Origin of the sequence: Pseudomonas sp., assembly GCF_049653025.1 — a bacterium.
In the GTDB taxonomy this organism is placed as follows: domain Bacteria; phylum Pseudomonadota; class Gammaproteobacteria; order Pseudomonadales; family Pseudomonadaceae; genus Aquipseudomonas.
Map to the genome: position 1 here is coordinate 230,687 of NZ_JBASFM010000017.1, position 44,403 is coordinate 275,089.

The 44,403-nt window shown below is 61.1% G+C and carries 40 protein-coding genes, 1 tRNA gene and 1 pseudogene (1 of these 42 running past the window's edge); 20 read left to right on the forward strand and 22 right to left on the reverse strand.

Annotated elements, in window-relative coordinates:
• The 6 genes from WBK23_RS15020 to WBK23_RS15045 all read right to left on the reverse strand — a co-directional run.
• Positions 1-1,571: the 5' portion of a response regulator gene (locus WBK23_RS15020; RefSeq protein WP_424484733.1), read on the reverse strand. 1,471 nt of this gene lie to the left of the window's left edge; the window shows 1,571 of its 3,042 coding nt (coding positions 1-1,571); it begins with the start codon at positions 1,569-1,571; its stop codon lies beyond the left edge, outside the window.
• A 2-nt stretch (positions 1,572-1,573) separates the two neighbouring features.
• Positions 1,574-2,083 carry a molybdopterin-dependent oxidoreductase gene (locus WBK23_RS15025; RefSeq protein ID WP_424484734.1) on the reverse strand — a complete coding sequence of 170 codons (510 nt, stop codon included), beginning with the start codon at positions 2,081-2,083 and terminating at the stop codon, positions 1,574-1,576.
• Positions 2,084-2,289: 206 nt separating this feature from the next.
• Positions 2,290-3,471 (reverse strand): CaiB/BaiF CoA transferase family protein, encoded by a 1,182-nt coding sequence (locus WBK23_RS15030; protein ID WP_424484735.1) that lies wholly within the window; start codon positions 3,469-3,471, stop codon positions 2,290-2,292.
• A gap of 65 nt (positions 3,472-3,536) precedes the next feature.
• Positions 3,537-5,174, reverse strand: a complete 1,638-nt coding sequence (locus WBK23_RS15035) for an AMP-binding protein (RefSeq protein WP_424484736.1) — start codon at positions 5,172-5,174, stop codon at positions 3,537-3,539.
• Positions 5,175-5,271: 97 nt separating this feature from the next.
• Positions 5,272-6,411 (reverse strand): acyl-CoA dehydrogenase family protein, encoded by a 1,140-nt coding sequence (locus tag WBK23_RS15040; RefSeq protein WP_424484737.1) that lies wholly within the window; start codon positions 6,409-6,411, stop codon positions 5,272-5,274.
• A 207-nt stretch (positions 6,412-6,618) separates the two neighbouring features.
• Positions 6,619-7,935 carry a dicarboxylate/amino acid:cation symporter gene (locus WBK23_RS15045; RefSeq protein WP_424484738.1) on the reverse strand — a complete coding sequence of 439 codons (1,317 nt, stop codon included), beginning with the start codon at positions 7,933-7,935 and terminating at the stop codon, positions 6,619-6,621.
• A gap of 354 nt (positions 7,936-8,289) precedes the next feature.
• Between WBK23_RS15045 and WBK23_RS15050 the strand changes: the two genes are divergently transcribed.
• From WBK23_RS15050 to WBK23_RS15060, 3 genes are all read left to right on the forward strand, one after another.
• On the forward strand, positions 8,290-9,288 hold the full coding sequence (locus tag WBK23_RS15050) for an AraC family transcriptional regulator (RefSeq protein WP_424484739.1): 999 nt from the start codon (positions 8,290-8,292) through the stop codon (positions 9,286-9,288).
• Between the two features lie 238 nt (positions 9,289-9,526).
• Positions 9,527-10,714, forward strand: a complete 1,188-nt coding sequence (locus WBK23_RS15055) for a hypothetical protein (RefSeq protein WP_424484740.1) — start codon at positions 9,527-9,529, stop codon at positions 10,712-10,714.
• 1,052 nt (positions 10,715-11,766) lie between these two features.
• Entirely contained in the window at positions 11,767-12,141 is a 375-nt protein-coding gene (locus WBK23_RS15060; protein WP_424484741.1) for a hypothetical protein, read from the forward strand.
• 172 nt (positions 12,142-12,313) lie between these two features.
• Here WBK23_RS15060 and WBK23_RS15065 read toward each other — a convergent pair whose 3' ends face one another.
• From WBK23_RS15065 to WBK23_RS15075, 3 genes are all read right to left on the reverse strand, one after another.
• Positions 12,314-13,696, reverse strand: a complete 1,383-nt coding sequence (locus WBK23_RS15065) for an ATP-binding protein (protein WP_424484742.1) — start codon at positions 13,694-13,696, stop codon at positions 12,314-12,316.
• On the reverse strand, positions 13,696-14,373 hold the full coding sequence (locus WBK23_RS15070) for a response regulator (RefSeq protein ID WP_424484743.1): 678 nt from the start codon (positions 14,371-14,373) through the stop codon (positions 13,696-13,698). Before WBK23_RS15070 ends, WBK23_RS15065 begins: the two co-directional genes overlap by 1 nt.
• Before the next feature lie 202 nt (positions 14,374-14,575).
• Positions 14,576-15,181, reverse strand: a complete 606-nt coding sequence (locus tag WBK23_RS15075) for a hypothetical protein (protein WP_424484744.1) — start codon at positions 15,179-15,181, stop codon at positions 14,576-14,578.
• A gap of 259 nt (positions 15,182-15,440) precedes the next feature.
• On the opposite strand from WBK23_RS15075, the pseudogene WBK23_RS15080 reads away from it, so the two are divergent.
• The 4 genes and pseudogenes from WBK23_RS15080 to WBK23_RS15095 form a co-directional block, all read left to right on the forward strand.
• Positions 15,441-15,665, forward strand: a pseudogene (locus WBK23_RS15080) (NapC/NirT family cytochrome c); the annotation flags it as partial.
• A gap of 90 nt (positions 15,666-15,755) precedes the next feature.
• Complete coding sequence (locus WBK23_RS15085) at positions 15,756-16,754, forward strand: alpha/beta hydrolase (protein WP_424484745.1); 999 nt, start codon at positions 15,756-15,758, stop codon at positions 16,752-16,754.
• A gap of 264 nt (positions 16,755-17,018) precedes the next feature.
• On the forward strand, positions 17,019-17,729 hold the full coding sequence (locus tag WBK23_RS15090; protein ID WP_424484746.1) for a 4'-phosphopantetheinyl transferase family protein: 711 nt from the start codon (positions 17,019-17,021) through the stop codon (positions 17,727-17,729).
• 72 nt (positions 17,730-17,801) lie between these two features.
• Complete coding sequence (locus WBK23_RS15095) at positions 17,802-19,091, forward strand: M18 family aminopeptidase (RefSeq protein WP_424484747.1); 1,290 nt, start codon at positions 17,802-17,804, stop codon at positions 19,089-19,091.
• 22 nt (positions 19,092-19,113) lie between these two features.
• Here WBK23_RS15095 and WBK23_RS15100 read toward each other — a convergent pair whose 3' ends face one another.
• Entirely contained in the window at positions 19,114-20,076 is a 963-nt protein-coding gene (locus tag WBK23_RS15100) for a GlxA family transcriptional regulator (protein WP_424484748.1), read from the reverse strand.
• An 84-nt stretch (positions 20,077-20,160) separates the two neighbouring features.
• Here WBK23_RS15100 and WBK23_RS15105 point away from each other — a divergent pair, with 84 nt between their 5' ends.
• Entirely contained in the window at positions 20,161-20,961 is an 801-nt protein-coding gene (locus WBK23_RS15105) for an MBL fold metallo-hydrolase (RefSeq protein WP_424484749.1), read from the forward strand.
• A gap of 7 nt (positions 20,962-20,968) precedes the next feature.
• On the opposite strand, the gene WBK23_RS15110 is transcribed toward WBK23_RS15105, so the two are convergent.
• Positions 20,969-21,685 carry a UTRA domain-containing protein gene (locus WBK23_RS15110; RefSeq protein ID WP_424484750.1) on the reverse strand — a complete coding sequence of 239 codons (717 nt, stop codon included), beginning with the start codon at positions 21,683-21,685 and terminating at the stop codon, positions 20,969-20,971.
• 344 nt (positions 21,686-22,029) lie between these two features.
• Here WBK23_RS15110 and WBK23_RS15115 point away from each other — a divergent pair, with 344 nt between their 5' ends.
• From WBK23_RS15115 to zapE, 7 genes are all read left to right on the forward strand, one after another.
• Complete coding sequence (locus tag WBK23_RS15115) at positions 22,030-23,088, forward strand: ABC transporter substrate-binding protein (RefSeq protein WP_424484751.1); 1,059 nt, start codon at positions 22,030-22,032, stop codon at positions 23,086-23,088.
• A gap of 58 nt (positions 23,089-23,146) precedes the next feature.
• Positions 23,147-23,953 (forward strand): alkaline phosphatase family protein, encoded by an 807-nt coding sequence (locus WBK23_RS15120; RefSeq protein ID WP_424484752.1) that lies wholly within the window; start codon positions 23,147-23,149, stop codon positions 23,951-23,953.
• Positions 23,950-24,795 (forward strand): ABC transporter permease, encoded by an 846-nt coding sequence (locus WBK23_RS15125; protein WP_424484753.1) that lies wholly within the window; start codon positions 23,950-23,952, stop codon positions 24,793-24,795. The genes WBK23_RS15120 and WBK23_RS15125 overlap by 4 nt, the downstream gene beginning before the upstream one ends.
• Entirely contained in the window at positions 24,782-25,579 is a 798-nt protein-coding gene (locus WBK23_RS15130; protein WP_424484754.1) for an ABC transporter permease, read from the forward strand. The genes WBK23_RS15125 and WBK23_RS15130 overlap by 14 nt, the downstream gene beginning before the upstream one ends.
• Complete coding sequence (locus WBK23_RS15135) at positions 25,576-26,565, forward strand: ABC transporter ATP-binding protein (RefSeq protein WP_424484755.1); 990 nt, start codon at positions 25,576-25,578, stop codon at positions 26,563-26,565. Before WBK23_RS15130 ends, WBK23_RS15135 begins: the two co-directional genes overlap by 4 nt.
• Entirely contained in the window at positions 26,565-27,218 is a 654-nt protein-coding gene (locus tag WBK23_RS15140) for an HAD family hydrolase (protein WP_424484756.1), read from the forward strand. The genes WBK23_RS15135 and WBK23_RS15140 overlap by 1 nt, the downstream gene beginning before the upstream one ends.
• A gap of 73 nt (positions 27,219-27,291) precedes the next feature.
• Entirely contained in the window at positions 27,292-28,413 is a 1,122-nt protein-coding gene (zapE, locus tag WBK23_RS15145; RefSeq protein ID WP_424484757.1) for a cell division protein ZapE, read from the forward strand.
• Here the strand turns inward: zapE and lpdA are convergent.
• Together lpdA and WBK23_RS15155 are read right to left on the reverse strand one after the other, a co-directional pair.
• Positions 28,410-29,810 (reverse strand): dihydrolipoyl dehydrogenase, encoded by a 1,401-nt coding sequence (gene lpdA / locus WBK23_RS15150; protein WP_424484758.1) that lies wholly within the window; start codon positions 29,808-29,810, stop codon positions 28,410-28,412. The genes zapE and lpdA overlap by 4 nt on opposite strands.
• 40 nt (positions 29,811-29,850) lie before the next feature.
• Positions 29,851-31,059, reverse strand: coding sequence for an MFS transporter (locus WBK23_RS15155; protein WP_424484759.1), 1,209 nt, complete (start codon positions 31,057-31,059; stop codon positions 29,851-29,853).
• A gap of 139 nt (positions 31,060-31,198) precedes the next feature.
• Here WBK23_RS15155 and WBK23_RS15160 point away from each other — a divergent pair, with 139 nt between their 5' ends.
• Positions 31,199-31,738, forward strand: coding sequence for a PaaI family thioesterase (locus tag WBK23_RS15160; RefSeq protein WP_424484760.1), 540 nt, complete (start codon positions 31,199-31,201; stop codon positions 31,736-31,738).
• An 80-nt stretch (positions 31,739-31,818) separates the two neighbouring features.
• Positions 31,819-32,391 carry a TetR/AcrR family transcriptional regulator gene (locus WBK23_RS15165; RefSeq protein ID WP_424484761.1) on the forward strand — a complete coding sequence of 191 codons (573 nt, stop codon included), beginning with the start codon at positions 31,819-31,821 and terminating at the stop codon, positions 32,389-32,391.
• Positions 32,392-32,459: 68 nt separating this feature from the next.
• Here WBK23_RS15165 and WBK23_RS15170 read toward each other — a convergent pair whose 3' ends face one another.
• From WBK23_RS15170 to WBK23_RS15185, 4 genes are all read right to left on the reverse strand, one after another.
• Positions 32,460-33,254 (reverse strand): SDR family NAD(P)-dependent oxidoreductase, encoded by a 795-nt coding sequence (locus WBK23_RS15170; RefSeq protein WP_424484762.1) that lies wholly within the window; start codon positions 33,252-33,254, stop codon positions 32,460-32,462.
• Positions 33,255-33,474: 220 nt separating this feature from the next.
• Positions 33,475-35,031 carry an alkyl hydroperoxide reductase subunit F gene (ahpF, locus tag WBK23_RS15175; protein ID WP_424484763.1) on the reverse strand — a complete coding sequence of 519 codons (1,557 nt, stop codon included), beginning with the start codon at positions 35,029-35,031 and terminating at the stop codon, positions 33,475-33,477.
• 151 nt (positions 35,032-35,182) lie between these two features.
• Positions 35,183-35,746: an alkyl hydroperoxide reductase subunit C gene (gene ahpC / locus WBK23_RS15180; RefSeq protein WP_424484764.1), complete on the reverse strand. Its 564-nt coding sequence runs from the start codon at positions 35,744-35,746 to the stop codon at positions 35,183-35,185.
• A 259-nt stretch (positions 35,747-36,005) separates the two neighbouring features.
• Positions 36,006-36,971: an NAD(P)H-quinone oxidoreductase gene (locus WBK23_RS15185; RefSeq protein WP_424484765.1), complete on the reverse strand. Its 966-nt coding sequence runs from the start codon at positions 36,969-36,971 to the stop codon at positions 36,006-36,008.
• Positions 36,972-37,099: 128 nt separating this feature from the next.
• On the opposite strand from WBK23_RS15185, the gene WBK23_RS15190 reads away from it, so the two are divergent.
• Both WBK23_RS15190 and WBK23_RS15195 read left to right on the forward strand, forming a co-directional pair.
• Positions 37,100-39,181, forward strand: a complete 2,082-nt coding sequence (locus tag WBK23_RS15190) for a carboxy terminal-processing peptidase (RefSeq protein WP_424484766.1) — start codon at positions 37,100-37,102, stop codon at positions 39,179-39,181.
• Between the two features lie 86 nt (positions 39,182-39,267).
• Positions 39,268-41,031 (forward strand): bifunctional diguanylate cyclase/phosphodiesterase, encoded by a 1,764-nt coding sequence (locus WBK23_RS15195; RefSeq protein WP_424484767.1) that lies wholly within the window; start codon positions 39,268-39,270, stop codon positions 41,029-41,031.
• 9 nt (positions 41,032-41,040) lie between these two features.
• Here WBK23_RS15195 and WBK23_RS15200 read toward each other — a convergent pair whose 3' ends face one another.
• Positions 41,041-41,406 (reverse strand): hypothetical protein, encoded by a 366-nt coding sequence (locus WBK23_RS15200; RefSeq protein ID WP_424484768.1) that lies wholly within the window; start codon positions 41,404-41,406, stop codon positions 41,041-41,043.
• Entirely contained in the window at positions 41,403-41,723 is a 321-nt protein-coding gene (locus tag WBK23_RS15205; RefSeq protein WP_424484769.1) for a helix-turn-helix domain-containing protein, read from the reverse strand. The genes WBK23_RS15200 and WBK23_RS15205 overlap by 4 nt, the downstream gene beginning before the upstream one ends.
• Before the next feature lie 134 nt (positions 41,724-41,857).
• On the opposite strand from WBK23_RS15205, the gene WBK23_RS15210 reads away from it, so the two are divergent.
• Positions 41,858-42,580 carry a substrate-binding periplasmic protein gene (locus tag WBK23_RS15210; protein ID WP_424484770.1) on the forward strand — a complete coding sequence of 241 codons (723 nt, stop codon included), beginning with the start codon at positions 41,858-41,860 and terminating at the stop codon, positions 42,578-42,580.
• 12 nt (positions 42,581-42,592) lie between these two features.
• Here WBK23_RS15210 and WBK23_RS15215 read toward each other — a convergent pair whose 3' ends face one another.
• From WBK23_RS15215 to WBK23_RS15225, 3 genes are all read right to left on the reverse strand, one after another.
• Positions 42,593-43,048 carry a YkvA family protein gene (locus WBK23_RS15215; RefSeq protein WP_424484771.1) on the reverse strand — a complete coding sequence of 152 codons (456 nt, stop codon included), beginning with the start codon at positions 43,046-43,048 and terminating at the stop codon, positions 42,593-42,595.
• A gap of 371 nt (positions 43,049-43,419) precedes the next feature.
• Entirely contained in the window at positions 43,420-44,127 is a 708-nt protein-coding gene (locus WBK23_RS15220) for an FKBP-type peptidyl-prolyl cis-trans isomerase (protein WP_424484772.1), read from the reverse strand.
• 199 nt (positions 44,128-44,326) lie between these two features.
• A tRNA-Asp gene (locus WBK23_RS15225) sits at positions 44,327-44,403 on the reverse strand.

Genomic DNA, 44,403 nt, shown 5'->3' on the forward strand with positions numbered 1-44,403 from the left:
CGGTTGCGCAGATCCGGCGCGGGCAGGAACGACTGCTGTGGCTGCCGCTCAAGTACGCCTAGCCGCGCGGTGAACCAGAATGTGCTGCCCTGCCCCAGCACGCTTTCGACGCCGACCTCCCCTTCCATCAAGGCCGCCAGCTTGCGCGAAATGGCCAACCCCAGCCCGGTGCCACCGTATTTGCGTGTGGTGGAACTGTCGGCCTGTTGAAAGGACTGGAACAACCGCGCCTGCTGCTCGGGAGAGAGGCCGATACCGGAATCCTGCACCTCGAAACGCACGCGCACGCCTTGAGCATCCCGAGCCAGCAAACGCGCACGGATCACGATCTCGCCACGTTCGGTGAACTTGACTGCATTATTGGCATAGTTGATCAGCACCTGCCCCAAGCGCAGGGGGTCGCCCAACAGCGCCTCGGGCAGTGCCGGGTCGATGTCGAAGATCAGCTCAAGGTCCTTGCTCGCACATTTCTCGCCGATCAGGCTGGCCATGTTCTCCAGCACCGCCTGCACCCCGAACGGCACCGCCTCGACTTCCAGCTTGCCGGCCTCGATCTTGCTCAGATCGAGAATATCGTTGATCAGCCCGAGCAGGTGCTGGCCCGAGCGCTGGATCTTCTCCACATAATCGCGCTGCTTGCTGGTCAGCTCGGTGCCCAGCACCAGGTGGCTCATGCCGATCACCGCATTCATCGGCGTGCGGATCTCGTGGCTCATATTGGCGAGGAAATCCGACTTCAATTGCGATGCGCCCTCGGCCTTGGCCCGGGCGATCTGCAATTCCGCCTCATGCTCGCGCAGGGCCTGGTTGGCCTCGGCCAGCTCCTGGGTGCGTAGCTGCACGCGCCCTTCGAGCACTTCTTCATTTTCCTGCAAGGCCTCAACCAGCTTGCCTTGCGCCGACAACAAGGCTTCTTGCGCCTGCTCGCGCTGGCGGAACTGGCGCAGCATGGCCAGGCCGAACATCAGGGTCAGCATGCCCTGAAACAGGGTCAGCGCGGTGGTGATGATGACTTGCTGGCGCAGCTCGGCATTGCGTTCATCGACGGTGCGCGCCGCCAACTGAGCGGAGGTGTAGCCAAGTTCCTGGATATCTTCCTGCAGCACCTGCAACTGCTCGCGCAACAAGGGCGCATCCAGGGCTGTGCCACGCCGGGCAAAAGCCTCAAGCGCGGCATCGGCGGTGCTGACAAACGCCACCAGCTCCTGCAGGGTTTGCTGGTAGATCGCCTCATCGCCCATCAGCCGCATTGCCGACTCGGTCTGAATAGTGCTGACGCGGCTGACGAAGATGTCGTAACGCAACTGCAGCTCGTCGATGCCCATGCTGCCGGGCCGATCAGCTGCCTGATTACGCCGTGGCACCACGGGATCAAGGATGTAGGCATGCAGCGCATGGTCAAACCGCTGGTACTCGGTACTCAGCTGGGCAAAGGCCCACAGCGCGTTGTCGTCACCGCTGCTCATGACCTCGCTCAAGCTGCGGTACTGATGCGCCAGAATCGCCCCGATCGCCACATACAGCAGCACCAGACTGGCGATCAACAACCACAGCAGTCGTTGCTTGCGCATGATTATTTGATCTGCAGCGCGCGCAGTTGCCAGGCCGAGCGATTATAGAACGTCGCAGCTTGCAGCTCGGCCTGGCTATCGAAGGGGTAGACGAGAAACAGCGGGCCTTTTTCACGCACCGGCATGGGCTGGCCATTCATCAGGATGGCCACGATCAGCTCGTACTTGAGTGCGTCGCTAAACGGAATCTCGGTGCGGTAATCGTTCAGCGCAATGGCGGTGATGTTCTCACCCGCGCTTCCGGCAGCCGCCAGCACATGGCGCAGCAAGGGTCCGGTGAACTTGACCGGTTCGGGGTACCAGGGGGTCTGCGTGGTGAAACTGTGTTGCGGCAAGGCTTGCAGCATCTGCATGTCGAACACGGCCTGCTGCAGCATGTTCGGCTGCGTGACCAGCCCGGAGATGCGCAGTACCGCTGGGCCTATGGGTTTTTCCAGCGCCAGGCTCAGCCCCGAGAACAGCAGCAACGTACTCAGCGCAAGCGCCTGCAGGTAACAGTGACGGATAGACACAGGCGTTCCCCTCACATCCATTATTCGGAGATAACACGGCAGGCAGCAGAATGCTCCATGAGAGCCATCCGCGCAGACGGGCGAATGGTTGTCAAAGAGTAGAACAGTTGCTAGCTGCAAGCCTTGTCTGTGCCGATTAATGCATGAGATTGAGTAGCAACGCCAGCCCTAATGCCGACAGGCTCTGCCTGAAACAGCAGGCCGATTCAGGCCACCACCTTGGCCGCTTTCAGCTGGGCAATCTGCTCGGTCGTATAACCCAGTTCGGCGAGCACTTCGGCGGTGTGTGCGCCGAGTACCGCGCCGATATGCCGAGGCGCGGGCAAACCGCTGGAGAACTTGATCGGGCAGGAAATCTGCTTCTGCGGGCCGCTGCCGGCGCGGGGCACCTCGGTGACCAGGCCGCGGGCCTTGAGCTGTGGATGCTCGACCGCTTCGCTGAGGTTGAGCATCGGTTCCACGCAGGCATCCAGCCCGGCAAACACCTGGCTCCACTCGGCGAAATCGCGTTTCTCGAACTCGATTTCGATCTCGCGCTTGAGCGCCCGCTGATCCTCCGGCTTCGGCGACAGGCCGCGCGCAGCCAGCTCCGGACGACCGATGGCGGCGCAAAACTGCTGCATAAACTGCGGCTCCAGGCTGCCGACCGAGAACCAGCGGCCATCGCGGCTGCGGTAGTAGTCGTAGAAGCTGCCGCCATTCAGCGCCTGGTTCTCCATCGCCGGCTCTACGCCAGCCGCCAGGTAGCCCGCGCCGGCCATGCCATGCAGGCTGAATGCGCAGTCAGTCATGCTGATGTCCACCTGCTGGCCCTGCCCCGTGGCTTGGCGCTGAATCACTGCTGCCAGCAGGCCGATCACTCCGTGCAGCGAACCGCCAGCGATATCGGCTGCCTGAATGCCCAGCGGCAGCGGCCCGGTTTCGCGCCGCCCGGTGTAGCTGGCGATACCGGCCAGGGCCAGGTAGTTGATGTCGTGGCCAGCGCGATCCTTGTATGGGCCGCTCTGGCCGTAGCCAGTGATCGACACATAAATCAGCTTCGGGTTGATCGCCTTCAGCGCTTCATAACCCACGCCGAGCTTGTCCATCACCCCTGGGCGAAATTGCTCCAGCACGATGTCGTACTCGGCCACCAGCTGCTTGACCATCTCTACCGCCTCGGCCTTTTTCAGGTCCAGGGCGATGCAGCGCTTGTTGCGGTTGAGGTAGGCATGGCTGGCCGATACGCCTCCATCGTGCGGTGGCAGTACGCGCACCAGGTCCATGCGGCTCGGCGATTCGATACGCAGCACCTCGGCACCCATGTCGGCGAGCAGCAACGAGGCAAACGGCCCCGGCAACAGGGTGGAGAAATCCAGCACTTTCAGGGACGACAACGGGCCCGACATAACAGCTCCTTTGGATAATCGTTGATGCCGATGGGTATCGCTGTGCTCAACCCATCGCAGTTCAGCTATTGCCAATGCAGCGGCTGTTTGGCGTCGAGCTTGTGCAGTTCCTCGGCAAAGCGCGCCTCCAGTACATTGCGGCGGATTTTCATGGTCGGCGTCATGCAGCCGTTGTCCACCGTCCAGGCATCACGCACCAAAAGGAAATGGCTGACGCGCTCATGGGCCTGCAACTGGCCATTGAGTTGCTGGCGGGTCTGTTCCAAGTCCCGCGCCAGCTGTTCGCGCGGCTGCGCACGGGCCGTCGGCGACAGTTCGATCAGCGCCAGCGGCTGGTCCAGGTTGCTGCCCATCAGGCACACCTGCTCGACCCAGAGGTTCTTGGCGATTTCGCCTTCAATCGGCGCCGGGGCAATGTACTTGCCCTTGCTGGTCTTGAAGATGTCCTTCACCCGCCCGGTGATTTTCAGGTAACCGGCCGCATCCACCTCGCCCTTGTCACCGGTGTGCAGCCAGCCGTCACTGATGGTTTCGGCGGTTTTCTCCGGGTCCAGGTAATAGCCCAGCATCAGGCTCGGGCAGCGCAGGAGAATTTCGCCGTTCTCGGCAATGCGCAGCTCATTGCCCGGCATGGGCCGGCCCACGGTGCCGAAACGCACCTGCCCCGGTCGGTTGAAACAGCCATAGGCCAGGTGCTCGGTCATGCCATAGCCCTCGCAGATGGTCATGCCGATGCTCTGGTACCAGTCGAGCAAGGAACGCGGAATAGCCGCCGCGCCGCTGACCAGAATGCGCGTGCGATCCAGGCCCAGGCCCTTGCGGATCTTGCGAGCCACCAAACCGCCCAACAGAGGAATGCGCAGCAAGCGGCCCAACTTGGCCTGCGGCAGTTTCTCCAGCACGCCCTGCTGGAAGCGCGTCCACAGCCGGGGCACGGAGAAGAACACCGTTGGCCGTACACGCTTGAGGTCGCGGGCAAAGGTCTCCAGGGATTCGACAAAGGCCACGGGAGCGCCGCTGAACAGGCTGTTCATCTCGACCAGAAAACGCTCGGCGGCATGCGACAGCGGCAGATAGGAGAAGAACTGATCCTGCTCGGTGATCTGCAACTCCTTCACCGAGCGCCCGCCGGCAACCGCAAACGCCTTGGCCGAAAGCATCACGCCCTTGGGCTGGCCGGTGGTGCCGGAGGTATAGAGGATGCTCAGCAACTCATCCGGCGATTGCGGGTGGCCTTCGCGCAACGGCTGATGCGCGGCCAACAGCTGCGCCCAGCCATGTTCGGCTGGCAGCGTCGGGTACGGCATGGCGATGCGCAGTACCTCGGCGGGAATACCGGCGGCGAATTTTTCCGGCTCATCCAGTTTGCCAAGGAAGATCGCCTTGCACTGCGCATGGCGCAGCACGTAATCGATGCTCTCGGCCGATTGCAGCGGGTACAACGGCACGCTGATCAGCCCGGCGAGCATGATCGCCAGGTCGGCGATAAACCACTCGGCGCAGTTCTTTGCCAGCAGCGCGACCCGCTCACCCGGCGCGCAACCCAGGGCGTGCAAGGCACTGGCCATGCGCCGCGCCTGGTCATCGACCTGCGCCCAGGTGAAGTCATGCCATTGCCCGTTGACCGGCTGGCTGAGCCAGACCGCATCCGGGCGCTTCTCGACCCAGAGCGCGAAGCGCTCCAGGGGCAGTTGATCCGTCATATGCCGCCCTCTTTTTTATTGTTTTGACTCGATACCGAATAAACCCGACCGGTTGAGGGCCGGGACCATCGGTCGGCCGAGTGTAACCGGGCCTGGTTTAGAGTTTCATCCCGCGGCTGATGATCTCTTTCATGATCTCCGAGGTGCCGGCGAAGATGCGCTGGATGCGCGCGTTCGCGTACATCTTGCAGATCGGGTATTCCCACATATAACCCCAGCCGCCGTGCAGCTGCACGCCTTCGTCGACCACCTTGCCGAGCAGTTCGGTGGTAAACAGCTTGGCCTCGGCAGCGACTTCCGGGGTGAGCTTCTTCTCGTTGTGGTCCAGCACGCAGCGGTCGACGAACACCTGGGCCACGTCGATCTGGGTACGCATTTCCGCCAGTTTGAAGCGGGTGTTCTGAAAGTGCGAGATCGGCCGGTCGAAGGCCTTGCGCTCCTTCACGTAGTCGATGGTGGTCTGCAGCGCCGCCTCGGCCCCGGCCACCGCGCCACAGGCATTGGTCAGGCGCTCCTGGGCGAGCATATTCATCAGGTAGAAGAAGCCGCCCTTGGCATCGCCCAGCAGGTTTTCCTTGGGCACCTTGACGTTGTTGAAGAACAGCTCGGCGGTGTCCTGGCTCTTCATGCCGAGCTTTTCCAGGTTCTTGCCGCGCTCGAAACCTTCCATCCCGCGCTCGACCAGAAACAGACCCATGGCGTGCTTGTTGGCAGGATCCGTCTTGGCCGCGACGATCACCACATCGGCCAGCAGGCCGTTGGAGATAAACACCTTGGAGCCGTTGAGCACGTAGTGATCACCCTGATCCACCGCGCTGGTACGCATGCCGGCCAGGTCGGAACCGGCGCTCGGTTCGGTCATAGCCACCGCGAGAATCAGCTCGCCGCTGATAATGCCCGGCATAAAGCGCGCCTTCTGCTCGGCATTGCCGTACTCGGCGATATAGGGGCCGCACAGGGCCGAGTGCAGCGGCAGCATAAAGCCCGGCTCGTTAATCTTGGCCAGCTCCTCGCACATGATCTGCTCGTAACGGAAGTCCTTGAGCCCGGCACCGCCGTACTCTTCATCCGCCCAGGGCAGCAAAAAGCCCATATCGCCGGCCTTCTTCCACACCTCGCGGCTGACCACGCCGGCCGCTTCCCATTCGTCCTGATGCGGCACCACTTCCTTTTTCAGAAAGGCGGCGAACGCGTCGCGGAACATGTTGTGTTCGGTGTCGAAGATATTGCGCTGCATGCGGGTGTGCTCCCTGAGCTGAAGTCGTCCCGCAGCGTAGGCGGCGCACCCCGCCGCCTCAATGACGCATGCGCTCAGGCTTGATTGACCCATTCGGTCATCGCCCTGACGCGACACCCGCTGGGTGGCCGCCAGGGATGACAGGGCATAAAAAAGCCCGCCAAAAGGCGGGCTCAAACACCTGCTATACGCAGGGCAAAAAACAGGTCAGCTCAGGCTGGAACTGGCGGCAACCGGCTGGGCTTTACCGCCCGAAGCCAGCTCACGCTGCAGGGTGTCTTCATCCAGCTCCTTGCACCACTTGGCGACCACGATGGTGGCTACGCCGTTACCGATCAGGTTGGTCAGCGCGCGGGCTTCGGACATAAAGCGGTCGATGCCGAGAATCAGCGCCAGGCCGGCAACCGGCAGATGGCCAACGGCAGACAGGGTCGCGGCCAGCACGATAAAGCCGCTGCCCGTCACCCCGGCCGCGCCCTTGGACGCCACCAACAACACCAGCAACAGGGTGATCTGGTGACCGATATCCATCGGCGTATCGGTGGCCTGGGCGATAAACACCGCAGCCATGGTCAGGTAGATCGAGGTGCCGTCGAGGTTGAACGAGTAACCGGTTGGGATTACCAGACCGACCACCGACTTCTTCGCGCCGAGCTTCTCCATCTTGTCGAGCATGCGCGGCAGCGCCGACTCGGACGACGAGGTGCCGAGCACGATCATCAGCTCTTCGCGGATGTACTTGATGAACTTGAGAATGCTGAAGCCATGGGCGCGGGCAATACCGCCAAGCACCACCAGGATGAAGAACACGCAGGTGATATAGAAGCAGATCATCAGCTGACCCAGCTGCACCAGCGAACCGACACCGTACTGGCCGATGGTGAAGGCCATGGCACCGAAGGCACCGATGGGCGCGAGCTTCATGATCATGTTGATGATGCCGAACATCACCTGGGCAATGCGCTCGATAAATTCCAGCACCGGGCGGCCCAATTCACCCATGCGCTGCAGGGCGAAGGCGAAGATCACCGAGAAGAACAGCACCTGGAGAATGTCGCCATTGGCGAAGGCACCGACCACCGTGGACGGGATCACATTCAGCAGAAAACCAATGGTGCTCTGCGCTTCGCCAGCCTGGGCGTAGGCGGCGATCTTGCTGGCATCCAGGGTGCTGGCATCGATGTGCATGCCCGCGCCCGGCTCAACCAGGTTGACGACGATCAAGCCGATCAGCAGAGCAATGGTGGAGACGATTTCGAAGTACAGCAGCGCATAACCGCCGGTCTTGCCGACCGTTTTCATGTCCTGCATGCCGGCGATGCCGCTGACCACGGTGCAGAAGATGATGGGCGCGATAACCATCTTGATCAGCTTGACGAAGCCGTCACCCAGGGGTTTGAGGGCAACACCGGTTTCCGGGTAGAAGTGGCCGAGCAAAATACCGATGGTGATGGCAGCCAGCACCTGAACATAGAGCATTTTGTAGAACGGTTGACGGGCAGCGTCGAGCGTCGTGGCGGTCATGGCAGAGATCCTCAGCGGTGTTGCGGCGCATCATCCATCGACACCCGCAGCACCCTAATAAGCGCTAACCCCCCTTAACTGAGGGGACTTGTTGTAGGTGCGTCCAGCGCAGCCTTACAACGCCTATCGCAAGCCTTGTGCCATTTTTTAAAAACACTAAAAATCCTTATAATTCATAGATATAAAAATTTAATCAGAAACCTGAAGAGGTGATCTGGCGGATTCCCGCACGCTCAAGCCATCGCCGTTGGCGGATATCCCCCAGCGCTTGCAACGGTCAAACCGAAGGGCCTGCTTGTGACACAGGCGCTCGCATGTCTACCATCGGCCCGCCTTCCTATATGAGCGAACCCCATGCGCGAACGCACCATCGCCAGCCATTTTGTCCGCGCCGCCTTGCGTGGGGCCGAGCGCCAGGGCCACGACTGCGGTGCGCTACTGCGCCAACTGGGGATTCAACCGGCCCTGCTCGAAGAGCCACGCGCACGCATCGCCCCCGAGCAATTCGCCCGCCTGATGCAACTGCTGTGGGAAAGCCTCGACGACGAATACCTGGGCTTTGGCCGCATGCGCAGCAAACGCGGCACCTTCGCCATGATGTGTTACGCGATCATCCACTGCCATTCGCTGGAAAAAGCCCTGGGCCGTGGCGCGCTGTTCTACAGCCTGTTCCCCGAAGCACCGGCCATCAGCATTCAACGCGAAGGCGACTGGGCGCGGCTGAGCGTGGACGACTCGACCCTGTTGGACCCGGATCATTTCCTGGTGGAAAGCCTGCTGGTGATCTGGCATCGCCTCGGCAGCTGGCTGATCGGCCAACGCATCCGCCTGGAAGAAGCCACCTTTACCTACAGCCAACCCGCGCATGCCGGCGAATACGAACTGCTGTTCCCCGGCACCCGGCGCTTTGGTGCAGGTAGCACCAGCCTGCTGTTCCACGCCCGCTACCTGAGCATGCCGCTGCTGCAGGACGAACGCACCCTCAAGCAATTCCTCCAACACTCCCCCGCCGACCTACTGGCCCGCCCGGATGGCGGCGACAGCCTGATCAGCCAGATCCGCCGCCTGCTCGGCCGCGACTGCAGCAACTGGCCGGACCTGGATGCCGTCGCCCAGCAACTGCATATGAGCCCGCAGACCCTGCGCCGCCATTTACGCGAGGAAGGGTCGAGTTTTCAGGAACTCAAAGACCACCTGCGCCGCGACCTGGCGATTTATCACCTGGGGCGTGATGAGCTGGCGATTCAGGATATTGCTGAGCAGCTGGGGTTCTCCGAACCGTCGGCGTTTCATCGAGCGTTTAAGAAATGGACGGGACTGACGCCGGGGGCTTATCGGGCGCAGGAAGGGTGAGGCTGAGGTGCAATACAGCCACCTCGAGCAGCACGGCTCCACCGGTACCGACGTTGAATTGATCCCCGATCAAATCCTGGCGCACCTCGCTTGATCTCAGGAATCAAATGGAGAAAGAGCGCTTCTGCCTAGGTTAAGTGTCCATTAGTAGAAAGCCATATTGCTTGCACGAACGAATTCAGTTCAGGCTTGAAAATCAAGAAGAATTGCAGCCGTATTTGAGAAAAGGGAAGGGTCAATGAGCACGGCATACCTCACAAAACCAAATGAGTTTAGCCATAAGTTTTTGTTAAAAGGGCAATATCAACCTACCCGCGAAGACATCATGCTTTTCCCGCAACGTTTCGAAGCTATAAAAGCATCAATTTTTGAAAGCATGCTTCTCTTTAACACCATTAATTTTAAAGTAGTCGGAGAAAATATCCCGCTCGCGATTCTAGCTACAGAAATAGGAACTAAAGGGATTGAAGAACTAATAGATCAAGAAGCGCTGCGATTCACTCACTGGACCCCAATGATTCTACATTTCGTTGAAAATATACCTGGAGTGTATCCACTGGCATCTGGGCGCCGTAGTTCAAAGGCTCACAACGACCCCGAGGAATCAATTTCACTAGGACTCAATGCGCTCGCACAGAAGTTAAATAAAAAAGAACGAAAAACTTTAATTAGAAAGATCAGATATCTGTACGAGCACGCAGAGGACAACATAGAACACAACTCCAAAGACTATGTCCTATCAGCTTTCGACTCCAACAAGCTTTCTAAGCTCGGATTAGACAAAGAAATACACGACATATACCAACTCCCAAGCCATTTGAAAGAAAAACTATCCAAGTGCGCCGAAGAACTGCTCGAATACAAGCACATAACAAACGCGAAACTAACTTCAACCGACAGCGTTGGCGGTCACATCTTACTTAACGAATGTATAAACAAGATAATAAAAATAAATCACCCCGAAGCATTCTCAAAAATAATTGAAATTGAAAACTTCCCCGACCTGAGGAAAGTCTATTCCAACATAAGCACTCCTCTTAGACAGGCTGTAAAAATAAGAAGCAATAAAAACACTAGAAAATTCCGCTCCTGGCTTGACGAGACCGTCGAAAACAACGAGCTCAGCGAAATTTCAAAAGCTTATATTGACGCAATAGCAAACAAGAAGGGCTTCTTTGATAGCCACGCTGGAAAACTCACTAAAACGACAGTCATGGCTCTCGCTGGTGCTGGAGTAGGTGCAATTGCAGGGCCAGTCGGGCTAGCGGTCGGTGGAACGATCGGCGCACTCGTGGCACCTGCAGCTGACATAGGTTTCGATCTTGTAGACGAGTATGCCCTTAGCGGTCTGCTGAAAGGGTGGTCTCCTCGGATGTTTATCGAGGAGCTTCGCAAGCTAAATATTAAAATCGAACCTTCGATTTAGCGAACTAGGCATATATCCGGAACTCCGTCGTCAGTAGAAAAAGGGGACCGGCTTATTTTCTCCGTCGCCTATTTCTACTGATTTCGCCTTTACGGCGAGTTACTTTCTCTTTGCTTGTGCAAAGAGAAAGTAACCAAAGAGAAAGCACACCCGACATCCGGGTTTCGCTTCGCTCAACTTCCCTCGCTCCGGTGCTGTTCCGAGGGTCGTCACGGTGGGCCATCCCTGGCCCATCGTTCCTCGTTTGGCATCCATGCCAAACGCCCCTCTACACAGCACCTCCACTCGGCCTCCTGACGGGCCCCGGACGCGCGCTTGCGAGATTTCTACAAAGTTAAAGTCCACAGCGTCTGAGCTTTTGCTCTTAAACCACGCACTTACAGACGACGCCAAACGCCCCTTCAGGAGGGTGAACAGAATCGTTGCGTAAGGGGTTGAGCGGCATGGATGCCGCGAGAGCCGCGATGGGCCAGGGATGGCCCTTCGCGGCGGGCCCCTGGAGCAATGATGGCGTGAACGTACCCTGCCGCAGGCAGGGCCGGATGTCGGGGCAAGCATTTTTGGTTACTTTTTCCGCGACTGGAAAAAGTGACTCGCCCGTAAGGGGCGAAACCCAAACCCAAAATCACCACGCTAATAAACTTGCCGCAAAACCCGAATAAAATAAAAAACAGCAAAGCTCGCGGCTAAAGCCCCTCCTACAAGGTCGGCGTTATACCTTTGCTTTTTGCTTTTTGCTTTTGATTTGCTCTGAGCTGCAACCACGCAGCCCACTAGCAGAACGGGGCGGGTCGAGTCGCACAGCGATGACACGCATCACATCGGCCGGCATGGGCATCGCTTCGTTCAACCCATCCTACTGACTCAAAAATCAGTATTTACCTTACTATTCCGGCCCTCACCCTGCGCTCGCACACATGCTGTGACAGAGTTCCACTTGCCAAATCGGCCAGCTTGTAAGCGCCCTGCAAAACTGCCATCGTGCCATGCGGCCGTAGGATTCTAGGCAGCTCCAGCCCCTCTCTATTTCTGTCAACAAGGATGATTGCAGCATGACTATCGTGTCTGAGAAAAAATCGAAGTTTGCTTCCATGGCTCTGGCGAAATATTGCCTCGTGGCCGCTATTGCCACGGTCATTTCAGGCTGTGACTCCGCCGAGTCGGATGTACAGCAGGTGGTTATCGACAACCTTCTCGCCAAAGACGTCTACAAGTTTGGCGAGTTCACCGAGGTCAACGATCTCGGTGCCTGCCAGACGGTGAACACCATGGGTACCAATGGCCAGGAGACCGGCGACCTGCAGGCTCTCTTGCTCAAGGTGGATGACACATGGAAGTTCATCAGCTTCGATAGGGTCAGCCATGAGGAATGCGTTTCTGCCATGGAAGACGTGACGAAAGAAATGCTCGAAAAACAGAACGGCTAAGCCGTTGCTGGTTCCTGCCTCGATAGCCATACGAGGCAGAACTGAAAGAAAAAGGGGACGAATTTATTCGTCTCCGAAGCTCGTAGGATGGGTCGAATCGCACAGCGATGACAGCCATCACAGCGGCAGCATGGGATCGCTGCGCTCAACCCATCCTACGGGCTGCCATACCTCAGTCGCTCAGGCGAACGCGAAAACTCGCCCCACCCAACGCCGAATCCTCCAGCAGCAACCCCCCGCCATAACTCTCAATAATGTCCTTGACCACCGCAGTGCCAATGCCCTGCCCCGGATGCTGGGCGTCCAGGCGTTCGCCTCGGCGCAGGATGCGTTCGCGCTGGTCGGCCGGCACGCCCGGGCCGTCATCTTCCACGCACAGTTCGAGCACATTGCCCTGCTGCCTGACGCTGACGCGTATCTGCCCAAGGCATAGGCGGTAGGCGTTTTCCAGCAGGTTGCCAAGCAGTTCCAGCAGCGCGCCCTGCTCCATGGGTAGCTGCTGCTCCGTGGCAAAGTCGCGCTGCACATGCACCTGCTTGTCGCGATAGACCTTGTCCAGCGCAGCGCAGAGCGTATCGAGCAAGGGAGCCAGGTGTGCGCTGTGGCGAACCAGGCCGCTTTTGCGCAGGCTGGCGCGCTGCAACTGGTAGCCGATCTGCTGGCTCATGCGTTCGATCTGCTGTTGCAACACCTGCGACTGCTCGCGGTTGTGCGGCTGGGTGGCGATCACTTCACCGACGCTTTGCAGCACCGCCAGGGGCGTTTTCAGGCTGTGCGCCAGGTCGTCCAGGGAGTGGCGATAACGCTCGCGCTGTTGGCGTTCGCTGTCGAGCAGGCGGTTGAGCGAGCCGGTCAGGCGCAGCAGTTCACGGGGGTGGTCTTCGCTAAGGCCCTGGCGTGTACCGGCCTCGACCTGATCGAGTTCGGCGCTAAGCCCGCGCAGGCTGCGAAAGCCCCAGGTCAGGCCGAACCACAGCAAGCCCAGTAGCACCAGCAGCGCGCCGCCGAGCCACAGGTAGAGCTGGCGCATAAAGCCATCATGCATAGCCTGGTAATCGCTGGCCGGTTGCATGGTGACCACGCTGAACGCGGCGCTCTGGCCGCGCAGCAGGTCGACTTCCGCGTCGTAGACGAAGAACTCGCGGCCGTGGCGATCGGTCATGCGCACAAACTCATGGCCACGGCCGTCGTAGCGCGGCTGGTAGTCGACGCTTTCATCCAGGGACGAGCGCGACTGCCAAACCAACTTGCCCTGACGGTCATAGATAAAGCCCAGCAGCTTGGCTTCCAGGCTGTCGAACTCATCACCCGGCAGTTTGTCGGGCATCGTCAACCGGCCGTTGTCAGTGCGCGCGGCGGACACCAGGGCCGCCGCATCGGACGCCAGGCGCTGTTCAATCGACTGCTCCAGGGCAATCACAAAGGCTCCGCGCAACGCCGGGAGTAGCGCCAGCATAAACAGCACGGCCAATACCGCCGTGCCGAGCATCAAGCGCAGGCGCAGCGAAGCGCCACGTCGAGGCACCCGTACAAGCGGCTCTTGCGGATGGGGCATCATCGGCAGCGCTCGGTAAACAGGTAGCCCTGGCCGCGCACGGTTTCGATTGGCTTGAAGCCCTGCGGCCCTTCCAGCTTGCGGCGCAGCCGACCGACCAGCACTTCGATCACATTCGGATCGCGCTCGTCGTCATCCGGATAGAGCTGCTCGATCAGCCGCTCCTTGGGCACCACTTGCTGCTGGTGGCGCATCAGGTATTCGAGAATGCGGTACTCGAAGGCCGTCAGGGCCAGCCCCTGGCCGTCGAGCTGCGCCTGCTTGCGATTGAGGTCGAGCAGCAAGGGCCCGGCGGCGATGGTCGCCTGGGTAAACCCCGAAGAGCGGCGCAGCAGTGCGTTCAGGCGCGCGTCCAGTTCCTCGAACTGGAACGGCTTGACCACGTAATCATCGGCACCGGCAGCCAGGCCTTCGACCTTGTCCTGCCAGTTGCCACGGGCGGTCAGAATCAGAATGGGGAAGCTCTTGTCCTGGCTGCGTAGATGGCGAATCAGGTCCAGGCCGCTCATGCCTGGCAGGCCGAGGTCGATCACCGCCAGGTCATGGTTGTACTCGCTAACGCGGTACAGCGCTTCCTCGGCATTGGCCACCGCATCGACCACATGGCCCTGCTCGCCAAGGCGACTGTAGAGGTGGTGGCGCAGCAGCGCTTCATCTTCCACGACCAGCAATTTCATCCTTTACCTCCAATAAAGCGGCCGGGCATGTTGCCCGGCCCTTGCGGCCTACCTGATGGTTAGAGCCGGTCTCGGGTCTCGCGAGCTAGAGTCAAACAAGGCGAAAACGGCCGAGGAAGCGCAGTTTACGAGTTGTAAATGAGCATTCCGAGGCCGTTTTCAACGCAGTTTGGCCGACGCGCAGCAGATCCGAGGCTGGTTCTTAGAATTTGTAGTTGGCACCCAGGTACAGCTGGCCGCTGCTGTGCAGGTCCAGCGAGCCGGCCTTGCCTGCGCCATGCGCGGCCATTTCGGTGCTGGCACTGGTGCGCAGGTAACGGTAGCCCGCCTCGATCGAGGCATTGCGGTTGATGTCTTGCAGAATGCCAGCCTGCAGGCCGAGGGCATAGCCGATATCGCTGTCACGCTTGAAGCCTTTGCTCTCCTGCTCCAGCTTGACCAGGCCGGCCGTGGCCCCGCCAAACAGCTTGGTGTTGTAGTCGCCCACCGGCAGGAACACATCGTAGCTGCCGAGCAGGTTCTGCTGACGCAGCTTGAGGCCGCTGTAGGTGTCCGAGACATTCTCGTAGCTCAGGTAATAACGATCGGCATCGCTGACCTGGCCGGCGCGCACACCCCAGGTGGCGCTGTCATTGATTACCTTGTCGAGCTTCGGGCTGTTCAGGTTGCTGTTGAGTGCCCTGGATTTCTGGATGTTGTTGTCGGTCTGGCCCCAGGTCAGGCCGGCGAAGTTGTCGGCGGCGTTGGCGGCCACAGCGGCGAAGGTCAGGGAAGTGGCCAGGGCCAGTTTGCTCAGCGTGTGGTTCATGGTGCGGTCCTCAGTGGTTAGTCGGTGTTGCTTAACTCGAGGTCCATGTTGCCTACCCCGAGCTGAACGCCCACTGAACCCTTGCTGAACCTGAACTGAACCCGGTGCACGGCAGCCCCTCTGCCGGCAGAGCCCGGCCACTCTCCGGCGGCGGCGAGAAAAAGCCGCTTGTCATGATTCAGCTCAATGTTTTTGTCCCTATTGCTTGTAGGGTCTAGCCTGACTGCTACGCATGAATGGAGTCAGCTGAGATGCCTGCCACCAACCGCGACACGCCGAACACGAGTGGGCACGGCTCAAGGCCAACGACTCGCTGGAATGCCACAACTGCCACAACTTCGAGTTTATGGGCTTCACCCGCCAGGGCCAGCGCGCCCGGCAGATGCACTCCACCGCCCTGGCCAGCGGCGCAGCCACCTGCATCGACTGCCACAAGGGCATCGCCCACAAGCTACCGGACATGAGCGGGGTGCCAGGCTGGTGAAGAGATAAACCCATAGGCTCAGATACGCCAGCCAGCTCGTCGGCCGCATCGCTTGGAGCCACTTCCCTAGTAGATAAGGAGTAGTCGACGATGAACGATTTCGTGGTCAGCGCCCGTCGGGTCAAACAAGCCGAGTTCGAGGCCGAACCCGGCCCCTCACACATGCTGCTGGTACCGCCGGATGCCAAAGAGCCCAACCCCAAACACGGGCGCATGGGTGACACCTGGGTCAAGGCCTGGCTGCAGCAGTTACTGGCCGAAGCGATCTGGGGCACGGATGAGCGCACCGGCGCGGAGCGCGGCGACATTCTGGTGTACGTACATGGCTACAACAACAGCGCCCCCGACGTGCTCAAACGCCACCGCCGGCTCAAGGCCGACCTCGCCGCGCTGGGTTGGAAAGGCGCAGTGGTGTCGTTCGACTGGCCCAGCGACAACAAGACCGTCGGCTACCTGGAAGACCGCCACGACGCCAAACTCAGCGCCATGCAGCTGGTTACCGACCTGATCGCCCTGCTGGCGGCCAAACAGACTCCGGATTGCGCGGTAAACACCCATATTCTTGCCCACTCCATGGGCACCTACGTGGTTCGCGAGGCCTTCGACGATGCCGACGATGCACGGCTGGAAAACAACAGCTGGATGATCAGCCAGCTGTGCTTTATCGGAGCCGATATCTCGGCCTCATCGTTGAGCCTGGGGCATGCCAGCAGCGACTCGCTGTACCGCCATTGCACGCGCCTGACCAACTACTTCAGCTTGGGCGACAGCGTGCTGAAACTGTCCAACGTCAAACGTGCAGGCGTCGCGCCACGCGCGGGCCGAGTGGGCTTGCCGGATAACGCACCGGACTCGACAGCCGATATCGATTGCACCGCCTACCATCAGCTACTGCTCAGCGATAAAGCCATGCAGGCCCGCGACCAGCCACAGGATTTTCTCGGCAGCGAGGATCACTCTTGGTACATCGGCAACCGCGTGTTCACCCGCGACCTGTTCGAAACCCTCAAGGGCGACCTGGACCGCAGCATCATCGCCGCTCGTGCGCCCATATCAGGGAGTAGGCGTTTAAGCCTGGTAGGCAAATAGCCCCAGGCGTAGAGCGGCAGGCAGAAAATGCGGCCATAAAAAAACGGGAGCCCAATTGGGCTCCCGCACTCATTCTCAGAGAAATGCAGGTACAAGCCTCACGCATGCACCCGCTACAACCTCACCTGCGCCTCCATGGAAGCGCATGCCGCAGTGTGGCAAAAAAACCTCGGCCACTGCGTTTAGCTTTGTTGCCGCTTTGCAAAGAAATGTAAACGGCGTATCCGGCTGGTCGATGGCGCATGCACGCGGCAGAATGCGCCCATGAATACAGCCTACCTGCCCGCCTGCTGCGCCCCGCTAAGTGACCACTGGCCGCTGCCGCAGCGGCTGGCCAATGTGCAGCTGATCAGCACCCGCTTTGATCCAGCCCTCTTGCACGCCGATGACTTCAGCCGCTGCGCCGTCCCGCCGATTACCGGTGTGGCCAAACGCCAGGCGGAATACCTGGCCGGTCGCCTGTGCGCCCGCACCGCGCTGCAACGCCTTAGCGGCATTTTCGCCGTGCCGGCAGTCGGCCCTGATCGCGCGCCGCAGTGGCCCGTCGGTACGCTCGGCTCGATCACCCACGGCAGCGGCTGGGCCGGCGCATTGGTGGGTCACAGCACCGACTGGCGCGGCCTGGGCCTGGATATCGAACAGATCATGCCGGCCAACCGCGCCGAGCGCCTGGCCGGGGAAATCCTCACCCCGGCCGAACTGTTTCGCCTCGAAGCCTTGCCTGCCGAACAGCGCGCCCAGCGCATCAGCCTGACCTTCTCGCTCAAGGAAAGCCTGTTCAAGGCGCTCTACCCGCTGGTATTGCGCCACTTCTATTTCCAGGATGCCGAACTGCTCAGCGTCGACGCCGACAACAAAGTGCGTATGCGCCTGTTGATTGACCTGCACGCGGATTGGCCAGCCGGCAGCGAACTGGCCGGCCAATTTGTCGAATTCGACGGTTATCTGCTGAGCCTGGTCAGCATCCCGCGCTGATCTGTCGAGCGCAGCCGCCCAAAGCCCTAGGCAAATCCGCTAAACTCGGCCGATTGCCGCCTGGAGTGCCCTATGCGCGAAGATTTGAATCAAGGCCTGATCGAGTTCCTCAAGGCCTCGCCGACCCCTTTTCATGCCACCGCCAGCCTGGCTCAACGCCTTGAGGCGGCCGGTTTTCAGCACCTGGACGAGCGCGCCAGCTGGCACACCGAGGCCGGCGGCCGCTATTACGTGACGCGCAACGACTCCTCGATCATCGCCTTCAAGCTTGGCAAGCGCGCGCCGCTGGAAGGCGGTATCCGTCTGGTTGGCGCGCACACCGACAGCCCATGCCTGCGGGTCAAACCGCAACCGGAACTGCAGCAACAGGGCTTTTTCCAGCTCGGTGTTGAGGTGTACGGCGGCGCATTGCTGGCGCCCTGGTTCGACCGCGACCTGTCACTAGCCGGTCGGGTGACCTACCGCCGCGACGGCAAGGTGGAAAGCCAGCTGATCGACTTCCAGAAGCCGATTGCGATCATTCCCAACCTGGCCATTCACCTCAACCGTGAGGCCAACCAGGGCTGGGCGATCAACCAGCAGATCGAGCTGCCGCCAATCCTCGCGCAGATATCCGGCGATGAACCGGCCGATTTCCGCGCACTGATCACCGATCAACTGGCCCGCGAACACGACTTCAGCGCCGATGCGGTGCTCGATTACGAACTGAGCTTCTACGACACCCAGAGCGCGGCGGTGATTGGCCTGAATAGCGACTTTATTGCCGGCGCGCGGCTGGACAACCTGCTGTCCTGCTACGCCGGGCTGCAGGCGCTGCTGGCGGCGCCGGATGAAGAAAGCTGCGTATTGGTCTGCACCGACCACGAGGAAGTCGGTTCCTGCTCGGCTTGCGGTGCCGACGGCCCGATGCTCGAACAGGTACTGCGCCGCGTGCTGCCGGACGGCGACGCCTTCGTGCGCACCATCCAGCGCTCGCTGCTGGTCTCGGCCGACAACGCCCACGGTGTGCACCCCAACTATGCCGACAAGCATGACCAGAACCACGGCCCCAAGCTCAACGCCGGCCCGGTGATCAAGATCAACAGCAACCAGCGCTACGCCACCAACAGCGAAACCGCCGGTTTTTTCCGTCATCTGTGCCTGGAAAATGAAGTGCCGGTGCAGAGCTTCGTCACCCGCAGCGACATGGGTTGCGGCTCGACCATCGGCCCGATCACCGCCAGCCAGCTGGGCGTGCGCACCGTGGATATCGGCTTGCCGACCTTCGCCATGCACTCAATCCGCGAACTGGCCGGCAGCCACGACCTGGCGCATCTGGTGAAAGTCCTCACGGCCTTCTACGCCAGCGCCGAACTGCCTTGATCATTCCCCAGCTGTCTGCCAGCTAGCGCTTGTACTGCTGCCGGTAGGCCGCCGGGGTCAGGCCGGTCACGTGCTTGAAGGTGCGGCGAAAGCTCGACTCATCGCCGTAACCCAGTGAGTCGCTGATCCGGCTGATCGAATCGGCCGTCAGGATCAGCCGCTCGCCGGCCTGGTTGAGCTTGATCAGGCGCACCTGATCGGCCACCGCCAGCCCGGTCAGCGCCTTTACCTGACGCGCCAGGGTCCGCGCGGATACCGCCAGTTCATCGGCGAGCCGCTGCACACTGAGCTGCTGCGCCGGCAGCTGCTCTACCAATAGATGCAACCTGCGCAGCAACGGCTCTGTCTGCAGCATCAGGCCGACTGAACGAAACACCGGCGTCGCCGACTCCGGACGCGGCAACACCATCAGCGTGGCGATCTCGCGATAGACCACCTCTCCCAGTTGCTCCTCAATCAGCGTCCGCGCGATCGCCAGGTAACCGCTGACGCCGGAGGCCGTGGCAGTCAGGCGATTGCTCACCTGGGTCTGCTCGAACTGCCAACTCACCTGAGGGAAACGCGCCTGCAGGCTGGACGCCAGCCACCAGGTGGCCGTCGCGCGTTCACCGTGCAAACGCCCGCTCTGCGCCAGCAGGCACACACCGGTGCAGTAGCTCCACAGCCGTGTGGTGCGCGGCAACTGACTCAGCGCCCGAATCAGCCCACGGTTGTCCTCCAGCGCTTGGGCGATCATCGCTTCCGAATCCGCCCACAACCCGGGAATCAGCACGGCGCTGCACGCGGCCTGCGCCAGACTGCTCTGCGGCTGCAAGCGCATGCCCTGGGTACAGTCGACCGGCGCACTATCCAGGCCCACCCAGCACAACTCAAAGCGCTGTTCACCCGCACGCCGATTGGCCGCGGTCAACAGATCGGCGAAGGCAAATAGACCGGCCGGCATGCACCCGGGATACAGCAACAGGCCGATCTTCTGCGCAGGCATGAAATGTCCTATTTATGGCAATTCCTGCCATCTTTATCCCGCAGATGGATTTTTACAATGGCCGCTCCTACCCCGGAGGTCGCCATGAAAATCACCCAACTGCGCAATGCCACCCTGATCATCGAATTCGGCGAGGTTCGCCTGCTGGTCGACCCGATGCTGGCCGCCCAGGGCCAGCTGCCGGCGCTCAAGTACCTTGCCCGGCGTCGGCGCAATCCGCTGGTCGAACTACCGGACAACGCCAGCGAACACCTGCAGCGCGTGACCCACTGCCTGATCACCCACTGCCAGAAGGGCCATTTCGACCACCTCGACCGGGCCGGCGTGCGCTGGCTGCGCGAGCGCCAGCTGCCGATCATCTGCATGACCGAAGACGCGGACTATCTGCGCAAGCTCCGGCTCAATGTCCACCAGGTGCTGCCCGAGCAGATGACCAGCCCCTTCTTCGGCGGCAGCGTTCAACCCATTCCCTGCCTGCATGGCGAGGGCTTTGTCGGCCGAATGATGGCCCATGGACATGGTTACTTTATTCAGATAGCAGGCGAACCCAGCCTCTACATCGCCGGCGACACCCTACTCACCGCCGACGTTCGCCAGTGCCTGACGCAATGGGTACCGAAGGTGAGCGTGCTACCGGCAGGCGGCGCGCGTTTCGATCTGGGTGGCGAGATCATCATGGGCCAGGCCGATATTCTCGCCGCGCTGCAGCTCAGCAGCGGCATCGTGGTCGCCAACCACCTGGAGGCCCTCGATCATTGCCCGGTAACCCGCGCCGGTTTGCTGCAAGAGGCCACTCGCCGGGGACTCAGCGAGCGCCTGCGCGTCCCGCTGGATGGCGAAACCCTGGAGTTCTTGCCAACCTTGCAAAGGCAAGTAGTAGCTTAAGCAGCCATCACTCTGGCACTTCGACGCTCACATGCAGGGCGTCGTGGCGCCAGAACTCCAGGTCGCAATCGATCAGCCGACCGTGCTGATCACGGTTGATCCGCACGATGCGCAGCGCCGGGCTGCCCACCGCCACCTTCAAGGCCGACGCGGCTTCGCTGTGCAAGGCCGTCGGCACCATATCGAAACGCACCCGGCCGTAGTGAATGCCGTACTCGCTGGCGTACAACTCGGTCAGCGAACGGGTCAGGTCGAAATCGAGAATGCCGGCGAAGTAATTCGGGTTGAGGTAGTGCTCGACATACAGCACCAGACGGCCGTCGATACGCCGCGCACGACGGATCTGGTAAACGCTGGACAGCGCCGGCAAGGCCAACAGTTGGCAGATCTCGGCGCTGGCCGGCATCAGCCGCGCGCTCAGCACTTCGGTGGCCGGCACCCGGCCCTGCTCGCCCACCATGGCGTGGAAGTGGCTGCGCACCAGCGGGTTGTAGGCCAGGCGTGGCGGCGAGACAAACCAGCCGCGGCGCTCCTCACGATAGATCAGGCCTTGGGCTTCCAGCTGACTGAGCGCCTCACGCAGGGTAATCCGGGTGGTATCGAATACCTCGCTGAGCTTGCGCTCGGCCGGCAGCTGGCTGCCCGAAGGCAAAAGACCGTGCTCGATCTGTTCTTCCAATGCCCGGCAGATCGCCGTGACCGCCCGCGGCGCTTCATCGCGCATCAAGACCTCCATTTTTGGACTAGTCCAGCCCCATTCCGGGGCAGAAACCGCTGCAGGCAACGGCTCGAAAAGCATGTTTCAAGTTTAAGCAGTCTTGATGACCGAGCCGTGACAAAAATCTTTCGACCCATCTATCAATCGGCAAAACCGGGCTTTGCCAGTGGTTAATCGCCGGTTTATGGATGGTCTACGCTTGCTGATCAGCCATCCGCAGCGCTAGTTGTCGGCCAGTGGAGGGTGAATGTACATAAAAATGTAATCAAAGCAGCCTAAATTGGCGTAAGTCTTGCTGATCTAGACCAGACTTTTTCACCGCACGCACCCTCATCGCAAAGGAGTTTCCAATGAAACAATTGCTGCTGGCTTCACTGATGGGCTCGGCTATCGCCCTGGCAACCTCCGCCATGGCGGCTGGAACGGACTTGAAAGCGCTGGAACAAGCCGCACGCGCAGAAGGCGCGGTGAACAGCGTGGGCATGCCCGACAGCTGGGCCAACTGGAAGGACACCTGGGTCGACCTGGGCAAAGTCTACGGCCTCAAACACATGGACACCGACATGAGTTCGGCCCAGGAAATCGCCAAGTTCGCCGCTGAGAAAGACAACGCCACCGCCGATATCGGCGACGTCGGCGCGGCCTTTGGCCCCATCGCCGTGCAGCAGGGTGTTACCCAAGCCTACAAACCCAGCACCTGGGAACAGATTCCAACCTGGGCCAAGGACGCTGACGGCCACTGGATGCTGGCCTACACCGGCTCCATCGCCTTTATCGTCAACAAGCAGCTGGTCAAGGATGTACCGCAGTCCTGGGCCGACCTGAAGAAGGGCAAGTACAAGGTCGCCATCGGTGACGTCAGCGCCGCGGCCCAGGCCGTCAACGGCGTACTGGCCGCATCCATCGCCAACGGCGGCAACGAGAAGAACATCCAGCCGGGCCTGGACTTCTTCGCCGAGATCGCCAAGCAGGGCCGCCTGGGCCTGTCCAACCCGACCATCCAGACCCTGGAAAAAGGCGAAGTGGAAGTCGGCATCGTCTGGGACTTCAACGGCCTGTCCTACCGCGACCAGATCGACCCGAGCCGCTTCGAAGTGCTGATCCCATCCGACGGTTCGGTGATCTCCGGCTACACCACGGTGATCAACAAGTACGCCAAGAATCCTAACGCCGCCAAGCTGGCGCGTGAGTACATCTTGAGCGACGCCGGGCAAATCAACCTGGCCAAGGGCAACGCCCGGCCGATCCGCGCCGAACACCTGACCCTGCCAGCTGAAGTGCAGGCTAAGCTGCTGCCGAACGCGCAGTACGCCAAGGTTCAGCCGATCAAGGACCCAGCCGCCTGGGAAGCCACCGCGAAAGCACTGCCACAGCTGTGGCAGGAAAATGTGATCATCGAAATGCAATAAACGCTCGCCCACAGCCCGGCGCTCGCCGGGCTGTGTTTTTGCTCAAGGAAATCGCTCGATGAAACACAACGTCATCCTGGTGGTACTGGATGGCCTGAACTACGAGGTGGCCCGCCATGCGCTGGGCCATCTGCAGGCCTACTGCGGCGCTGGCCGCGCTGCGCTGTACAAGCTCGAGTGCGAGCTGCCCTCGCTGTCCCGCCCCCTCTACGAATGCATCATGACCGGCGTAGCGCCGATCGACAGCGGCATCGTGCACAACGATGTGGTGCGCCTGTCCAACCAGCGCAGCATCTTCCACTACGCCCGTGCTGCCGGTCTTTCCACCGCTGCGGCGGCCTATCACTGGATGAGCGAGCTGTATAACCGCGCGCCCTTCGATGCGGCCCGCGACCGCCATACCAGCGACAGCGCCTTGCCTATTCAGCATGGCCATTTCTATTACGCCGACCACTACCCGGACTCGCACCTGTTCGCCGATGCCGAGCACCTGCGCGTGCAGCACAAGCCGAACTTCCTGCTGGTGCACCCGATGAATATCGACGACGCCGGCCACAAACATGGCCTGGACTCGCCGCAATACCGCAACAGCGCGCGCCACGCCGACCTGCTGTTGGCCGAATACCTGCAGCGCTGGCTGGATGCTGGCTACCAGGTGCTGGTGACTGCCGACCACGGCATGAACAACGACCGCTCGCACAACGGCCTGCTGCCGGAAGAGCGCGAAGTACCGTTGTTCGTTGCTGGCAGCGCCTTCAGCCTGGATGGCAACGCGCAGCCACGCCAGACCGAATTGTGCGGCACCATCTGTGCCCTGCTCGGTGCCGCGCATGACAAACCCTGGTGCAAGGAACTGCTCAAGTGACGGCAAGCAAACCCCGCGGCAAGTGGCTGGCACTGCTGTGCCTGCTGCCCTTCGCGATCTTCTTTATTGCCTTCCAGATCGCCCCATTGGCATGGGTGGCGGTGCACAGTCTGAGCGTCGGCGATGCCTGGGGGCTGGGCAATTACCAGAAGATCTTCAGCTCCAAGTTCTACCTGCAAGCGATCAAGCACAGCCTGCAGATCGCCTTCTGGTCGAGCCTGTTCGGCATCGTCATCGCCGTGCTCGGCAGCTACTCGCTGCGCCAGGTCGACTCGAAGCTGCGCGACTTCGTCATGGCCTTCTCCAACATGACCAGCAACTTCGCCGGGGTGCCGCTGGCCTTCGCCTTTATCATCATTCTCGGCTTCAACGGCGCGCTGACCCTGCTGCTCAAGCAGGCCGGAGTGATCGAGGACTTCAACCTGTACTCCAAGACCGGGCTGATTGTGCTCTACACCTACTTCCAGATTCCCCTCGGCGTGCTGCTGCTCTACCCAGCCTTCGACGCCCTGCGCGAGGACTGGCGTGAGTCAGCGGCGCTGCTCGGCGCAGGCACCTGGGACTTCTGGCGACATATCGGCATTCCGGTACTGACCCCGGCGCTGCTCGGCACCTTCGTCATCCTCCTGGCCAATGCCCTCGGCGCCTACGCCACGGTGTATGCGCTTACCACCGGTAATTTCAACGTACTGCCGATCCGCATCGCCGCCATGGTCGCCGGCGATATCAGCCTCAACCCGGACATGGCCAGCGCCCTGGCGATGGTGTTGGTGGGCCTGATGGTGGTGATCACCGCCGCGCACCAGTGGCTGCTAAAGAGGAGCTACCATGTCGCACGCTGATGCTGCACCGGCAGCGCTGTACCACCGCGTGGTGGTCTGGCTGTTGTTCCTGATCCTACTATTACCGCTGGCCGGCACCCTGCTCTACTCGCTGTCCACCAGTTGGTCAGCGACCATTCTGCCGTCCGGCCTGACCTTCAAGTGGTACGTGGCGCTGTGGAGCGATCCGCGTTTCCTCGCGGCCTTCGGCCAGTCGCTGCTGGTGTGTTTCGGCTCCCTGCTGTTGGCCACCGTGTTGATCCTGCCGCTGCTGTTTGTGGTGCATTACCACTTCCCCAAACTCGACGGCCTGATGAACATCTTGATTTTGCTGCCGTTCGCCGTGCCGCCGGTGGTGTCCTCGGTGGGCCTGCTGCAGGTCTACGGCTCCGGGCCACTGGCAATGGTCGGCACGCCATGGATTCTGATCGGCTGCTACTTCACCGTAGCCCTGCCGTTTATGTACCGGGCGATCACCAACAACCTGCAGGCGATCAACCTGCGCGACCTGATGGACTCCGCGCAACTGCTCGGTGCCAGTACCTGGCAGGCCGCCTTCCTGGTGATCCTGCCCAACCTGCGCAAGGGCCTGATGGTCTCGCTGTTTCTCTCGTTCAGCTTCCTGTTCGGTGAGTTCGTGTTCGCCAACCTGCTGGTCGGCACTCGCTACGAAACCCTACAGGTGTACCTCAACAACATGAAAAACAGCAGCGGCCACTTCAACAGCGCGCTGGTGATTTCCTACTTCTTCTTCGTGCTGATCTTCACCTGGGCAGCCACTCGCCTGAACAAGGACAGACCATGAGTTACCTGAGCATCCGCGGCCTGCATAAAAGCTACGGCAGCACCCCGATCTTCAGCGAGATCGATTGTGAAATCGGCAAGGGCGAGTTCATCACCCTGCTCGGTCCGTCCGGCTGCGGCAAGTCCACCCTGCTGCGCTGCATTGCCGGGCTGACTGGGGTGAATGGTGGGCAGATCATCCTCGACGGCCAGGACCTGGTGCCCGTCGCCCCGCAGAAGCGCGGCATCGGCATGGTGTTCCAGAGCTATGCGCTGTTCCCCAATATGAGCGTGGCGCAGAACGTGGCGTTCGGTCTGCGCATGCAGAAGGTCGACGGCAGCGAAGCCGAGCAGCGGGTCAAGGAGGTGTTGGAACTGGTCGAGCTCAATGACTTCGCAGGTCGTTATCCGCACCAACTGTCCGGCGGCCAGTGCCAGCGCGTGGCCTTGGCTCGCTCGTTGGTGACCCGCCCGCGCCTGCTGCTGCTCGACGAGCCGCTGTCGGCGCTGGATGCACGGATTCGCAAGCACCTGCGCGAACAGATTCGCAGCATCCAGCAGGAGCTGGGCCTGACCACCATCTTCGTCACCCATGATCAGGAAGAAGCCCTGGTCATGAGCGACCGGATCTTCCTGATGAACGCCGGCAAGATCGTCCAGAGCGGCGACGCAGAAACCCTCTACAGCGCCCCAGTGGATGCCTTCGCCGCCGGCTTTATCGGCAACTACAACCTGCTCGACGCCGACGCCGCCAGCCGTCTGCTGCTACGGCCGATCAGCAGCCGCGTGGCGATTCGCCCGGAGGCCATCCAGATTGGCGCACACGGCAGCATCCAGGGGCAGATTTGCAGCCATCGCCTGCTCGGCAACGTGATCCGTTACCGCATCGAGGCGCGCGGCGTCGAACTGCTGGTGGACGTGCTCAACCGCTCGCCGGCCGACCTGCATGCCCGAGGCCAGCAGATCAACCTGAATATTGAAGACAACGCTATTTGTGAGGTGGCCTGATGGCCCTGGCAATTTTCGACCTGGATGAAACCCTGATCGGCGGCGACTGTGCCAGCCTGTGGACCCAGGAAATGGTCAAGCTCGGCTGGGCCGATGGCGAGAGTTTTCTAGCCCATGAACAGGAGCTGATGCGCCAGTACGCCGCCGGCAGCCTGGCCATGGAAGACTATATGGCCTTCACCCTGTCGCCCCTGGTCGGGCGCACACCCGAGGAAGTTGCCCATGTGGTCGAGCCGTTTGTCGAGGACGTGATCGAGCCGATCTTCTACAGCGACGCCACCCGCTGCCTGGCCCATCACCGCGCCGCCGGTGACCGGGTGCTGGTAATTTCCGCTTCGGCGCATTTCCTGGTCAGCGCCGTCGCCGCGCGTCTAAAGATTGAGGAAGTGCTGGCCATCGACCTGGAAATCCAACACGGCCACTACAGCGGCCGTACTCAGGGCGTGCTGACCTACCGCGAAGGCAAGGTCAGCCGCCTACAGGATTGGCTGCAAGAACAAGGCGAAAGCCTCGACGGGGCCTACTTCTACTCCGACTCACGCAATGACCTGCCGCTGCTGCAAGTGGTCGCCAAGCCCCATGTGGTCAACCCCGACCCCACCCTGCTGCAGTATGCCGAGCAGACCGGCTGGCCGATCCTCAGCTGGCGCTGATTGATCTGGGAAGTGGCGCAGATGCCTGGCCACAGGCTATAAAGCGCCACCTCCCAGCCATACGCCTGCATTCATGCCCAGCAGTTCCCCCCTCGCCGCCTACCAACAAGCGATCGACCGCGACGGGTTCAAGTCCGACCCGGCGCAGTGGCAGGCCGCCCAGGCCCTGCACGACTGTCACCAGGCCTTGCAGCTGCCTGCACCGGCGCAACCTGTGCGTGGGGTCTACCTGTGGGGGCCGGTTGGCCGCGGCAAGACCTGGTTGATGGACAGTTTCTACCAGGGCCTGAACGTCCCGGCGCGGCGTCAGCACTTTCACCACTTTATGCGCTGGGTGCATATGCGCCTGTTCCAGCTCACCGGCACGCCTGATCCGCTGCAGGCATTGGCCGTACAACTGAGCCACGAGGTGCGCGTGCTGTGCTTCGATGAGCTGTATGTCAGCGATATCGGTGATGCGATCATTCTCGGTCGGCTGTTCCAGGTGATGTTCGAGCAGGGCGTGGTGCTGGTGGCCACCTCCAACCAGCCGCCCGAACTGCTGTACGCCGAGGGCTTCAACCGCGAGCGCTTCCTGCCTGCGGTGGTCGCCTTGCAGCGACATATGCAGGTAGTCAGCATCAACGGCGAGCAAGACCACCGCCTGCACCCAGGCACCGCGCATACCCGCTACTGGGTCGCCATACCGGGGCAGCCTGGCGTACTGAGCCAGATCTTCAGCCAGTTGGCCGCAGGCAGCCCCAGCAGTGATCAACCGCTGATGCTTGGCACCCGCACGGTGCCGGTGCTGCGCTACAGCGCCGATGTGCTCTGGTGCCGCTTTGCCGACCTGTGCCAGCAGCCCCTGGCCGCGCCGGACTTTATCGCCCTGTGCGACCGCTTCCGCGCCATCCTGCTCAGCGAGGTGCCGAATCTGAGCAGCCCGCAGCGCGCGGCAAAGATTGCCCGTGGCACCGAAGATGGCGTCGAACGAATAGTGGCAGGCGACCGCCAGCTGCCGGCGCTGTCGATCAAGGATGACAGCGTACGGCGCTTTATCGCCCTGGTGGATGAGTGCTACGACCGCAAGGTGCCGCTGTATCTCGAGGCCCAGGTGCCGCTCGCCGAACTCTATACCGAGGGTTACCTGAGCTTCGCCTTTCGCCGCACCCTGAGCCGTTTACAGGAGATGCAGCTCCAGCGCTTTGGCGCTTAAGCTTGCATGGCCCAACCATGCACATTCATCGCCGCCTGGCGCAGAGCCTCGGAGCGGGTTGGGTGTGGATGGCAGATCAGCGCAATATCTTCGGCCGAAGCGCTGAACTCCAGGGCCACGCAGTACTCGCCGATCAGTTCGCCGGCGCTGGGGCCGATGATATGCACGCCAAGAATCTGGTCGGTGCGCTCATCGGCCAGCACTTTGACGAAGCCTTCGGCCTCGTGGTTGATCTTCGCCCGGCTGTTGGCGGTGAAGGGAAACTTGCCGACCTTGTAGGCACGCCCTTCGGCCTTCAGCTGTTCCTCGGTCTTGCCCACGGTGGCGACTTCCGGCTTGGTGTAGATGACCCCGGGAATCGCGTCGTAATTGACCTCGGCGGCATGCCCGGCGATGCGTTCAATACAGGCGATGGCTTCATCTTCGGCCTTGTGCGCGAGCATCGGCCCAGAGGTCACGTCACCGATAATCCAGATACCCGGTACGCTGCTGCGGTGCTGCTGGTTTTCCAGCATGCCGCGCTTGTCGGTGGCCAGGCCGACGCTTTCCAGACCCAGGCCAGCGGTATAGGGGCGGCGGCCGATGGCGACCAGTACATAGTCAGCCTGGAGTTGCTCGACAGCGCCGCCAGCAGCTGGCTGCAGGTCAAGGGTGACGCCTTTGGCCGTGGCCTTGGCGGCGCTGACCTTGGTTGCCAGTTTGAAATTCATCCCCTGCTTGCTCAGGGTGCGCTGCAGGGTTTTCGCGGTTTCGTCATCCAGGCCTGGGCAGATGCGGTCGAGGTACTCCACCACAGTCACTTCGCTGCCCAAACGCCGCCACACCGAACCCAACTCCAGGCCGATTACTCCGGCACCAATCACCACCAGATGCTTTGGCACCTTGGGCAAAGCCAGCGCGCCGGTGGAGTCGAGAATGCGCTGGTTATCAATCGTCACCCCCGGCAACGGCGTCGGCTCCGAGCCAGTGGCAATCACGATGTCCTTGGCTTGCAACTCACGCACGCTGCCATCGGCCAGGGTCACCGTGACCTTGCCCGGTCCGTTCAAGCGGCCCCAACCCTTGATCCAGTCGACCTTGTTCTTGCGAAACAGAAACTCGATGCCCTTGGTCAGGGCCGTCACGCTTTCATCCTTCTGCTTCATCATCTGCGCCAGATTGAGCGTCGGCGTGACCTCGATGCCGAGGTTGTTCAGCTCGCCGCTGGTCGCCGCTTCATACAACTCCGAGGCATGCAGCAACGCCTTCGACGGCATACAGCCGACATTCAGGCAGGTGCCACCGAGGGTTTCGCGGCCCTCAATGCAGGCGACTTTCAGGCCCAGTTGCCCGGCGCGGATGGCGGCGTTGTAACCGCCAGGGCCGCCGCCGATGATCAGCACGTCATAGTTACTCATGCAGTCGCTCCTCTGGATGCGCAAAAGCCTGTGTCAGGGTTTACCGGGCCAGCGCGGCGCTCACCACCGGCCGCGGGCGCAGCAGGTGAAAGGCGCTAAACGCCGCCACGGCGAATAGGGCATTCAGCAACACCATAGGCCAAGCGCTGCCATCCGCCAGCACACTGAGCAACAGACCGCTGCAGGTGGCCCCGGCCATCTGCGCAAAGCCCATAAAGCCCGCGGCCAAACCGGCGCGATGGGCATTGGGAATCACCGCGCCGGCCACCGACGCCGGCAGCAGCATGCCGCCGCCCAGGGTCACCAGCACTTGCGGCAGCGACAGACCAAGCACGGACAAACCGGCGAGCCGGTACACCAGCAGCGTGGCGATTGCACCCGCCAGGACCAGCGCCACACCAATGCCGACGATTTTCTGCGGGCCCAGGCGCAGGATCATGCGTTGGGTGAACAAGGCACCGGCGATCAATGCCGAAACGATCGCGGCAAAGGTCACCCCGTACTGCGCCGGGCTTAACTGCAACAGGCCGATATACACCGCCGACGAGCCGGCAATCACCGCGAACATCGCGCCGTAGGTGCCGGCCAGCGTCAGAGCAAACGCGCGAAATGAGGCGGACCTCAGCAAATCGAGGTAATTACCGGCCAACCCGCGCAACTGCCCGGCCTGCGGATCGAGGTTCTGGTTGCTTTCACGGTAGCCACGCAGCACCGCCAGCAGCGCGCCAGCGCCGATCAGCAGGGCCAACAAAATCGGCGCATGCCAGCCGCCATAAAGCGTCAACACCCCACCGATCATGGGCGACAGGACAATCGCGCAGAGCATGCCGATCACCGTCATGGCCAAGGCCGGGCCGGCTTGCGCATGCCAGACATCACGCACAATGGCGCGTGCCAGCACCAAGGCCGCGCAGGCACCCAAACCTTGCAGGACGCGGGCGGCGACAAACTCGCCCATGCTGCTGGCCAGCAGCATCCACAGCGTCGCCAGCAGGTACACCAGCAACCCGGCAATCAGCACCGGCCGCCGACCAATGCGGTCCGACAGCGGGCCGAGCACCAGTTGGCCCAGACCAAAGGCCGCGACAAACGCCGATAGCGCCAACAGGCTGCTGCCCGGCTGCGCCGACATGACCAGCTCGATCGCCCCGAGGCTGGGGATGATCAGCTGGGTGGAGATCTCTCCCAGGGCGGTCAAGGCAATCAGAATCAGCAACAGACCGCGCGAAGGTGATGGATAGCCGTGCATGGTTTGCACCCTGTATTCGGTAGCCGGCGTGGCTCGCCAACCAATAATATTTCGACCATAATATAAATGATTAAATGATGTCTATAATTCAAATCAGATACCCACCGCCATTCATCAGCCACACTGCGGAGACCCATCCATGACCACCCCATCACGCGAAGACAAACTGGCCGCCTGGCGCGCTGCCGAACAAGCCATGCGCGCCACTCTCGGCGCGCCCGGCAGCATGAGCCTGGCCGAAGTCAGCGCGCTGCTGCCGCAGGAGTTCTTTGACCGCATCGGCAGCGGCGAACTGCCTTCCCCACCCTTCGGCCACCTGCTCGATTTCATTCCACTGGAATGGTCGCCCGGGTGCTTCGTCTTCCAGGGCACGCCCGATGCGCGCCACTACAACCCGCTGGGCAGCGTGCACGGCGGCTACGCCGCGACCCTGCTCGACTCCTGCATGGGCTGCGCCATTCATACTCAGTTGCAGCGCGGCCAGGGCTATACCACCACCGATTTGCGCGTCAGCTACATTCGCGCCCTCAGCAGCAAGGTCGGGCCGATCCGCGCGGAAGGCCGCATCGTGCATGTCGGCCGCACTACGGCGCTGGCCGAGGGGCGGATCTACGATGTCGACGACCGCCTGTATGCCGTCGGCTCGACGACCTGCCTGATCCTGCAGTTGCCCAGCTGAACATCACGGCGGCGGACTACGGCCCGCCAAGGCGGTAAGATGACGCCCAGCATCTCAAGTAGCGAAACCCAGGGAGCCTCATGCGTTATTCAGAAGACCATAAAGCCCAGACCCACCAGCGCATTATCGATGAGGCGGCGCGCCTGTTCCGCCGCGATGGCGTGGGGGCCACCGGCCTGCAACCGCTGATGAAAACCCTGGGGCTGACCCACGGCGGCTTCTATGCGCACTTCAAATCCAAGGATGAGCTGGTGGCCACCGCCCTGCGCCAGGCCGCGCAGGACCTCGACCATGTCACGGCCGAGATCCAGAACGGCCCGACGCCCTTGCCGGCGTTTATCACCAGCTACCTGTCGGACGCCCACCGCGACAATCCTGGCGCGGGCTGCCCGTTGCCGACCATGTCGGCCGAGTTGGGCCAGCGCGGGCAAGCCAGCCCGATCACCGATGAAGTGGTGAACAATCGCCTGGCCCTGATCGAGTCCAGCCTGCACGGCGAGGACGCTGCCCGGCAGAGCGTACTGATCCTCTCGGCGCTGGTGGGCGCATTGATGCTGTCGCGCAGCGTCAGTGACCCGGAGTTGTCTGAGCGCTTGCTTAGCAGCGCCCGCGAACTGCTGATCGAACAGAGCAGCGCCACAACCGAGGCGTGAAATTAGCGCCATAAAAAAGCCCTTGGCGCAGTGCTGCACCAAGGGCTTTTCAACAATTGCAGGGCTGTTTACTTGTAACGCGCCGCTGCACTGCTGTGCGACAGATTCGGCCCAAGCTTGGCCCGAGCGCTGACCAGACCGGCCCAATCTGCAGCATCCGGCAGCGATGGAATGGTCACCAGCTCGCCCTGATCGAAGCCGGCCAAGGCGGCATCGACCATCTCACCGACCTCCATGATCATGCTCGGCGGTAACGCCGATTCATCCATGCCGCTGCGTTCCCAGATCTCGGTGCGGGTGATGCCCGGCAGCACCGCTTGCACCTGCACGCCGAGCTTGCCGATTTCGCCTTGCAATGTTTGGCTCAGGCTCAACACATAAGCCTTGCTGGCGCTGTAGACGGCGTTGAACATTTCCGGGGCCAGCGCCACCACCGAGGCGATATTGATGATCGCGCCCCGCCCAGCTGCGCCAAAGCTGGCGGAGGCGGCAGCGGACAAGCGCGTCAGCGAGACGATATTGAGCAAAATCAGGCGCTCGGTCGTGTCCAGGTCCGCCTCGGCCAGGCTGCCATTCATCGCCATGCCGGCATTGTTGACCAATAGCGTGATCGCCGAATCGCTGCGCAGACGCTGCTCAACCTTCAGCAGGTCCGCCTTGTCGGTCAGATCGGCCTTCAGCGCCTCAACCTTGATCCCGTATTCCTCGCCCAAACGCCCGGCCAACGCCTCCAGGCGCGGTAGATCACGCGCCACCAGCAGCAGGTCATGACCGCGGCGAGCCAGACGCTCGGCGTAGGTGGCACCGATGCCAGAAGAAGCGCCGGTAATCAGCGCGGTACCTTTTGCGTTTTGCTTGCTCATTGTCTGTCTCCTCGATTCTGCAGGTGGTTGATCGTGTCTGTCGGTATAGTGCGCCAACTCATATTACATACATAATATAAATATTATATGTCGATCATAATAAAAACTATCGGCAGGTTTCCTGACAAACACCCAGGACCATCCGCGCAAACGCCAGGCATAAAAAAACGGACAACCTTTGCAGGTTGTCCGTTGTGTGCAGCGCGAGGCGCTTAGCGCATCAGTTCGAGCGGATCAGGTGATCGAAGGCGGACAACGACGCCTTGGCACCCTCGCCCACGGCAATCACGATCTGCTTGTACGGCACGGTGGTGACGTCGCCCGCCGCGAAGATACCCGGCACATTGGTGCCGCCCTTGGCATCGACAATGATCTCGCCACGCGGCGACAGCTCGATCACGCCCTTGAGCCAGTCGCTGTTAGGCAGCAGGCCGATCTGCACGAAAATGCCTTCCAGCTCGACGGTATGTAGTTCGTCGCTGTTGCGATCCTTGTAGACCAGGCCGTTGACCTTCTGCCCATCGCCCTTGACCTCGGTGGTCAGGGCGCTGGTGATCACCGTGACGTTCGCCAGGCTGTGCAGCTTCTTCTGCAGCACGGCATCAGCGCGCAGCTGGCTGTCGAACTCGATCAGGGTGACCTGAGCGACGATACCGGCCAGGTCGATGGCCGCTTCCACGCCGGAGTTACCACCGCCGATCACCGCCACGCGCTTGCCCTTGAACAGCGGACCATCGCAATGCGGGCAGTAGGCCACGCCCTTGTTGCGGTACTGCTGCTCGCCCGGCACGTTCATCTCTCTCCAGCGTGCGCCGGTGGAGAGGATCAGGGTCTTGGCCTTGAGACTGGCACCGCTGTCGAAGCGGACTTCGTGCAGGCCACCCTCGGCGCTGGCCGGGATCAGGGCACTGGCGCGCTGCAGGTTCATGATATCGACTTCGTACTGTTTAACGTGCTCTTCCAGAGCGCGAGCCAGCTTCGGCCCTTCGGTTTCCTGCACCGAGATAAAGTTCTCGATGGCCATGGTGTCGAGCACCTGGCCGCCGAAACGCTCGGCCGCCACACCGGTGCGGATGCCCTTACGCGCGGCATAGATGGCCGCCGCAGCGCCGGCCGGGCCACCGCCAATGACCAGCACGTCGAAGGCATCCTTGGCGCTCATCTTCTCGGCGTCGCGGTTGGCGGCGCCGGTATCGATCTTGGCGAGGATTTCCTTCACTTCCATACGGCCGGAGGCGAACACTTCGCCGTTCAGGTAGATGCTCGGCACGGCCATGACCTGGCGGCGCTCGACTTCTTCCTGGAACAGCGCGCCGTCGATCGACACGTTGCGGATGTTGGGGTTGAGCACGGCCATCAGGTTCAGCGCCTGGACCACGTCAGGGCAGTTCTGGCAGGACAGCGAGAAGTAGGTCTCGAACTCGAACTTGCCTTCAATCGCCTGGATCTGCGCGATGGTGTCTGCGTCCAACTTGGACGGGTGGCCGCCAACCTGCAGCAGCGCCAGCACCAGCGAGGTGAACTCGTGGCCCATGGGGATACCGGCGAAGCTCAGGCCGATATCGGCGCCCGGGCGAACCAGGGCGAAGGACGGACGGCGAGCATCGCTGCCGTCGGTCTTCAGGGTGATCTTGTCGGTCAGGCCGACGATGCTCTGGAGCAGGCTCAGCAGCTCTTGGGATTTCGCGCTGTCATCGAGGGACGCGACGATCTCGAACGGCAGGGTGACCTTTTCCAGGTAGGCCTTCAACTGGGTTTGCAGGTTAGCGTCCAACATGGCGGATAGTCCTCAATGACAAAAATTCTGGGCAATAAAATGCCCGGGCGGATCGCGCCCGGGCATCGGGCACCACTAGGGTCGGGTTTCGACCCTGACAGCGCTAAGTACTCCCTCCCCGAACCTGAGCCCAGGGAGAGCGGCGGCAGATTTAGATCTTGCCAACCAGGTCCAGCGATGGAGCCAGAGTAGCTTCGCCTTCTTTCCACTTGGCTGGGCAAACCTGGCCTGGGTTAGCAGCGGTGTACTGAGCGGCTTTCAGCTTGCGCAGGGTCTCGGAAACGTCGCGAGCGATTTCGTTGGAGTGGATTTCCAGGGTCTTGATCACGCCGTCTGGGTTGATCACGAAGGTGCCACGCAGGGCCAGGCCTTCTTCCGGGATGTGCACGCCGAAAGCGTTGGTCAGCTGGTGAGTCGGATCGCCGATCAGCGGGAACTGAGCCTTGCCAACGGCAGGCGAAGTTTCGTGCCAGACCTTGTGCGAGAAGTGGGTGTCGGTGGTCACGATGTAGACCTCGGCACCGGCCTTCTGGAACTCGGCGTAGTTGTTGGCCGCGTCTTCGATTTCGGTCGGGCAGTTGAAGGTGAAGGCAGCTGGCATAAAGATCAGCACGGACCATTTGCCCTTCAGGCTCTGCTCGGTAACCTGGATGAACTCGCCGTTGTGGAAAGCATTGGCCGCGAACGGTTGAACTTGGGTATTGATGAGGGACATCTCTGATTCCTTCTTGAGGGTTAGAAATTTACAGGGCGCATTTTAACGCCTTATACGAAAAAAGCTTATTGATTGCCGCCATCATTCCGATTGAGTAAGCCAATCGACATGCCAGCATCAGAATCTGTTTACGATCTCGCGAGCTAGAGCCAGACAAGGCAAAAACAGCCGAGGAAGCGGAGTTTACTGGTGTAAATGAGCATTCCGAGGCTGTTTTTAACGCCGGATGGCCGACGCGCAGCAGACCGTAAGCAGGTTCTCAGGCCAATGCTGGGTCTATCACCAACACCAGCTTGCCGTTGACCTCATTACTGGCCAACGCCGCAAAGGCCGCCTCGGCATCTTTGAGCGCATAAGCCTGCTGAAGTTGCGGTTTGAGTCGCCCCTCGGCAAACAATGGCCAGACAAACTGCTGCAGATCACGCAGCAGATCAGCCTTGAACTGCTCATCGCGGTTACGCAGGGTCGAGCCGATCAGTTGAATGCGCTTGCCCAGCAGCAAAGCCAGGTCCAGCTCGGCCTTGCGCCCGCCAAGCAGTCCGATATTTACCCAGCGACCATCCTGCGCCAGCAAATCCAGGTTGAGCGCGGCATAGTTGCCGCCTACCGGGTCGAGAATCACATCAAAAGGGGCAAAATCGCGCAGCGCTTGCAGCTGGTCTTCACCACGCAATACGCCGCCCTGCGCGCCCAAGCTCTCACAGTAGGCCAGCCGCTCAGCTGAGCCGACGCTGACCCAGCACGGGCTGCCAAAGGCCTTGCACAGTTGAATGGCGGCAGAGCCCACGCCACTGGCACCGGCATGCAGCAAGACCTTCTGCCCCGGCTTCAGCGCAGCCAGCTGGAACAGATTGAGCCAGGCCGTGGCATAGACCTCCGGCAACGCCGCGGCCTCGTGTAGGCTGAGGCCTTCGGGAATAGGCAGGGCATGCCGCGCATCGACCACCACTTCCTCGGCCATACCGCCGCCAGTCAGGAGTGCGCAGACCCGATCACCGATCTTCCAGTCACACCCTGCACCCACTTCACTGACCACACCGGCGCATTCCAGCCCAAGAATCTCGCTGGCATCCGGCGGTGGCGGGTACAACCCGGCGCGCTGCAACAGATCGGCACGGTTGAGGCCGGCGGCCGCTACGCGAATGCGAATTTCCCCAACATCACAGACCGGTTTGGGCTGTTGCGCCCACTCCACGCGGCCTTCAACGCCTTGCAATGCCTTCACGCTGCCTCCATAGTGCATTTGAACCGAGCCCGGCGCTGACCGCTGGGCTTTTGCATTGCGCCGATGGAACCTGGCGCCCTTAAAGACGGCCTAATATGCGTTATCAACTGCCCACACGTCGAATCAGCATGAAGCGATCCCTCCTCAGCGTCACCCTGGCTTTCTCCTTTGCCCTGAGCGCCCTGCCGCTGGCGGCCAAGACCAGCAGCGACGAGTCCTGGGAATACCTGCAGCCAGATCGCGAGCAAGTGATCGCCAGCCTCAACGTCGTGGAACTGTTGAAGCGCCATCACTACAACAAGCCGCCCTTGAATGACGAGCGCTCGGTGAAGATCTATCAGGGCTACCTGAAGATGCTCGATCCGGCACGCAGCTACTTCACCGCTGCCGACATCGCCGAATTCGATCGCTGGAGCACGCGCTTCGATGACCTGCTGAAGAATGGCGACCTGCAACCCGGTTTTGCCATCTACAAGCGCCATCTGGAGCGTTTGCAAGGCCGCCTGCAATTCACCCTGAACATGCTCGATAAGGGCGTCGACAACATCGACTTCAACATCGATGAAAGTCTGTTGATCGATCGTGAGAACGCCCTCTGGGCCAAGGATATCGCCGAGCTGGACGACCTCTGGCGCAAGCGCGTCAAGGATGAAGTGCTGCGCCTGAAAATCGCCGGCAAAGAGCCGAAGGCTATTCAGGAACTGCTGACCAAGCGCTACAAGAACCAGCTCGCGCGGCTTAAGCAAACCCGCGGCGAAGACGTGTTCCAGGCCTATATCAATGCCTTCGCGATGTCCTACGACCCGCACACCACCTACCTCTCCCCGGATAACGCGGAGAACTTCGACATCAATATGAGCCTGTCGCTCGAAGGTATTGGTGCCGTGCTGCAAAGCGACAACGAGCACGTCAAGGTGGTACGTCTGGTGCCTGCCGGCCCGGCGGAAAAGAGCAAGCAGATCGCTCCGGCCGACAAGATCATCGGCGTGGCGCAGGGCAGCAAGGAAATGGTCGACGTGATCGGCTGGCGCCTGGATGAAGTGGTCAAACTGATTCGCGGCCCGAAAGGCTCGCAAGTGCGCCTGGAAGTGATTCCGGCCAGCAATGCGCCGAATGACCAGACCAGCAAGGTAGTCGCCATCACCCGCGAGGCGGTCAAGCTGGAAGAGCAGGCGGCGAAGAAGTCCATTCTCAACCTCAAGCACGAGAACCGCGACTACAAGCTCGGGGTGATCGAAATCCCGGCTTTCTACTTGGACTTCAAGGCATTCCGCGCAGGCGACCCGAACTACAAAAGCACCACCCGTGACGTCAAACGCCTGCTGACCGAGCTGGAAAAGGAAAAAGTCGACGGTGTGGTCATCGACCTGCGCAACAACGGCGGCGGCTCGCTACAGGAAGCCACCGAACTGACCGGGCTGTTTATCGACCAAGGCCCGACCGTACTGGTGCGCAACAGTGATGGCCGGGTTGACGTGCTGGCCGATGAAAATACCGGCATCTACTACAAAGGCCCACTGGCCGTGCTGGTCAATCGCCTGTCGGCTTCGGCCTCGGAAATTTTCGCCGGTGCCATGCAGGACTACCACCGCGCGCTGATCCTCGGCGGGCAGACCTTCGGCAAAGGCACCGTACAGACCATTCAACCGCTTAACCACGGCGAACTAAAGCTGACCCTGGCCAAGTTCTACCGGGTATCCGGGCAGAGCACCCAGCACCAGGGCGTGATTCCGGATATTCAGTACCCGGACGTGATGGACAACAAGGAAATCGGTGAGAGCGCCCTGCCCGAGGCCCTGCCATGGGACAGTATCAAGCCGGCGATCAAACCGGAGCTGGACCCGATCAAACCGTTCCTCGCCGAACTGCAAACCCGCTATGAAGGCCGTACGGCGCAAAACGCCGACTTCACCTTCGCCCGCGAACGTCTGCAACTGGCGCAGAAGCTGATGGAAGAAACCACCGTCAGCCTCAATGAAGCCAAGCGCCGCGCCCAGCAAACCGATATCGAAGGCCAGCAACTGGCCATCGAAAACAGCCGGCGCAAGGCCAAGGGCGAAGCCCTGCTGAACAAGCTCAAAGAAGAAGACGAAGACGCCTTGCCGGTGGAAGATGAAAAAACCAAACCGGAAGATGATGCCTACCTGGCAGAGAGCGGGCGCATCCTGCTCGACTATCTGGGCCTGAATACTCGCCTGGCCAAACAGTAAGTCATCAAAGGGTCATCAAACTGTCGTGAAATGCGGGGACTGGTCACCATGCCAGTCCCCGTTTTTTATGCCGACAGAGACCCATCATGATCGCCACCGAGCAGTTCAGCGCGCTGGACACCATCCTCGCCAACAGCGACCTGCACAGCCTGTTCCAGCCTATCTTCTCGCTTTCCGAACGGCGCATCCTCGGTTATGAAGCCCTCAGTCGCGGGCCCTCCAATAGCGCCCTGCACTCACCGATCAACCTGTTTGCCGTGGCCCGCAGTGCCGGCCGCCTGAGCGAACTGGAACTGCTGTGCCGCAAGAACGCCTGCCAGCGTTTCAGCCAACTGAAGCTTGAGGGCAAGCTGTTTCTCAACGTTTCCCCCGATTCGCTGATGGAGCCCAAGCATCAGCCCGGACGCACCCTACAACTGCTGCAAACCCTGGGCATTCCGCCGAGCCAGGTGGTGATCGAGCTGACCGAGCAATCGCCCACCGACGACTTCGCCCTGCTCGACACCGCCCTGCACCACTACCGCGCCATGGGCTTCTCCATCGCCCTGGATGACCTCGGTGCCGGCTATTCGAGTCTGCGCCTGTGGTCAGAACTGCGCCCAGACTACGTCAAGATCGACCGCCACTTTATCGACGGCATTCATCAAGACGCAGTCAAACGCGAGTTCGTCGGCTCGATCCTGAAAATGGCCAAAGCCTCGCGCGCCCAGGTGATCGCCGAAGGCATCGAACTGGCGGAAGAGCTCGAAGTGCTGGCGGAGATGGGTGTCGACCTGCTGCAAGGCTATCTGCTGTGCCGTCCGCAAGAACAGCCGCCGCGCGATGCACTCAATCTGCTGCCCGCCACCTGCAACAGCAGCAGCCTGCTCAGCGAGGAAGTCAGCGACCTGCGTGGCCTGCTCAACCCGCAGCGCGCGGTGCCATTGAGTACCCCGACCAGCGAGGTGCTGGAGATGTTTCGCGCCCAGGCCAGCCTCAACTCCCTGGCCGTACTCAACCCCGCGCAACAGCCGGTGGGCATCGTGCACCGCCACTCGCTCGCCGAGGCGCTGCTCAAGCCATTCGCCAACGAACTGTTCGCTCGCAAGCCGATCAGCCGCCTGATGAGCGATGACTACCTGGCGGTGGAGTCCAGCCAGTCGCTGCAACAGGTCAGCCGCCTGCTCACCAGCCGCGCGCGCCAACGCATCGAAGAAGACTTCATCATCATTCAGGACGGCAGCTATAGCGGCATGGGCCGAGTGATCGACGTGCTCAAGCTGATCACCGAACTGAAGATCCAGCAGGCGCGTTATGCCAACCCGCTGACCCTGCTGCCGGGCAATGTGCCAATCCAGCAGTGCCTGACTCGCCTGCTGCAACAGAGCCGCGAGGCGGTGATCTGCTACGTGGATATCGACAACTTCAAGCCGTTCAATGACCTCTACGGCTATGCCAAGGGCGATGAAGTGCTGCTCAGCCTGGCGCAATGCCTGAATGACCGGGTCGACCCGACGCGGGACTTTGTTGGCCATATTGGCGGCGATGACTTTCTGCTGGTGCTCGGTTCGCAGGACTGGCGTGCCCGCCTCAATCGCCTGCTGGAAGACTTCCAGAGCCAATGCCGGCGCTTTTACCGCGAAGAAGACCTGCACGCCGGTTGCTTTGTCGCCCATGACCGCACGGGTAAGCGCCAGGAGTTCGCCCTGCTGTCGCTGTCATTGGGCGTGGTGCACTTGCATCCCGAACAGTGTGCGCACCTGGATGCCAGCCAGCTGGCGGGGCTGGCTTCGGAAGCCAAGCGCCACGCCAAGGCAGTGCCAGGTTACAGCCTGCATATCATCGACACCCAGACCGACAGCGCGGCCTGAGCTAGCGGCCTAGGCCTCTTCCGGGTAGTCGAACTCAAAGACCCGAGCAACCTCGGCGGCATGCCAGGACGCCGCAGCGATGCCGTCAGAGGCCCCGACAAAACGGCCCAGACGGCTGACGCACTCGAAGAAACCGGTCCGCGGCAAGCGGCTGGCACCCTGACTGATCACCAGCGCGCTGCGCAGCGGACGCTCGGCCTTGGCATCCAGTGCGGCCAGGTGTTCCAGCGCGGCAGCCAGGGTCTGCATGGCCGGGCTGGGCAGCGCCAGGCGCTCGATCAGCGCGCGGTAGGTCAACAGGTGACGCTGACGCTGAGCATCCTCAAGTTCGCCCAGCAAGGCCTGCCAGTGTTGTCGGCTGATGCGTACGCTCAAGACTGCGACTCCCAACCTTCGACACCCAGGTGCCAGGCCAGCGCACGCTGGATGGCTGCATCAGGCTGACGCTCGCCGCTCTCGATCATGCTCAGGTAATGCGGGCTGATACCGACACTGCGCGCCAGGTCCGCGGCGCTCAGGCCCTTGGCCTCGCGCAATGCCAGCAGTTGGCTCAAGGCTGGTCTGCCTGCATCAACAGCCACCGCAGCTACCGCAGCCGGACGTCCGGCAGCCTGCAACAACGCCTGATACTGCGCCCAGGGCAGCACCGCGTATTCGGGCTCACCGTCGCGTTCGATCACTTGCACATTCATCTGTAAATCTCCATGCAGAGCACTTCCATCACTCTCGGCAACTCCAGAACAGGCGGCCATCTTAACAGCCCGGCGCGGCAAAGGGCGTGATCTATACTGCCCGCAGACAATCAAGCTGAACCTGGAGGCCAGCTTTGCGCACACTGCTAACGTTATTGCTGATCGGCTGGAGTTTCTGCACTTGGGCGGCGGAACTGCGCTGGGGTTTCGCTAAGGCCGACGGCATGCCCTATGTCGACGTGCACGAACAGCAATTGCGCGGTGGCTTCATCTACCAACTGGGCCAGCAGGCCAGCCAACGCCTGGGCTACGAAGCGCGCTTTGTCGAGGTGCCGAACAAACGCATCGACGAGTTCATGCAGCGCGGGCGCATTCATGTGATCTGCAACAACAACCCGCAATGGATGGAAAAACCGGAGCGCTATCACTGGTCACCGCCGCTCTACAGCGAGGAAGACGTCCTCTTGCTGCATCGCCAGCAAGCCCCGATCAACAGCCTGCAAGAGCTGCACGACACGGTTCTGGGTACCCAGCTCGGCTATGTTTACAGCGCCGAGCTGATGGATGCCTTTGCCAAGCAACTGGTGACTCGCAAGGACCTGCGTGATTTGCGCAGCGGCATCAACCTGCTGAAAAAGCAGCGACTCGGAGCCATCATCGACATGCGCCGTCCGCTCAGTTTCCAGCTCAGCCAGCAACCGGATGCGCCACTACAGCTCAACCCCTGGGTGATCGAGCGCTACGACATGCATTGCACCTACAGCCCGCAGCTGCCGGTCAGCGCCGAGCAGCTCGACCGCGTCCTGCAGGAGTTGCGTGATCAAGGCGTGATCGCGCAGCTGCTCAAGCAGATCTGAGCCCCACACGAGCTACTGCAGCTCTTTGTGCCCCCGCTCAGACGGTGCCTCAAGCGCCGGCAAACGCTCCAGCGTCTTCAGCACCTCGGGGCTCTGTGCGTCTCGCCACGCCTGAAAGGCCGCCAACTCTTCGCGCCAGGCACGCAGCACCCACGCCAGCACCGCCAGGTCATCGACAAAGCCCACACCCAACAACCAATCCGGAATGGCATCCAGCGGTGTTACGAAATACAGCAAGGCAGCTACCACCGCAAGTAACGCCTGAGTGCTAAGCGCCCTGTATTCGCCGCGCCACCAAGCCATACACAGCTGCTGCAGCAACTTGAGCTCATCGGCCAGTTCGGCGAAGCCAGCACCCAGTTTTTCCCGCTTGCGCGCTACCGAAAGCAGCAAAGCAGGCAAGCGCCCCGCCTTGAGAAAACGCTGTGCCAGAAACAGGTAACGCGAGAAATTTTTCGGTGCTTGCATCGTCTTCTCCCGGCAATCACGCATGGGTACTGGGCTTGCCATGGTTATCCACTAAAGCTGTGGATAACCTTGTGAACAGATTCTCGATAAGCCTGGCAAACGCCCAGCCCATGCGGCCTCGCCACAGATCGGGCATTTTTTGCTCACACAGTAAAAAACCATATAAATCAAATAGTTAAAAATAACAAAGGGTTTCTTTGCGGCAGTTACCGCAAGCCCTCACAGCGCAATCGTGAAATGTGCATAACCGTAACACCCAAGCGGCCATATAGGTCTTTTAAGACCGCTCAGTCAGCCGCAAGGTTCGAATTGTGACTGGTAAAAACGACAACGCCCCGTCGAAACGGGGCGCTGCCTGAACCGTAAAGAAATTACTCTTTAGCGGCTGCGTCTTTGATCGCGATCAGCTCCAGGTCGAAGACCAGTACCGAGTTGGCTGGAATCGCCGGAGTCGGGCTCTGCTCGCCATAGGCCAGCTCGCTCGGGATGTACAGCTTGTACTTCTCGCCAACGTGCATCAGCTGCAGACCTTCGACCCAACCCGGGATCACGCCGTTAACTGGCAGATCAATCGGGCTGCCACGCTCAACCGAGCTGTCGAATACGCTGCCGTCGGTCAATTTGCCTTCGTAGTGAACAGTCACCACGTCGGTGGCTTTCGGCTGTGCGCCCTCGGCCTTTTTAACGACTTCGAATTGCAGGCCGGAAGCGGTAGTGGTCACACCTTCACGCTTGGCATTGTCTTCGAGGAATTTCTTGCCGGCTTTGGCCGACTCGGCATTCATGGTCACCATGCGCTCTTCGGCACGCTTTTGCAGGAAGGCAAAGGCCTCGATCAGCTCTTCGTCTTTCAGGCGCTGCTCTTTCTTGCCGATAGCGTCTTCGATGCCTTGGGCAACGGCGTTGGAGTCCAGGTCATCCATGCCTTCCTGAGCCAGGCTCTTGCCCATGTTCAGGCCGATGCCATAGGAGGCTTTCTGTGCAGGGGTTTCCAGGGTGATTTCGCTGGTCTGCGAATCACAACCCGCGAGAACCAAACCTACCAGGGCGACCGCCGCTGCTAAACGATGCTGTTTCATGCTTGTTCCTTGTCCGGTGCGCCCTAGGGCAATGGTGTGAAAGCGCGAGCTTAGCAGGCCGTCGCGATCACTGGCTACCGTGTTAGGAGACAGAAAATGCGTATAAGTTCAGATGTTTAGCTGAATATTTAGAAAGGATTTTGCGAGGTATTGCGAAGTGGTGCGAGATGTCACAGAGGGGATGAAGCGAGGAGAAAAATGGCGCAGCGGACGGGACTCGAACCCGCGACCCCCGGCGTGACAGGCCGGTATTCTAACCGACTGAACTACCGCTGC

Excerpts from the sequence above, each read along its gene's own strand:
- WBK23_RS15030 (WP_424484735.1), bottom strand. The coding sequence starts at position 3,471 with ATGTCGGGCCCGTTGTCGTCCCTGAAAGTGCTGGATTTCTCCACCCTG.
- WBK23_RS15035 (WP_424484736.1), bottom strand. The coding sequence starts at position 5,174 with ATGACGGATCAACTGCCCCTGGAGCGCTTCGCGCTCTGGGTCGAGAAG.
- WBK23_RS15040 (WP_424484737.1), bottom strand. The coding sequence starts at position 6,411 with ATGCAGCGCAATATCTTCGACACCGAACACAACATGTTCCGCGACGCG.
- WBK23_RS15045 (WP_424484738.1), bottom strand. The coding sequence starts at position 7,935 with ATGACCGCCACGACGCTCGACGCTGCCCGTCAACCGTTCTACAAAATG.
- WBK23_RS15050 (WP_424484739.1), top strand. The coding sequence starts at position 8,290 with ATGCGCGAACGCACCATCGCCAGCCATTTTGTCCGCGCCGCCTTGCGT.
- WBK23_RS15055 (WP_424484740.1), top strand. The coding sequence starts at position 9,527 with ATGAGCACGGCATACCTCACAAAACCAAATGAGTTTAGCCATAAGTTT.
- WBK23_RS15060 (WP_424484741.1), top strand. The coding sequence starts at position 11,767 with ATGACTATCGTGTCTGAGAAAAAATCGAAGTTTGCTTCCATGGCTCTG.
- WBK23_RS15065 (WP_424484742.1), bottom strand. The coding sequence starts at position 13,696 with ATGCCCCATCCGCAAGAGCCGCTTGTACGGGTGCCTCGACGTGGCGCT.
- WBK23_RS15070 (WP_424484743.1), bottom strand. The coding sequence starts at position 14,373 with ATGAAATTGCTGGTCGTGGAAGATGAAGCGCTGCTGCGCCACCACCTC.
- WBK23_RS15075 (WP_424484744.1), bottom strand. The coding sequence starts at position 15,181 with ATGAACCACACGCTGAGCAAACTGGCCCTGGCCACTTCCCTGACCTTC.
- WBK23_RS15085 (WP_424484745.1), top strand. The coding sequence starts at position 15,756 with ATGAACGATTTCGTGGTCAGCGCCCGTCGGGTCAAACAAGCCGAGTTC.
- WBK23_RS15090 (WP_424484746.1), top strand. The coding sequence starts at position 17,019 with ATGAATACAGCCTACCTGCCCGCCTGCTGCGCCCCGCTAAGTGACCAC.
- WBK23_RS15095 (WP_424484747.1), top strand. The coding sequence starts at position 17,802 with ATGCGCGAAGATTTGAATCAAGGCCTGATCGAGTTCCTCAAGGCCTCG.
- WBK23_RS15100 (WP_424484748.1), bottom strand. The coding sequence starts at position 20,076 with ATGCCTGCGCAGAAGATCGGCCTGTTGCTGTATCCCGGGTGCATGCCG.
- WBK23_RS15105 (WP_424484749.1), top strand. The coding sequence starts at position 20,161 with ATGAAAATCACCCAACTGCGCAATGCCACCCTGATCATCGAATTCGGC.
- WBK23_RS15110 (WP_424484750.1), bottom strand. The coding sequence starts at position 21,685 with ATGCGCGATGAAGCGCCGCGGGCGGTCACGGCGATCTGCCGGGCATTG.
- WBK23_RS15115 (WP_424484751.1), top strand. The coding sequence starts at position 22,030 with ATGAAACAATTGCTGCTGGCTTCACTGATGGGCTCGGCTATCGCCCTG.
- WBK23_RS15120 (WP_424484752.1), top strand. The coding sequence starts at position 23,147 with ATGAAACACAACGTCATCCTGGTGGTACTGGATGGCCTGAACTACGAG.
- WBK23_RS15130 (WP_424484754.1), top strand. The coding sequence starts at position 24,782 with ATGTCGCACGCTGATGCTGCACCGGCAGCGCTGTACCACCGCGTGGTG.
- WBK23_RS15135 (WP_424484755.1), top strand. The coding sequence starts at position 25,576 with ATGAGTTACCTGAGCATCCGCGGCCTGCATAAAAGCTACGGCAGCACC.
- WBK23_RS15140 (WP_424484756.1), top strand. The coding sequence starts at position 26,565 with ATGGCCCTGGCAATTTTCGACCTGGATGAAACCCTGATCGGCGGCGAC.
- zapE (WP_424484757.1), top strand. The coding sequence starts at position 27,292 with ATGCCCAGCAGTTCCCCCCTCGCCGCCTACCAACAAGCGATCGACCGC.
- lpdA (WP_424484758.1), bottom strand. The coding sequence starts at position 29,810 with ATGAGTAACTATGACGTGCTGATCATCGGCGGCGGCCCTGGCGGTTAC.
- WBK23_RS15155 (WP_424484759.1), bottom strand. The coding sequence starts at position 31,059 with ATGCACGGCTATCCATCACCTTCGCGCGGTCTGTTGCTGATTCTGATT.
- WBK23_RS15160 (WP_424484760.1), top strand. The coding sequence starts at position 31,199 with ATGACCACCCCATCACGCGAAGACAAACTGGCCGCCTGGCGCGCTGCC.
- WBK23_RS15165 (WP_424484761.1), top strand. The coding sequence starts at position 31,819 with ATGCGTTATTCAGAAGACCATAAAGCCCAGACCCACCAGCGCATTATC.
- WBK23_RS15170 (WP_424484762.1), bottom strand. The coding sequence starts at position 33,254 with ATGAGCAAGCAAAACGCAAAAGGTACCGCGCTGATTACCGGCGCTTCT.
- ahpF (WP_424484763.1), bottom strand. The coding sequence starts at position 35,031 with ATGTTGGACGCTAACCTGCAAACCCAGTTGAAGGCCTACCTGGAAAAG.
- ahpC (WP_424484764.1), bottom strand. The coding sequence starts at position 35,746 with ATGTCCCTCATCAATACCCAAGTTCAACCGTTCGCGGCCAATGCTTTC.
- WBK23_RS15190 (WP_424484766.1), top strand. The coding sequence starts at position 37,100 with ATGAAGCGATCCCTCCTCAGCGTCACCCTGGCTTTCTCCTTTGCCCTG.
- WBK23_RS15195 (WP_424484767.1), top strand. The coding sequence starts at position 39,268 with ATGATCGCCACCGAGCAGTTCAGCGCGCTGGACACCATCCTCGCCAAC.
- WBK23_RS15205 (WP_424484769.1), bottom strand. The coding sequence starts at position 41,723 with ATGAATGTGCAAGTGATCGAACGCGACGGTGAGCCCGAATACGCGGTG.
- WBK23_RS15215 (WP_424484771.1), bottom strand. The coding sequence starts at position 43,048 with ATGCAAGCACCGAAAAATTTCTCGCGTTACCTGTTTCTGGCACAGCGT.
- WBK23_RS15220 (WP_424484772.1), bottom strand. The coding sequence starts at position 44,127 with ATGAAACAGCATCGTTTAGCAGCGGCGGTCGCCCTGGTAGGTTTGGTT.